Genomic DNA, 54279 nt, shown 5'->3' on the forward strand with positions numbered 1-54279 from the left:
TGCAATGTATAAAGACGAAGCTTCACAGCTGGATGCAATGTGCCGCTACATTAAAGTGAATGGCTTGATCAATACTCTGAAAAATAAGGACTGGAAGGCATTTGCGCGTGGCTACAACGGCCCGGCGTTTGCTAAAAATAATTATGACGTAAAGCTGGCCAATGCTTATAAAAAGTGGGCAGTCAAGTGAGGCTGGCTATTTTAACACTGTGCATCCTTTTATCAGGTTGCACAGCTCATTCAATTACGACAAATGTGAATGTTGGGATTTGTGTGAAGGCTCTATAGAGCCTTTATTTACACCAAATTTACGCCACAAAAACATGATTGTTTCTTATAACGTTGAATTGGTTGGTATTTTAAAATTAATTAATCCAGTCCTGCAACGGCTGCGTAAAGGGCACCGTATTGTCCTGTGCACGTTTGACAAAGCTTTCGCCCATCACTTCAGTGCGGACTTTCAAGCCATTTTCATAATCTTGCTGAGACATGCAGCATACCTTCTGTAAAGTAGTTTTGCGTAATAGACTATACTCCTGAGTAAGCGATGCCATTGGCTGATAGTCGTACACAGATGCCATCCGCGGCCTCAACGCAGCGGATAGCCTATTTGAATATGCTCAATGATTTTAAGCTAATAACGCAGAAAAGCTTCGGGTGAATCATCCGTGTGCTGCTGTTTGATCTTTTGCTGGTCTGCAGGCAGATGCGGATTGGATAATTCGAGTTCGTGCAGCAGCTGCATATCGAAAATATCCGTCAGCATGCTGTCATAGCGCTGTATATTGTATGCAGTTAATTGTTCAGCTTCTGATTGAGTCAGGGCATTTTGCGCAATCGCATCCGCAATATGTTCTTCAAAGCTCAGGCCTTTAAATTGGCCTTTGGCTTCCGCTTTTTTGAACCTGTCCCATAATGGTTCGATGTTCAGCAGCTGTAAAAAGGCATTTTCCATGCGGCCAGAAACGTCATGCGGCGCCAAGCTGTAATGCACGTGCTTTGTCAATTCTTGGCGGAAGGCATTGTTCTGCATCATGTGTTCAGCGGCTGCACGTTTCAATCGATCTGAGGGTGGAGCTGCAGCGCGCCTGAAAGGGAAGCACATCCGTTTAATGAGGCCCGCGGCAAAACGGATCGGGAAATTATCGAAGAGGCCATCAAAGGATTCCTGCACCTTGTACAGCGCCTTTTCTAAAGCCAGCTGTGCATGGCTCTGCTCTGCTTCAGTCTTTTTGCCATGTTCGTAGTATTTAAGAATAGCGGTAGCAATAAACAAGTGCGCGTGAATATCCGCAAGCCGTCCGGAAAGCATTTCCTTGCGTTTAATGTCACCCGCCAGCAAGCCAAGGCACATGTCTGCAGTGAGGGCGAAGTCGGCACTGAAACGGTTGATTTTTTTATAATAGGGCAGGCTGAATTCGTCTGCTGCTTCTGGCGCGTCCGATGAACCGCCAGTTAAAGCATAGGCCAGGGCGCGCGCTGCGCGGTTAAAGGTATGACCCAAATGCTGAAACAGCAAATCGTTGAATTTTTTGAGCGCCGTATCTTTATCTTCTGCCTGCAGCAGCTGCAATTCTTCAAATAAATAAGGATGGCAGCGCATGGAGCCTTGGCCAAAAATCATCAATGATCGGCTCAGAATATTAGCGCCTTCAACGGTAATGGAAACAGGAATCGCCTGATAATACAGTGCTAGGAAATTGCGCGGGCCCAGCTGCACCGCGCGGCCGCCAACAATGTCCATACTGTGATTGACCACTTTGCGCATGGTTTCAGTGGCGTAATATTTAGCCATTGCGGTCATCACAGCAGGTTTTCCGCCTTGATTCAGGCCGCAAGTCACCAAGTAGCGGAACGCTTCGAGCATGTAGGCATCGCTGGCTATGTCGCTGGATGCTTCCTGAACGCTTTCAAATTCGCCGATGGAGATTTTAAACTGCTGACGGACTTTCGCAAATGCGCCAGCCTTTGCCGGCATTTTTGATGCCGCCGATAATCCAATCCAGCGGGATAAATACGTCTTTGCCTTCGATTGTGCCATTCATAAAGGGTAAGCCTGGATTATGGCGGGGCCCTGTAATAACACCGTCATGACTGGCTGGAAGCAATGCGCAGGTAATGCCGTATTCGGTTTTATTTTTATCTCCCAGCAAACCTTCTGGGTCATAGAGCTTAAAAGCAAGGCCAATGACCGTAGAAATTGGGGCAAGCGTAATCCAGCGCTTGGAAAAATTCATATTCAGGCCTAAAGTTTCCTTGCCTTCAAAGCTGCCCCAGCAGACCACACCTGTATCTGGAATCGCACCCGCATCTGAGCCGGCTTCTGGATTGGTGAAGCCAAAACAGGGGATTTCAATGCCTTTGGCAAGGCCAGGTAAGTAACGGTCTTTTTGCGCATCGGTCCCATAGTGTAAAAGCAGCTCACTGGGCCCCAAAGAGTTAGGCACCATGCAGCTGACAGCTGGCGTTAAAGAGCGGGAGGCGATTTTGCTCATGACGCGGCTTTGCGCAAATGAACTGAATTCAAGGCCGCCATATGCTTTAGGAATGACGAGGCCAAGGAAGCCGTTGTCTTTAATAAACTGCCACGCTGCTGGCGGCAGGTCTTTATGCTTGTGATGAATATCCCATTCATTCAGCATGGCGCAGAGCTGCTCAACTTCATGGTCTAAAAAGGATTGCTCTTCAGTGCCGAGCTGCGGATAAGGATAGGCATCAAACTTTTTCCAGTTTGGCGCGCCCATAAACAATTCTTTTTCCCACCAGCTGGTGCCAGCATCCAGCGCTTCGCGTTCGGTGCTGCTCATACTGGGCATGGCATGGGCTAAAGTTTTATATGCTGGCTTTGTTATCATATTCATGCGCAGCGGTGCAATCAGCACAATCAGGCTCAGCAAAATAAGCGGTATGCCAAAAATAAGTGACCATGGGCTGATCAAAGGCATTGCGATGGATGCTGCGATCAATGCAAGGGCGCCAGCACTTCGTGACAGTCCGAAGAAGAATACAGCCCACAGCGTAAAAATGAAGAGGACAGCACTGAGTAGAAATAGCATTATTATTGGCTCCAGTGACAAGGGCTCAGCTCAATCAGCATTTCATTGCAGACGGCATCAGCAGAGTGATTTGATCTTCTGGGTTTGAGGTCTTCATGCCGTTTGACGGTGTATGGCTTGCTTTTGCTTTCGCCTGCGCATGTTAGTGTGAAGTTGCCCTAAAATCATGAAAGGGCAAATAATATGTCTAACTATAGGGTGGTTAAAAAGTAGGCGTAAAACAACCGGATTCACGCAAAGAAATGTCACATCACGTAATTACAAATAGAATTCTGGCAGCGCGCTGAGATTCTAAAAATGCTGAGAATAAAAAAGCCCTCAATGTATAGAGGGCTTTTTTATTCGATGTTCACATCAAGTGAAAATTAAGCTTCGATTGTTTGCACGGCAATTTTTTTTGCAGGATCAGTTTTGCGGCGTACAGATGGAACTGGCTCACCGTAGTATTGGCGGTCTGCAAAATAGCTTGAACGCACCATAGGCGCTGCCCAGATATTTTTGAAACCTAATTTCTGGCCATGCGCCGTATAGCGTTCAAATTCTTCAGGAGTAACAAAACGGTCAATCGGCGCATGCTCTTTAGACGGCTGCAGATATTGGCCAATCGTAATATAGTCAACATCATGCGCTTTTAAATCATCCAGCAGCGCAATGACTTCTTCTTCAGTTTCACCAATACCGACCATTAAGCCGCATTTTGTCGGCACATCTGGACAGTATTCTTTAAACATTTTCAGCAAGTTCAGCGAGTGCTGATAGTCAGAACCCGGACGCATCGCTTTATACAGGCGCGGCACAGTTTCAATGTTGTGGTTAAACACATCTGGCGGACACTCGGTCATAATGCGCAGTGCGATGTCCATCCGGCCGCGGAAATCCGGCACCAAAATTTCAAGCAGGGTTTTCGGACTTAAATCACGCGCTTCTTTAATGCAGTCTACAAAATGCTGTGCGCCGCCATCCAATAGGTCATCACGGTCTACTGAAGTGATCACGGCATATTTTAGGCCGAGGTTGGCAATGGTTTCTGCCATGTGGCGCGGTTCATCAGGGTCCAAGGCATTTGGACGGCCGTGGGCAACGTCGCAGAATGGGCAGCGGCGGGTACAGATGTCACCCATGATCATGAAGGTCGCAGTGCCTCCGCCGAAGCATTCAGGCAAGTTTGGACAGGCAGCTTCTTCACATACCGTATGCAGCTTTTGCGCGCGTAAAGTTGTTTTGATGCGCTGCACCTCATCTGGGGCAGCCATTTTTACCCGAATCCAGTCCGGTTTGCGTGGCGCTTCAACCGTAGGAACAACTTTTACAGGAATGCGGGCAACTTTTTCAGCGCCGCGAAGTTTGACACCCTGTTCTGGTTTACGGTTTTCAGACATATTCAACTTTTCCACTGTTTTGACGGGGGAGAGATTCTAGAAATATAGTGCATTCATTATAGCGGAAATGCGAAATGATGGGGCGAAAATACTATTCATTTACTAAATGTAGTCATCATTCAATATATGTGAGCTAAATACAGCAAAGCGGCGCTATTTACGTCATAATATGCGCAAGATAAGCAATAAGTGATTTTTGAAGGAGCGTTGAATGCCACGTAAGAAAGAGATCGTTAGTGGGACTTTCATTAAGTACGATGCGGTAGTTCTCGGTTCAGGCCCTGCGGGTGAAGGCGCCGCAATGAAGCTTGCGAAATCCGGCAAACGTGTTGCCATTGTGGATATGCGTGAGCAGCTGGGCGGCAACTGTACGCATGTAGGTACAATTCCAAGCAAGGCATTGCGTCAAACTGTTTCCAGCATTATCCGCTATCAGCGTGATCCAATGTTCCAAAAAGTAGGTGAATGGAAACAGTTCACCATGAAACAAGTACTCCGCAATGCGCATAAAGTGATTCAGCTGCAAGTAGATACGCATTCACGCTTTTATGACCGTAATAAAATTGATATCTATCATGGCCGGGCATATATTCAAGATCAGAACACTGTTTTAATTTTCAGTGCAGACGGCATTACAGAAACTTTAAGCTTCCAGCAGTTGGTGATCGCAACAGGTTCACGCCCATACCGCCCGTCAGTGCTTGATTTTAATCATCCGCGTGTATTTGATTCAGACAAAATTCTAGATCTGGATTTTTCAATCAAGAAAATCATTATTTATGGCGCCGGTGTGATTGGCTGTGAATATGCCTCTATCTTTATTGGTTTAGACCACAAGGTGGATTTGATTAATACCCAGCATAAACTGCTGAGCTATTTGGATGATGAAATTTCAGATGCCTTGTCTTATCACTTACGTGAGCAAGGGGTATTGATTCGTCATAATGAACAAATTGATTTCCTTGAGACCTTTGATGATCATGTTGTCATGCATACGCAAAGCGGCAAGAAAATTAAAGCCGACGCAATCTTGTGGTGTAACGGCCGTTCAGGCAATACCGATGGTTTAGGTTTAGAGAATATTGGCCTGAAGCCAAACAGCCGCGGCCAATTAACGGTGAATGAGAAATATCAGACTGAAGTTGAAAATATCTACGCAGCAGGCGACGTGATTGGCTGGCCATCACTGGCTTCAGCCGCCTATGACCAAGGCCGCTGTGCGGGTGCGAACATGAGCGGTGAAAAAGATGTGGCGCCAGTAACTGACATTCCAACAGGTATTTATACCATTCCGGAAATTTCATCAATTGGTAAGAATGAACAGCAATTGACTGAAGAAAAAATTCCGTATGAAGTTGGTCAGGCATCATTTCGTTACTTGGCGCGTGCGCAAATCACCGGTGATACCGTTGGTGAATTAAAGATTCTGTTCCACCGTGACACTTTGGAAGTGCTGGGTGTACATTGTTTTGGCAATAACGCAGCTGAAATTATCCACATTGGTCAGGCGGTGATGAACAGTCCAAACAATACCATTAAGTATTTTGTGGAAACCACGTTCAACTACCCAACCATGGCGGAAGCGTACCGTGTCGCTACATTAAATGGTATGAACCGTTTATTTTAAGATTTTTAAATACAGAACCCGTGAGTGATTGCTTGCGGGTTTTTTTATGGGTGGAAGAAAGTGAAATCTTGACAGTAATATAATGTGTGTTATCAAATTTGTAGAGTATTGATTAGGCCTTGCAGTAGAACATAATAATTTGTGTGAAAAGCCTACACGGGCGTGAGTAGATATTCTTATATAATTTAAATAAATGATTTTTAATAGAATAAAAGTATGTGTTATTCACCAAATAGAGATGTCATGTTTCTACAAAGTAAAATGTCCGCTTTTAGAAGATGCGCGTTTGCGGCCTTCTTAGCGGACAGTTTGCTGTGTTAGTGTCTAGGCTGGATAAAGAACTTAAACGATTTTAGTATGGGCGCCCGCCTGCAAGGCTTATGCGCTTAAGCAAACGGCGCTGATCGGCAGGGAAAGGGCGGCGCGAGTGTAAAGTGGCTTGGTTGTCCCAAAATACAATATCGCCTTGTTCCCAGTGATGTTCATAATGAAATTCAGGTTTTAAAATATGCTCGCGCAGTTTGGCAATTAATTCACTTCCAGCCTGATCGTCATAATTGACTAATTCGACTTCATTATGTGTATTCAGCCACAGCGCTTTACGGCCGCTTTCAGGATGTGTGCGCACTAGCGGGTGAGGATAAGCATGGCTAATTACAGGCTGGTCTTTAAAACGGTATTTAGGAAATGTACCGTAACCGCCATCTTTGGGTGCGCCTTTATTGCTTTGGAAGCGTACAAAAGGATTGTAGGTAATCAGCTGCAGCGTCTCCAAATGCTGTTTCGTTTCATCATCTAAGGCATCATAGGCTTTAATTGTGTTGTACCAAGAGGTCTGACCGCCGTCTTTAGGCAGTTCAATCGCGTAGAGCAGAGAACCAAAAGAAGGCAGGGGTGTCCATTGATGGTCGGCATGCGGTGCGAGTTCACCATAGCCTGTATAATCGCCTTGGCCCACTGCGTTGGATACAGGCACCACGTCTGGCGGTGTGCCAGTATCGCTTTGGGTGGCTAATACCGGGGTGTCAGAACTGGGGCGGAAAATAGAGCCAAAATAGCTGGCAAAAGCTAAATACTGAAAATCATCTAAGCTTTGCTGCTTGAAAATTAAAATTAAATGTTCAGCCAGCGCTTGTTTCAGGCGCAGAATGGTTTCTCCAGATTGCGCTTTTTTTGCATCCAGTCCAAAAACGGCTGCGCCTAAGGCTTCTCCAGCTAAAGGGACAATTTTGATTTCTTGCGGGTTTTGAAACTGATCTTGTTGATGCCAGCGGGGCGCATCATGTATCGCTTGTGAAAGTTGGGTTAAAACCGTCATTGTTATTTCTCTAAAGTATTTTGCATGCACTGAATTTAAAAAATATGCATGCGCAAGAGAAATCATAAGAACTGCTAAACTTATGAATAAATGAAGAAAATAGATTAAATTGCTGATTTATTGGCTTTTAGTTATTTTGGAAAAACTCAGCAGGAAAACTGCTGGAAAATGTCAATTTTTTGACATATTCCAGACGGTATTTATTGTATGTCAAAGCCCGTTTTTAATGCGCGCAAAAAGCCTGATTAAAATATTCAAACAGTTGAGGCGTTTTCATCCAGAGCGCAATAGCCAGCGCTAAAAAAGCCACGGCTATTGCAAGAATGGTGAGTTTTAATCCAAGCATTGAATCAGTCATGTATGACATGCTCCTCTGTGACAAAGAAATGCACCAATACCCCTAAGATGCTCAATACCAGTGAAAGCGCCCAAACCATATTATAGTTGCCTGTCATATCATGGTTCAAGCCGCCGAGCCAGCCGCCAAAGAATGAACCGACTTGGTGAGTAAAAAATACAATGCCGCTGAGCATGGAAAGGTATTTCACGCCAAACATGTTTGCCACAATGCCATTGGTTAAGGGCACGGTAGAGAGCCATAAGAGTCCCATAATGGCGCCAAATGCATAGATTGTCCATGCACTTAGCGGCAGCATCAGAAAGGCGATGATGGCGATGCCGCGCAATCCATACAGCCACATCAGCAAATGCGGTTTAGAAAATTTTCCGCCCAGCCAGCCAGCACCGTATGTGCCAAAAATATTAAAAAGTCCCACTAATGCAAGGAAAATGGTTCCCGTTGCTGCGCTGAAACCATGATCTATCAGATAACCAGGCAAATGGATGCCAATGAAGACCACTTGAAAGCCGCAGACTAAAAAACCTAAAGCTAAAAACCAGAATGGTTTGTGATTTTTGGCAATGATTAAAATATCTTTAAAGCCTAAACTGGGCTTATTTTCTGGGGATTGTGCAGAGGGCGCGCTATACATCGGCGCTTTCAGCATCCATGCCAAGGGAATGATCAGCGCAGCCAAAATAGCGCTGACCATTAAAGCGGCTGACCAGCCAATATTTTGCAGCAGCAGCAGGGTAGATGGCAGCATAATGAATTGGCCAAACGATCCTGCAGCACTGGCAATCCCCATCGCCAAGCTGCGTTTTTCCGGATGCGCGGCACGGCCAACTGCGGACAGTAAAACTGGAAATGAGGTTGCGGAAAGCGCAAGGCCTAATATTAAGCCGGCGCTTAAATTCAGCATCAGCCCTGTAGAGCTGAACGCCATCATCAGCAGGCCTAAGGCGTACAGCAGGCCGCCGACTGCAACAACTATTTTGCTGCCGTATTTGTCTGCAAATGCGCCTGTGATGGGCTGTACAGCACCCCAAATGAGGTTCTGCATTGCAATCGCTAAACTGAATACATTATGTCCCCAGCCAAACTCATCACTCATGGGCACCAGATACAGGCCAAAACCATGCCGTATACCCAGCGATAGCGCTAAAATAATGGCGCTGCCGATCAGCATATAAATGAGAGGCTTTGAAAATTGCGTGTCAGTCATTTGGCTTTCTGTATGCGGTGCAGTATGCCTATATTATTCGATTCATTACATGAATACGATCAATTAATTTTCACCAAGTAATAAACTTTAGTTATGTAAAAGGGCAACAAAAAAGACGGTTTCCGCCGTCTTTTAGGTTAAGATGCGCGCGGTTTTAGAAGCGCATGCCAACGCCTGCATAGGCAAGAATCGGATTGATTTCGATATCTGCTTTGGAGCGGATCAGTTCACCATGCGTATCGTCCGAAACAGTAATGGTGGTATCGCCGGATAAATGTGCATAGGACACAGACCCGACAGCAAACCATTTATCATTAAAGTCGTAGGTAAAGCCAAGGGTTGCGATCGGTGCAAAAGCATCTGAAGCGTCTACATCGACTTTTGGATTGGCGCTGCTTGGCTTGCCGTCTAAGGCCGCTCCAGCTTTACCGTCTTTAATATTGGCAATCATATGGCCAGCTGCAATTAAATCCTGCTCAGTGCGCGGGTTGATTTCCACTTCATTGAAATAGGCATACATCATGCCCAATCCGACATAAGGACGGAATTTATTGACGCCGGTTTTGCCAAAATGGTATTGGAACTCTGCTGCGGGAGTCCATGCGCGGGCAGAGGCGGCGGGGCCATAGGCTTCTAAGTCAGTAATCAGCAGACTATTTTTCATTGCAATTTGCGGTAAATTTATAATTCCCAGTTCCGGTGTAGCAATGGCTGCAAACGGGGCATAAATTTTGCCTTTGCCCATCAAGTCCACTTTAGGCGGTATGCCGGCTTTCATCTCAAAGGATACATGGTCTGTGAAAAAGTAGTTGGTCATGATGCCAAGAGTTGTAACATCGTCTGCTTCTAAGCCCGTTCCTTGATTGTCCCAGCTTTCCAGTCCATTAATTTCGGCTGTGCCGCTTAACGCTGCAGGCAGCGTATCAGAACCTAACTTATCTAAAACGCCAACAAACCAAGTTGAAATATTGGGGCTCATCTCAGGATCTAGATTGGCTTTTACCGCATCAATAGAAATATCTCCAACGGTCGCTTTTTCACCATTTTCTACGGATGTATTGACCTTAAACGGCTGCGCTTTGCCTTGCGGCATGACATGCAAAGCGCCAACAGAGACGGAGAAGCGCTTGAAGCCATCGCCATCATGCAGGCTGAAATAGGGTGAGTCAGCATGGCTGATCATCGGTACGGCAAGCATGGCCGTTGCCATGCACAGTAAAGTTTTTTTCATTCAAAGGACTCCATGTCCAAAACAGCTATTGGAATTTTTTTTAGCAGGCCAATTATGCGAATGAAAAACGGGAATGAATGTTATTGAAATCGGATATACCGGTAGGTTTCATGTTAAAAGTAATGCGATTTGTTTAAGAATGATGACTTTATTTCAGTAATTATGTAAAAATAATTATAAAAAGTTATGAAAAAGCAGGCCTTAAGTGCCTGCTTTTAGTCAACTTATTTAAAATTAAAATCGGATTCCGACACCTGCGTAGATCATGAATGGGTTGATTTCAATGTCTGCCTTGGAGCGATCAGTACTCCCAATTTTGCATCAGTGACCGTGATGGTGGTTTCATTTTTAAGCTACGCATAGCTGATGGATGCCGCTGCAAACCATTTATCATTGAAGTTGTAGGTAAAGCCAGCGGTCACGATGGGCGAAAATGCATCGGTCGCTTCTAAATCGACTTGCGGATTGGCGCTGCTGGTTTTTCTTTCAAGTGATGCGCCAGCTTGCCCTTGTTTGATATTGGCAATTATATGGCCGGCTGCAATTAAATCCTGCTCAGTGCGCGGGTTGATTTCAAGCTCATTAAAATAGGCATACATCATGCCTGCGCCGACATAAGGACGGAATTTATTGACGCCGGTTTTGCCAAAATGGTACTGAAACTCAAAAGAGGGTGTCCAAGCGCGGGCGGAAGCTGCTGGCCTATAAGCGCCAAGGTCTGTGATGAAGATATTGTTTTGAAGATCAATATTCATGAACTTTAATGGCAGGCCCAGAAGTTCCGGCGTTGCAATGGCTGCAAATGGCGCATAAATTTTGCCTTGGCCTTGCAAGTCCACTTTAGGCGGAAAGCCGGCTTTCATTTTAATAGATACATTATCGGTAAAAAAGTAGCTGGTCATCAGACCAAGAGTCGTGACATCATCCGCTTCCAGTCCCATGCCTGGATTGTCCCAGCTTTGCAGTCCATTAATTTTTGAGCTGCCGCTTAAGTTTGCAGGCAATGTGCCTCCGGTTAAATAGCCTAAACTTTTCAGGGCAGCGGCTAAACCAGCCTGATCAACATTTTTATTCAGGTTGTTGAGTACTGTATCAACTTTAATTGCGCCTTTTTTGGCCACAGTGCCGTCCGGGACAGCCGTTTGTACAGTAAATGGCTGCGCTTTGCCTTGCGGCATGACATGCAAAGCGCCGACAGAGACGGAGAAGCGCTTAAAGGCTTTGGCTTCCATGCTGAAATATTTTGATCTGTGGCTTGAGCCGCGGCAGAAATAGACGCGAAACTTGCGATAATACATAAGAATGCTGATAGACGCATTTAGGGAACTCTATTTTTTTTGTTTTATTAAAGTGTTGTAAGTGGCTGTATTTGAAATAATGTATGTCTTAATTTTTATTCAGAAATTTTATACGGCCGTATTTAAAAGCGGAATATCATTTTAGGATTAAGCGATCAAGTCAATGAACTGATCAGTCCATTTTCAGCTCAGTCATGCATAAAACTGAAATTTTTCAATCAGAGAGTGTCAATGCTTCTTACAGTCTTTGCGCATCTTTGGAAGCCTCTACGCAATGGATTTCCCCAAAGCCTGAGTTTTTTGTACAATATAGGCAGAATGAATTGAGTAAATCACATGAGCACCCCAAACTCTCCCAAGAAAAAAGCTGCTGTGAAACTTCCGTTTCCGGTTGTTTCAGCTGAGCAGGCGCAGCAAGACTCCGTGCATAATCAAGTCCGGCCTAAGCCAGAAAACTATGCGGACCGGACTTGGATGCCGCCTCGCGGTACGCGCCGATCTATGGGCAAGCGTTAATAAAAAACCTGCAGAAATGCAGGTTTTTTTATGCTTTATTCAAATAATAGCGCGCTAACAGGCATAGTATTTTTTCTTTTGTTCATACATCAGCGCATCGGCACGTTTCAGTAAATCCTCAATGCGTTCATTCGGCAGTGTGCTGGCTGAACCAATAGATAGGCTTATGGGGTGTAATGAATGATATTGATTGTCGATATGCATGAGTTCCTGAAGGCTGTTTAGACTGGTTTGCAGTGAAGCCTCATCAGCATTGGGAAGCAGGATGACAAATTCATCACCGCCAATGCGTGATGCAGAATATTGCGTATGCTGAATCAGCTGATTCAGCAGGTTGCCAATTCGCCGCAGCTGTTCATCGCCGGCATCATGGCCGTAGTTGTCATTAATGTCCTTTAATCCATTTAAGTCAATGAAAATGCAGGAGACAGGGCGCTGAATGCTGCGCTCCAGACGGTTAATCTCTTCGGTATAAAAGGTGCGGTTATACAATTTGGTTAAGACATCATGCTTGCCTAAATATTCTAAATAGTTTTCCGCTTTTTTACGTGCAGTAATGTCAATCAATGCAACTTGAACGGTGCTCCAAGTTTCTTCATAGCCTGGAAAAACAGTAAATTGCAGAATGACATGGCGGATGCTGCCGTCCAGCGCATAATTGACAGCTTCATGCTGATGATGAATTTTTCCTGCCCATAAATCCTGCAGCTGTTTACGGAAAGTTTGATTCATTTCCTGACTGAAGACTTTATGAATATTTTTCAGCAGCGTGTTTTTGTCTGGGGCGCCAAACAGGGTTAATGTTGCCTGATTCACTTCCACAATGATAATTTCTTTGATGCACTGCTGCACAAAATCTGGGTGGACATCTAAAAAAGTAGAGAAGTCTTCGATGCCGATGGTGCGCAAATAGTCCAGTTTGGCCTTCACTATGCTGAAATCTTCGACCCATAGTGAGGTTGGAGAATAATTGAAGCGCGCTTCGGCAATTTGGCGGTTTTTCTCTTCCTGCCGGCGGGCATTTTGATAAGGCGTAATGTTTTCTGTGCTGATCAGGACTTTTGACCAGTCATGCTCATATCCCGGCAAAATGGTACAGCGCAGCTGGATATCTAAACGGCTGCCTGAAATTGTATAATTTACAGAAGTATTGATGAAATGGGTTTTACCTTCCCACAGCTGCACCAGCTCTTCGATATGCGTTTGAAGCATATCCTGCTGAAAAATGGTCGGTAAATTTTCACATAAATGCTCAAGGTGTTCGGCTTCGTATAGTTCCAAAGTGCGTGAATTGACCTGCAGTATTTTAATTTTACTGGCGCTTTCTGCGACTTTTGCGGTGTTGTTCAATAAATATTGACGTAAGTCCTCGATCCCTTGTTTTCGCCACAGATCCAATTGCTGTTTTATTTCGCTGAAATCTTCAAGCCATAACGGGATCGGGGATATATGAAATATAGAATTATTATGAGGTATCATGTCTCGGCCTGTTAGGAACTGTTTTGTCATTGTACAATTAAGATATTGTTTGTTTACTGTGATTTATGTCTCAAAAAGTAACTGAAAAAATTAAAAAATAAAATCTAAATTTATAAAAAAAGCCAATCCGCAAGGATTTGGCCTTAAATGTAAAATAGTAGAATTTGAAGATTATTTTTTGGATCTATTGGCGGCTCGAGGCGGGCTGATCTCCCGCTGTCCTATCCAAACATCCGCAAAATCCTTTTCATTGATATTGTAGAGCTCAAGCAATGCCAGAATAGCGCCGCCAAACATCAGGGCGTCTTCTGTTGAATGCTGGAACTCAAATACTTTGCCTTGCAGTACATGCATAATATCCTGTATTTCAAAAGTACGGTCGCGGCCATTGCTGTCAGTCGGGTAGATTTGCGTATTGAGGATAATTTTTGCTGCGCTTTTTTCATTCTCGGTTATATCCAGCGCATCAACCGTTTCTTCAGAATTCGCTGCAAAAATTACACTATCCGAGAAAATGGCCTGTAAAAAATGCTGTGTCAGTTTGGGCAGGGCTTTTTCGACAAAGGGGCGGAAGGATGCTGGAAAAATAACATTATGGGAAATGCCTTTAAACATTGGAGCAATTTCTTCAACTTTATAGCCAGCAACACCGCAGCCCACAGAGGTAATAAAATATTTAGATTTAGGATGATTCTTGGTATAGATTTTAAAGTCATCAATATAGTGCTGGATTTGCGACAGCGGCATTTGCTGCAAATGCTCATTCATGGTGGGAATCGCAAAGCTTTGACCTGCCCAGCCGCGGCCAACGCCTTTCATTGCGCCAAAATGCAGCAGTGCAGTTTTGGCAGCGCCTCCTGCATGTGTGCCTGCCATATTGCTGCCAAATACAAAAATTGTATCTTCAGGTAAGCTTTTAACGATGCTCTCGTCATGATAATGATAAGTCATAGGCTGCGCTGCTGTCATAATCCTTTGGTTTCATGTTGCCTTTGAACGCGTATCGGGTCAAGGAAAAAGCATGCTTCATTCATGAAAAATGATGAGATCAATTGGGGTTTGATGAACCGGAGGGCATTTATTCCATAAGCCGCTGAAGCTTTTTGTGCAAAGCATTTTTTTGATTGGGCCTGAATGCAAACTGCCTGGCATTTGCTTTAGGCGCCGTGATGGGAACGATCAGAGCGTTTGTAATGTTCTGACGGCATTTCACTCTTGAGTAATCTTAATTAGCCCTCATAATTGAAACAGTCAATTTCAGCAGCGCATTGGACCACACGTTTTATGAGTGAGTATCAACCTTTCGAATTAGTTACCCATTATCAGCCCGCAGGCGATCAGCCGCAGGCGATTGAAAAGCTGGTGCGCGGTATAGAACAGGGATATCACGATCAGCTACTGCTGGGGGTAACGGGTTCGGGCAAGACCTATACCATGGCTAATGTGATTGCTCAGACACAGCGGCCCACGATTGTCATGGCGCACAATAAGACGCTGGCAGCTCAGCTGTATGGCGAATTTAAAGCATTTTTTCCAAACAATGCAGTGGAATATTTTGTCAGCTATTATGATTATTATCAGCCTGAAGCGTATGTGCCGTCTTCAGACACCTTTATTGAAAAAGATTCCTCAATTAATGATCATATCGATCAGATGCGTTTGTCAGCAACCCGCGCCCTGTTGGAACGCCGCGATGCCATTATTATCGCTTCTGTATCGGCAATTTACGGCTTGGGTGATCCGAATGCCTATATGAGCATGCTGCTGCATATTGTGCAGGGCGATGTGCTGAACCGTGATGACATTATCCGCCGGCTCGTCGAGATGCAATACAGCCGCAATGAACTGGAATTCTTGCGCGGCACATACCGCATCCGCGGTGAAATCATTGATATTTTCCCTGCTGAATCCGATCAGCATGCCATCCGCATTGAATTGTTTGATGATGAAGTGGATTCAATCCGCTGGTTTGATCCCTTAACGGGCAAAATGATCCGTAAAGTGCCGCGGGTGACCATCTACCCCAAAAGCCATTATGTGACGCCTAAAGATAACTTGACCCGTGCCATAGACACCATTCGGGATGAACTGAAAGACCGTTTAGGCTTTTTCCGCGCCAATGACAAATTGCTGGAAGCGCAGCGGATTGAACAGCGCACCCGTTATGATTTAGAAATGATGCAGCAGCTGGGCTATACCAACGGCATTGAAAACTATTCACGCCATCTTTCCGGCCGCCCAGCTGGGGAAGCGCCGCCGACTTTATTTGATTATGTGCCGGATGATGCCTTGCTGATTATTGATGAATCGCATGTCACAGTTCCGCAAATTGGCGCAATGTATAAAGGCGACCGTTCGCGTAAAGAGAATCTGGTGAATTACGGGTTCCGCCTGCCTAGCGCGCTGGACAACCGCCCGATGAAATTTGAAGAATGGGAGCGCATTGTTCCTTCGACTATTTATGTCAGTGCGACACCTGCCAAATACGAATTGGAAAAGTCTGAACAAATTGTTGAACAGGTGGTGCGTCCAACAGGCTTGGTTGACCCTGAAATTGAAATTCGTCCAGTCCTGACTCAGGTCGATGATGTGCTGTCAGAAATTAATAACCGGAAAGAATTGAATGAGCGGGTGCTGGTGACGACGCTCACCAAGCGAATGGCGGAAGATTTGACCTCATATTTAAAAGAATATGGTGTGAAAGTAGCTTATCTGCATTCCGATATTGATACCGTAGAACGCACTAAAATTATTCATGAACTCCGTTCAGGCGTTCATGATGCATTGATCGGCATCAACTTGCTGCGTGAAGGCTTAGACATGCCAGAGGTGTCTTTAGTTGCGATCTTGGATGCAGACAAAGAAGGCTTTTTACGGTCAGAGCGTTCACTGATTCAGACGATTGGCCGGGCAGCGCGTAATTTAAACGGCAAAGCGATTTTGTACGCAGACCGCATTACAGACTCCATGCAAAAAGCCATTGATGAAACAGACCGCCGCCGTAATAAGCAGCTAGAGTTTAATGAGTTGCATGGCATTGTGCCGCGCAGCGCTGTGCGTCAAGTCGCGAAAGATTTGGACGATGGCGAAGTGCTGAATGATGATGAAATCGAAGCCGTCATCAGCGATCAAAGCAAGGCCTTGAGCGCGGATGAACAGCACTTGCTGTCTGATCCGAAGCTGTTTGCAAAACATCTCGGCAAGCTTGAAAAAGAAATGCTGAAAGCGTCGAAAGACTTGCAGTTTGAGCAGGCTGCGCGCCTGCGGGATGAAATTTTGCGTTTAAAATCGCAAATGCTTCAATAAGCTAAAGTTTCAGAAAAGCCAGCGGAATATGTGAAACCTATTGAAAATCATTACAGAATATAGACAGTTAGGATGCTTTTTAAGCAGTATCTTTAAGCAATCTGTTGGTTAAAAAAGCAAAGTTTGACAGTAAAGGTATTCATAATGATGAAAAAAAATATTCCGAAAGCTGGCTTTACCTTAGCTAAAATTGCGGTAGGCGGGGCTATTTTAGTGGGCTTAGGCATGGCGACCATGGCTTATGCACAAAGCAAGCCCTTAGCTGTGGTGGATAAGATTGAATTAGACCGCTATTTGGGGGTGTGGTACGAAATTGCGCGCAAGCCCATGTACTTTCAAAATAAATGCGGAAGCAATGTCTCGGCTACTTATACCTTGAACGAAAACGGCAATGTCACTGTAGATAACCGCTGTTATACCCAAGACGGCAAATTGATGCAGTCGATTGGCGAAGCATTTGTACAAAATCCACCTTTTAGCAGCAAGCTGAAAGTGAGTTTTTTACCCGAAGCTGTGCGCTGGCTGCCTGTGGCGCGGGGGGATTATTGGATATTAAAAATTGATGATGACTATCAGACCGTTCTGGTTGGTGAGCCGCGGCGCAATTATATGTGGGTATTGTCACGGACGCAGCATCCTGAGCAAAGCGTGATTAATGAATATTTAGACTATGCCAAGTCGGTCGGTTATGACTTGAGTGATTTGATTCATACCAAGCAGACCGTCAAATAAATATTGAAATACAGCGTATTCAAAAACCATGCTCAGGCATGGTTTTTTCTTTGCTGGCATGCCGGTCTTCAATCTGCTTGAAAATTCAAGTATTATCATCGAAACATTTGCAAAACTTTGTTGGGGTGAGGGATGTATAAGGGCGTTACATTGTCTGTATTGGCATCTGTCACTTTTGGCATTTTATATTTTTATACGCATTTTTTGCAACCTTTAGACAGTGAGCAGACTTTTGCTTGGCGCATGCTGGCAACCTTGCCGTTTTTGACGCTGTTTATGTGGTGGACGGGCGACCTAAAGCATATCGGTGAAATTTTTAAGCGGATTTTCAAGCAGCCGTGGATGCTGCCGTGGCTGATTTTCAGTTCGGTTTTATGCACCACGCAGCTGTGGCTGTTTTTATGGGGGCCCATTAACGGCCGGGGCTTACAGGTTTCACTTGGCTATTTCCTATTGCCTTTGGTAATGGTGCTGGTCGGCTGTGTGCTTTATAAAGAAAGATTAAGCCGCTGGCAGCTAGCCGCCGTTGTGCTCGCTGTGCTGGGTGTTGGCCATGAACTTTGGCGTATCGGCAGTATAGCGTGGGAAACCGTCTATATTGCTTTGGCTTATCCCTTGTATTTCTTCCTGCGCCGTGTTTGTAAAACCGATCATTTGGGCGGGTTTTGGTGGGATTTGTTCTTGATTCTGCCCGTTGCTGTGTATTTAGCATTTTTCTACAGCGACAGCATCTCATTAATGCTGAATGCCACTCACCTGATTTGGGCCGTTATTGGCTTAGGTTTTTTAAGTGCATTCGGTTTAGGCAGTTATATCTTGGCCAGCCGTTATTTACCTTTTGTGGTTTTTGGCCTATTGAGCTATTTGGAACCCGTTTTATTGGCTTTTGCATCAATTATGCTGGGGGAACGGGTCGAAGCATCAGAATGGCTGACTTATATTCCAATCTGGCTGGCGGTGGTACTGCTGGTGATTGAAGGCTGTTTTCATCTTATTAAGCAGAAGCGCAATGCAAACATGCTGGCCCGCAACCGCGGTAAGGTGCAGGAACGTTTGGACACAGAATAATGCACCGCGTGATTTCTCTTTAAAGATATTTTTTAAAGACTACCTTTTTTGAGCGTGTGGAAAAATAAAGGGCAGTGTGAATAGCCAAATCTGTCATGCAATTTAAAACAGCGCCACGCAAAATTTAAAATCAATTTTACCAATTTATGCTGATCATTAATTGCAGTATTTATCAATTTGTTTGATAAAGAAGCAAATAAACAAAAATATAAAAAATCTTTTAAATTGCGTATTAAATTCTTTTTAAAAGCAAAATCATAATAATAATTGCAACTATTTTATAAATTTATAATGAATATATAGCAAAATACGCCATTCAAAACTTGTTTTGGATTCTATCTTTTAGATAATTCCATTACAATTGTCGGGTTTTGAAATTTATGCCTAGATATACAATTAATTAGAGGACGTATCTGTGAGCAAAGAGACTATCATCGCCCTACATGCAGAGCACCAAGGTCGCTGGAAAAACCGTGAAGAAATCGCGGAACAAATGATCGCTTTGATCGGTCAGCTTTACCGTGAAAAAAATATTGTGGTTTCAGTGTTTGGACGTTCTTTAGTTAACCGTTCAGTGATCCAGATTTTAAAAGCGCACCGTTTCACACGCATGATGGACGTTGAGCTTTCTGTCGTTCACACTTTCCCAATTCTTCAAGCTTTAGCAAGAATCGAAAACATCGGTACTGCTGAAATTGATCTTGGCAAATTGGCTGTTGCATTTAAAGAGCAAGGCGGCGACGTTGATGCATTTGTTGCAGCCGCTGTTAAATCGGTAGAAGGCCGTGCAACTTCAGTTGAAGGCCGTGATGTGGTTCTTTACGGTTTTGGCCGTATCGGCCGCATCCTTGCGCGTTTAATGATTGGCCAATCGGGTTTAGGCCGCGGTTTGAACTTGAAAGCCATCGTTGTGCGTAAATCTTCTGATGGCGATTTGGAAAAACGTGCGTCTTTATTGCGCCGTGACTCAATCCATGGTCCATTCTCTGGCACGATTGCTGTCGATGAAGAAAACGAAGCAATCATTGCGAACGGTCAATTCATCAAAGTGATTTATGCATCTAATCCAACTGAAGTTGATTACACTGCATACGGTATCGAAAATGCACTGGTCATCGACAACACAGGTAAATGGCGTGATGCAGAAGGCCTTGCGCAACACCTTAAGTGCCCAGGCGCTGCACGTGTGATCTTGACTGCACCAGGTAAAGGCGACATGAAGAACGTGGTGTTTGGCGTAAACCAGGCAGACATTCTAGATGAAGATACTATTATCTCTGCTGCAAGCTGCACAACCAATGCAATCACGCCGACACTGAAAGTGCTGCATGACAAATACACAGTGCTGAATGGTCACGTTGAAACAGTTCACTCGTTCACAAACGACCAGAACTTAATTGACAACTACCATAAAGCAGATCGTCGTGGCCGTGCTGCAACATTGAACATGGTAATTACGGAAACTGGCGCAGCTAAAGCGGTTGCTAAAGCGCTTCCAGCGCTTCAAGGTAAACTGACAGGCAACTCTGTACGTGTTCCAACACCAAACGTTTCTCTTGCGATCTTGAACTTAACTTTAGATAAAGAAGTTGATCGTGATGAAGTGAACGAATACATTCGTAAAATCTCAATCAGCTCTAGCCTTCAAGGCCAGATTGGTTATACCAACTCGACTGAAGTTGTATCATCTGACTTTATCGGTTCGCGTACAGCAGGTGTATTTGATGCGCAAGCAACAATCACTTCAGGCAACCGTTTAACTGCATATGTTTGGTACGATAACGAAGTCGGCTATAGCTGCCAAGTGTTGCGTATTGCAGAGCAGATGGGCGGCGTAAGCTATCCAAAAATTCCAGCTGAAACAAATGCATAATTTGTCATAGCGAATGAAAAGAGCCTCAATTGAGGCTCTTTTTTTGCGCTGTTGTTATTGGTTGGGGTTGATTAGGTGTATCGGGGTGACATAAGTATTAGCTTAAGTGCTAAGAATTGCCAATGTTTAATCCTGACTAATTTACTTAGAATAATTAGAATGCTGTGTAAAATAGGGTGATAAAAAAATAACAGTGTCTGGTTGCTATACCGCCGACAATGACTTTCTAGGCTGACAAAAGGATGATATTTGTCAGAGAAAAAGAGAATAGAACAAAAGGAATTTAGATTTGCAAGTGAAGCATATGCTAAGCGGATTGGCATTTATTGTGTTGGCATCTGTAGGCGGTGTACTTATCGCTATTTGGGCGTTTAAACACTTTAATATTTATATTCCCTTAGAAAATCAAAAAGTCAGCATTGATCTGCAAGAGCCTTTACAAGCTGAGGTTAAAATTCACGATGCCTTGGATGTTGATGTCACAGGGCGCGTCAATGCGGAAATTCCGATTCGTGAAAACCTGAATATTCCGCTGACCCAAACCTTGACCCCAAGGGTATATTTTGATAATCAGGTTCCGATTAAAACCACTATTCCCGTGCGTGAAACCTTGAAAATTAATCAGAGCATGCCTGTGGATACCAAGGTGCAGGTAAAAGTCATGGGGCGGGATGTGACTTTACCTTTAAAAGGCAATATTCCCATTCAGCTGGATATGCCGATTCATATTGATGTGCCGCTTGAACAGCAGGTGCACCTCAAATTTGATGCGCCTGTGAAAACCGTGCTGAAAGAAAACCTGCATATTCCAGTAAATACAGTGGTTAAAACTAATATTCCCATACAGGGACATTTAAATGTTCCCATTAAAACGGCGTTGAAAGCGTCGGTGGATGTGCAAAATACATTGCCAATTGAAATTAAGCAGGGTGAATTGAAAATTCCATTGAATAGCTTGCAATTGCTGCGTGAAAAAACTCTACCTCAAGAACACGTGAAGCCATAGGAGGGAGTATGTGGATATTCCAGTCGGCGAAGCGGCTTGTATTGAGTTTTGTGTGCGTTGTAATTTTAGTAGGTACGCTGTTTTGGCTGTACCTGAATATTCAAGCCAGTATGCAAGTGTCTGCGAGTGAAGCGCAAATTCAGCTGTCAGACTCCTTGCCGACAAAAATCCAAGTGGGTAATTATTTAGAAACCCAATCCGTTGGGACTCTAGATACACAGCTAAAAATTGATCAAAAAATCAATCTGCCTTTGACAGGGAAATATTTGGCAAATTTAGAGTTTGAAGTAGAAGTGCCGGTTTCAGTATCTGTTGATTATCAAACTGAGGTGCTCATTGATCAAAACATGCCGTTGGAGACAACCACAGATTTAATTTATCAGAATAAGCTATTGCCTCAGTTTCCGCTTACTTTGGATATTCCAATTAAGCTGGCCGTGCCATTTCATTTAAAGCAAGACTATCAGATCCCGATCAAAATTGTGTTTAACGGCTTGGTCTATTTTGAGTTCGATGAGCAAGTGCGTCTGCATGTGTTGCATCAGTTTGCGCCAAAGTTAAATTTGAATGACCCAATGACTATGCGAAAAATAGCAAGTTTCAATGCCACCATGTACAACACAGAGCGAAGCACGACTGCGAATTTGGAGATGAATATGACACTGCCCGTGAAGAACATTCATCCATAAAAAAAACACCGCCAATCATTAGCGGTGTTTGAAGGTGAGGATTAAAAGGGTGGCTTAAAGCGCAGCTTTAATCGCATCTTGAATGCTGGTGGTCTTACGGCCGATTAACTGTTCTAAGTCTTTGCTGTCGCTGTACATCGCGCCTTTGGCGGTTTGCACATCGGCATCCACAATCACATCGATCAAGTGTGTAGGGAGGCCGGCTTGAGTTAAGCCTTGACGCAGGTCATCGGCAGACAGGTTTTGATAAGTGATGGACTTATGCGCCGTTTGACCGATGAATTGAGCCAAATCCGCTTTAGTAAAACTTTCTGAACCTGCTAATTCGTAGGTTTTGTTTTCATGTCCAGCGCTGGCTAAAACTTTGGCAGCCGCTTCTGCATAGTCTTCGCGGGAAGCCGAGCTGATCTTGCCGTCTTGCGATGCGCCATACAGCACGCCAGATTCAGCAATCTGCTGCACAGTAGCTAAATAATTATCGCTATACCAGTTGTTGCGTAAGAAGGTATAAGCAAGGCCACTGTCTTGAATCAGCGCTTCGGTTTCACGGTGTTCTTGCGCTAAGCCGAGTGGGGAAGTGTCTGCACGCAGTAAGCTGGTATAGGCAATATAAGGCACGCCAGCCTGTTTGGCGGCTTCAATCACAGCTTTATGCTGCGGTGTGCGGCGGCCAATTTCATTAGCTGAAATTAGCAGCAGCTTGTCTACGCCTTGCAGGGCGGGAGCAAGCGTTTCGGGCGCATCGTAATCAAAATGGCGCAATTCAACGCCTTGCTGTTTAAGTGAAGCAGCTTTGGCTTCACTGCGGACTAAGGCAATAATTTGCGAAGCTGGAACGTCCTTTAACAGCGCTTGAATCACCAATTGACCGAGTTGGCCTGTTGCGCCAGTAATTGCAATTTTCATCTTCTTTCCTCTGGATATGTCTTTATGACGTGTCTATAAAATATACTTGATGATTGAATCATAATCTTATAACTTACTAAATGTAAGTACGTACCAAAAAGTTAGTTTGTTACGAATTGGAGAGATTTAATGAGCACTTATGCTTCGAGCAAATTATTAGGTCAAGTTTTATCCGCAAACTGTCCTTCACGGGAAATCTTAGAGCACATCACCAGTAAATGGGCTGTTTTAGTATTGCGCTGCCTGAGCGAAGGTGTGCATCGTTTCAGCGAATTAAAACAGCGTATAGAGGGCATCAGTGAAAAGATGCTGTCACAAACCTTAAAGACACTGGAACAGGATGGCTTGATTTTGCGCACCGTATATCCGGTGGTTCCGCCAAAAGTAGAATATCAGCTGACGATTACAGGTTCACAGGCTGCGGAAAAAGTGATGTATTTGATCAGCTGGATTGAGCAGAATATACCGGACATATTAAGCAATAAAATCAGCAGCAAAAGCGCTTAAATTTAATGATGGCGCTGTGCTGAACAGCTGCTGGAGAACAAGGCAAAGATGCGTTGAATGCGCAGAATAGTCTGGTGCAAAGGATTGATCAGCGCATCTTCTAAGAGTCAATGGATTAGGCATTTTCTGTAGGCATTGATTTAGGCTTTGCGGCATAGGCCATTGAAAGGCATAGCGCAGCCATGAGCGGATATCGAGTCTTTCAAAGCTGTCTATGGAAAGCAGCAGATCAGGATATATTGATAAGCAGTATTTTGTTTTTATTCCATTTTTATAGAAAAGGCATCACCGGTTTTGTATTTTGATGCACATCTATGTGTGAGTGACAACGCAACTTCTATGCCGCTGGCGGCATGGACTCTGGCCATTATTAATGCCATTAATGGTGTGATTTTCAGCAAATTAATCATGAGTACGGTCATTGTTGCAGGGATCAAGCGCTGAAGCATCAGGCTGGAATATTAAAAGAAAAATCTTGTGCTGAAGATTTGCCTATTCGCCGCAGTGCTGAAGACTTTATGCTGCTGTTAGCAATACCGCTAAAAATGAATGCTGTTTAATGACAGAGCGGCTCTTTGCGGCTTTCAGTTAAGTGTCAGTTCCGCTGAATCAGCATCAAAAACGGATTGCGGCTGCAGGATGAAGGCTGATCATTGCCATGACAATTTGCAAAATTTTGATGAATGGCCTACAGCTGTAGCTGAACAATGGCATGCAGCTAAATCATTTGGAAAGGAGCTCATCTGCATGATTTAGCAGCCTCTAAATGAATATTAAATATAGGTATTTCTGCAAACGGATCATATCTGCCTTCCACCTGATAGCGCTAGAAACAGCAGCCGCTGGATTGAAAATTGATGCATTTTAGCATCCAGTTTTCATGCATGCGCGATATGTCTGGCAAAAATGAAGAAATATCTATGCAACATGAATAATTCTATTCGAGAAATTTTGTAAAATATGGCAGAATAGGCGGTTTTAAAGTATTTAGAGGATTGGCAGCATGCGCTTTGTTGATGAAGCAGTCATTACCGTAGAGGCTGGCGACGGTGGCAATGGCGTAGCCAGTTTTCGCCGAGAAAAATTCGTACCGTTTGGCGGTCCAGATGGTGGCGATGGCGGCCGTGGCGGCAGTGTTTATGTTCAGGCTGACAACGATACAAGCACGCTTGTAGATTACCGTTACACCCGCAGATTCCGCGCAGAACGCGCTAAAAATGGCCGCGGCGCAAACTGTTCGGGCCGTGGCGGTGAAGACACCGTATTATTGGTTCCTGTTGGCACAACCATTGTTGATATGGAATCTGGCGACATTATTGGCGATTTGGTTGCCGATGGGCAGCGCGTGCTGGTTGCCGCGGGCGGTGATGGCGGCTTGGGCAATACGCACTTCAAGTCATCGACCAACCGTTCACCGCGTAAGTGTACGCATGGCGCTAAAGGTGAATACCGTGAAATTCGCCTGGAATTGAAAGTACTGGCGGATGTTGGCTTGCTGGGCATGCCAAATGCAGGCAAATCAACATTTATCCGTGCTGTATCCGCGGCTAAACCGAAAGTTGCGGACTATCCGTTTACTACGATGGTGCCTAACCTGGGGGTTGTGGATGCAGACCGTCACCGTTCATTTGTTATGGCGGATATTCCAGGGCTGATTGAAGGCGCTTCTGAAGGTGCGGGTTTAGGTATCCGTTTCTTGAAGCATTTGGCGCGTACTCGCATTTTATTGCACATTGTGGATGTGCAGCCGATTGACGGTTCAGACCCTGCATATAATGCCAAAGCAATTTTGGCTGAATTGGAAAAATTCTCTCCGACATTGTCTAAGCTGCCAATTGTATTGGTCCTGAACAAACTTGATCAATTGCCGGAAGAAAGCCGTGAAGAATGGTGCGCTCACCTTCTTGCAGAAATGGACTGGAAAGGCCCTGTATTCAAAACTTCGGGCTTAATGTCGGAAGGCACCAAAGACGTTGTGTATTACTTGATGGATCAAATTGAACTGCAGCGTGAGCGTGAAGTTGAAGATCCTGAATACGCAGCGCAAATGAAAGCGTTCCGTGACCAGCTTGAAGCGGAAACACGTGAACAAACCATCGCAGCGAAAGAAGCGTATCGCGAATTGCGCCGTCAGCAGCGTCTTGCAGGCCTATTGGCTGAAGATGACGAAGACGATGGTGAAGATGGTGAAGATGGTGAAGCGGAAGTGTACTACGTACGTTAAGCTCTTATTCAAGAGTAACTGAGGACAAGATGATAGAAGCGGTAGATGGGAAGCGGCAGCTTGATGATTGTAAGCGGATTGTAGTTAAGATCGGATCATCTTTACTCACAGCAAACGGCAAAGGTTTAGATTTGGACGCTATTTCGCATTGGGCGAAACAGATTGCAAATCTGCATGATGCAGGGCATGAAATTATCCTTGTATCTTCTGGCGCTGTGGCGGAAGGCATGGTCCGCATGAAGCTGGAAAATCGGCCCGCAGATCTACCCAGTCTTCAAGCGTGCGCAGCCATTGGTCAAATGGGTTTGATTCAGACGTGGTCGAGTGTTTTGGAAAACCATGGCATCCGTACTGCACAAGTGCTTCTTACCCATGATGATTTGGCTGACCGCCGCCGTTATCTGAACTCTTGCGACGCCTTGCAGCATTTAATTGACTGGCGGGTGATACCTGTCATTAATGAAAATGACACGGTATCGACCGACGAAATCCGTTTTGGCGATAACGATACTCTGGCTGCGATGGTTGCAGGTCAGGTGCATGCCGATTTGCTGATTATTTTGACGGATCAGCAGGGCATGTTTGATTCGGATCCGCGTTCTAATCCAAATGCAAAGCTGTTCTATACAGTGCGCGCCTTGGATGAAAGCCTGTTTGATATGGCTGGCGGCGGCGGCAAGTTTGGCCGCGGCGGCATGCTGACCAAAGTCCGCGCTGCGCGTTTAGCGGCGAAATCGGGCTGTCCTACACTGATTGCCAGCGGTGAAAGCGATAATGTGCTGTCGCGCTTAATGGGCGGTGAATTGCTTGGCACCTTGTTTATTACCGACAACGACCGTATGACTGCGCATCAGCAGTGGCTGGCGGCGCATTTGCAGACTGCTGGACGTTTGGTGATTGATGATGGCGCTGTTAAAGCGATTAAAGAAAATCACCGCAGCTTGCTGCCCGTTGGCGTGCGCGCCGTTGAAGGGCATTTTGAACGCGGCGATGTAGTTGAATGCGTAGATACGCAAGGCGGACGTGTAGCAGTGGGCCGTGTCAATTTCAGTTCCCGCTCTGCAGAAATCGTGAAAGGCTTGGCATCTGATAAAGTGCATCAGGTATTGGGCGAGGCGCGTTCGCTGGAAATGATCCACCGCAATCACATGGCGATTTACTAAGCATTCTCGATTCAGCTGATGCATATAAAAAATCCCGCTTTCGAGCGGGATTTTTTAATGGTCTATTTAATCAAGCCTTTTTCAATCAATGGATGCAGCAGCTTTTGATAAACCGCCATGACCCAAGCCATCAGCTGTTCTTTATATTTATTCCACAGGCTTTGTCCGGAAGCATTGACCGCAAAGGCTAAGAGGAATGCGCCAATCATATCCACCGGAAAATGCACGCCGACATAGACGCGAGACCATGCGACCAGCCAGGCCAGTATTATTAAAAACTTCCCGACTTGACGCTGCTCAGAAAAATAATAAGCAAATGCAATGCTGCTGAAAATAGCCATGTGATTGCTTGGAAAAGAGCCTGTGGCAGAGTGTTCAATCAGGGTGCGGCCAACGTCCATGACAAAGGGGCGTGGAGTATTGAAGAAAGCAGATGCCATTTCACTGATGGATAATGTGATGCAGGTAAAAATAAATGCTTTTAAAATCTGTTTTTTGATTTGGTAATTGCCGCGCAGCCAGAGCACTGCAAAAATCAGCAGCATGACGTAGATTAAATCGTGCGCAATAAAAATCGCATAATGCATCATGAAGGAAGAGGCCTGATCAGGCGCGTTCAAGATATTGAAGAAATATAAATTCAGGCGGTCAATTGACATGGCAAAAACATGAATACTAATGAAAAATCGAGGGAAACTGTATCAAATAAAAAATGGCGCTATGTAATTTAATGCAGCAAAACTGAAATAAAAAATCCCGCCTATAAGCGGGATTTTTTATGCACCGAAGAATTGCGGTTTAAAAATCGAAAGAGGTTTGCAGGAAGAATGTGCGCGGCTGGCCAACATATTTTCCGCCAGTACCGTCTGTTGAGCGGGTGTAATATTGTTTATCAAAGACATTTTTGATGCCTGCCGCAACTTTCAAGCCATTCAGCTGCTGGCTGAAGTCATAGCCTGCGCGTACGGCAAAGGTTGAATAGCCGGCAATATCGCCATATTTGCCATCAGCGGTTTCTTTAGTTTGATAAAAGCCTGCAGGCAATGATTTGTCAGGATTATTTGGCGAATGCTGTTTGGACTGCGCAAACATATCGGCATTAATCGACCATTGATCATACTGATAGCCGACACCTAAATTGCCGACATGCTGTGAATAAAATGGCAAATCTTTGCCTTCAAATTCGCCAGCTTCTGCAACAGCTTTGGTGTAAGTATAATTGCCGTAGACTTTTAAGCCTTCCAATGCTTGATACAGGGTGCCGAAATCATAGCTGAGGCCCGTTTCAACACCTTTGTGGCTGGTCGCGCCTAAATTGGTCCAAATGCCGTTTCCAGTACTGTCCCGCTCTAATTGCAGTTCTTTATCAAAGTCTAAATAGAAAGCGGTGAGCTCGGCGGTGAGGCCGTTGCCTAAATATTTGGTGCCGATTTCATAGTTTTTAGATTTTTCAGGATTGAGGCCGTCTAAAGTAGAAACAGCCGCGCCAGTTGTGCTGTTGGTGGTGGCCAGCTGATTGTACTGCTGCGGTCCAAAAGATACGCCTGCATTGGCAAAGATGTTCCAGTTGCTGTTTGCTTTATACAGAACGGAGAAGCTCGGCAGGAATTCGTCGGACTGAATGGATGGGCTGACAGATGAGTCGACTTTGCCATTTTTATAGACATTGAAGGTATTGTGGGTATCAATCGATTCGAAACGCAGGCCGGGTGTAATATTCCATTTGCCTAATTCAAAACGGTTATCGATGTAAAACGCATGCGCTTTTGTACCGCCATCACTGGCAGTCCGCGCTGCAAATGCACCGGGCTGGGCATTTACCGCATAATCAGCACGGCCGGCAAGTTCTGAACTTTGCTCATCCATATAGCGGTAGCCGACAGTGACTTCATTCTGCGTATTGCCCAGGCCGTAAGTCCGCGAGTAGCGTGGCTCTATGGCAAATACTTTATAGTCACGCGGCGCTTCGTCCAGACGCTTGAATGGATTGCCGTTTTTATCTTTTTGGTCAGTCAATAAATTGCTGGTGCGGAAGGAGTCAATATAATAGCTGAGCAGCTCAAAATTATTGACATCATCTTTATGCGTATAGCGCAAAGAAACATCCGAACGGCGCCCGCTGAAATAACTGCGCTGGTTTTTCGATTGATAGGGGTTCTCTGCAAAAGCCGCGGCCGTCAAGCCTTCAGGCATTTCACCAAAACCTTCGTAATGATGCAGATTTAAGGCAATCTGATCTTGGTCTGTAATGCTATAAGATGATTTCAGCATGACATCATCTATGTCCGTTTTATTGTTGTTTTCACGGTAACCGTTGCCTTTGGTGCCTGAATACAGCAGCGCTAAACCAAGGCCGTTTTCTAAAGTGCCGCCGACAAATAGGTTCGGGCTAAGCTTGGTTTGATCTGTTCCTGAAGCATATTCAGTGGTCAAGCCGGCAGAACCCGAAAAATTCTCAGGGATGCTGCGGGTTGCAAAGTTAATAATGCCGCCGACGTTTTGCGGTCCAAAGCGTACAGAGCCTGCGCCGCGCACTACATCGACTGATTCGATATTGCCTAATGAGACAGGCGCTAAAGACAGCTGCGGCTGGCCGTAAGGCGCAAATGATAAAGGCACGCCATCCATCAGTACGGTAGAGCGCGGCGACAGGCGCGAGGCGAGTCCGCGGACACCAATATTCAATGAGACGTCACTGCCGCCTGTACCATTGTTTTCTTGAACTTGAACACCAGGCACTTGGCGCAATGCATCTTTCAGAGAAGTCGATGCCGTTTGCTCTAAGCGCTGGCGGTCAACAATGGTTCGCGCACCTGCATGCTGCTGCACTTTTTCGGCATTGGCATTTTCAAGCCAGTTTCCTTGAGCTTCAATTGTAATGGTTGGCAGCACATTGGTGCTGGCCGCAGCGTCTTCTTCAGCATGGGCTGCGGATAAGCCCATTAGGCAAAGACTGACCGCGAGGCTAAGCTGGGAGGCTTTGAAATTTAGATTTTGCAGCAGGAGAGGGCTTGAAAACATCATTGTGTGGTGAACGGCTGATTGGAGAGAGGGCCGTATCATAGACTTTTGTGATAAAAATAGAAATAATAATTATTATCAATTATTGCTATTGTTTGACGCAGGTTAATAGAAATTTCTTCAGGGCAAAGGTTTTTGCCGCGCGTAAAAAAACCGTACATTGGTACGGTTTTTTTATCACGTGAATTTAATATTTTATTTGAATTGAATCGTGCCGTTTGCATTTACTGCAATTTTAGATTCCCCGCCTGCCATTTCCTGTTCAGGCATAGCATAATCCGCTGGAGCTGCTTTCATCATCGCCATTCGCGGAACAGGCTGTCCCCCATAATTGCTGGCATTCAAATTTAAGTTCACTAGATTGTAGCCAGATTTATTCCATGCCTGCGAAAGTGTTTGAGCCCGCTGCTGGAAATTTTTTGAAGCTTCAATCATTAATTCACTTTCTACCTTTTTGCGTTGAGCGTCAGATACGGAAAAGCTGATTGATTGAGTCTGGAAATTCTGCTGCAGTTCGCTGACCAGCTGACTGGCCGCTTTAAAATCGGTACTTTCTAAACGGATTTCCGCACGTCCGCGCCATTCTTTCAGCTTGCGGCTGTCATTGTCGTAGATCGGATAGGTTGTTTGCGAGCCGGTTTCAATTTTTACATTTGGGTATTTACGCGCAGTATTCACTGCTTGGGACATCAGCTGATTAATTTGAGCAGCCAGTTCGGCAGGCTGCTTATTTGATTTCTCTATATACAATACGGCATTCATTTCATCGTTGGACACTTGACGGGCTGCATCTGCTTGAATGTTGACGATGTTGTAATTCAATGATTCAGCCTGCTGCGCAAACGCAGGAATACTCAGGGTGGAAGTCAGCAACAGTGCTGATAAGGTCATTTTTTTCATGCTTAAGGCCTATTTTTCTGCAAGAACGTCTTTAAAAAATAAAATGCTGATTTATGCTGTGCATATATCTTAAGTGCGGATTATGTTGGATTAAAGGAAAATATGTGGCGCGATTGTAAAATTTTAGGCTCTTTTATGTTTTTATGGGAAATAAAAAACCATTTTAAAATATATGGTTAGCTTTTGAATTAATTGAAAATTAAAATAAACCTGCATAAGATTTCAAAAAGCATAAAATAAAAGGGTTTTCTTTGAATTGTCACGTTGTAATATGATAATTCAAACTTCGGCTGGCCTTGATCCTTTTTTTCAATCAGTTTTAGTCATTTTATGATGCAAAACTTGTTTATTTTATTGAAAAAATCTGTATCATCCGCCCTCTAGTCATGACTAACAGAATAGTCGAACTGGATCCATAAAGCACCGAGTCAAAGGACCGCAAGTCACCCGACTTATTTCTTTCAACCCATATCAGAGATGGTAATTCGATATGAGCGTTTCTTCTGTAAATTCTGCCCCTAATTCTACTAACGAATACTACCTGACTCGCCAAAGTCAGATGGAATCCAATGTTCGTAGCTATCCGCGCAAACTTCCGCTGGCGATAGCAAAAGCTTTAGGATGCTGGGTTACTGATGTTGAAGGTACAGAGTACCTCGATTGTTTAGCTGGGGCAGGAACATTGGCTTTAGGCCATAATCATCCTGCGGTAATTCAAAGTATTCAAGATACTCTTGCGAGTGGTTTGCCATTACATACTTTAGATTTAACGACACCTTTAAAAGATGCATTTACTGAAGCATTACTTGAACAATTACCAGGCGGTAAGGAAGAGTATTGCCTGCAGTTCTGTGGTCCGTCTGGTGCAGATGGCACGGAAGCAGCAATTAAATTAGCGAAAACGTATACAGGCCGCAGTTCAGTGATTAGTTTCTCTGGCGGCTATCACGGCATGACGCACGGCGCTCTTGCAATGACAGGCAACCTGTCTGCGAAAAATGCTGTAAATGGCTTAATGCCAGGCGTTCAATTTATGCCGTATCCGCATGAATACCGCTGCCCATTAGGTTTAGGCGGTGAAGTGGGTGTGGACGCTTTGACATACTTCTTTGAAAATTTCATTGAAGATGTAGAAAGCGGCGTAACCAAGCCTGCAGCTGTCATTCTTGAAGCCATTCAAGGTGAAGGCGGTGTGGTAACAGCGCCAACCAAATGGTTGAAAAAAATCCGCGAAGTGACTGAAAAACACAATATTGTGTTGATTCTTGATGAAGTTCAAGCAGGCTTTGGGCGTTCAGGCAAAATGTTTGCATTTGAACATGCAGGTATTGAGCCAGACGTAGTGGTCATGTCTAAAGCCGTTGGTGGCAGCTTGCCGCTTGCTGTGTTAGGTATTAAACGTAAGTTTGATGCTTGGCAGCCAGCAGGTCATACCGGTACTTTTCGCGGTAACCAATTGGCGATGGGTACAGGTCTTGCAACGATCAAAACTATCAAAGAGCAAAATCTTGCGCAAAATGCGCAGGAGCGCGGTGATTTCTTACAGGCTGAATTTAAAAAATTAGCGGTTGAATTCCCATGCATCGGTAACGTGCGCGGCCGCGGCTTGATGATTGGCGTTGAAATTGTCGATGAGCGTCAAAAAGCGGATCACATGGGTTCTTTACCTGGTGATTCACAATTGTCAGCAGCGGTTCAAACCGCATGTTTCAACAACAAACTGCTGTTGGAAAAAGGCGGACGCAACGGTACAGTAATTCGCCTGCTTTGCCCGCTCATCATTACACATGATGAATGTGTAGAAGCCGTTGCCCGCTTTAAGAAAGCAATTGCTGAAGCCCTAGTTGCTACCCGAGGCGCGTAATCATGGTAGATTTTGCAGAACACCGTAAAGCATTATTCTGCAATGATGCACAATCCATTGCTGACTATCAGTCAGCAATGGGCGAAGCGGTTCAAGCCGTTTCTGCATGGTTGCAAAATGACAAAATGTACACTGGCGGCAGCATTAAAGAGCTCCGCAGTGCCATCGCATTCAATCCTTCGAAAGAAGGGATGGGCGTACACAAATCGTTAGAGCGTATGGTTGAGCTTTTCCTCAACAAGAGCTTAAAAGTGCATCATCCGCACTCGCTAGCGCACTTGCATTGTCCTACGATGGTGACTAGCCAAATCGCAGAAGTGCTAATTAACGCGACAAACCAATCTATGGATTCATGGGATCAAAGCCCTGCAGGTTCATTGATGGAAGTTCAGCTGATTGACTGGCTTCGTCAAAAAGTAGGCTATGGTGCAGGTCAGGCGGGTGTATTCACCTCTGGCGGTACGCAGTCTAACTTGATGGGCGTACTGCTGGCGCGTGATGCATGCATCTCAAAAAACTGGAAAGACGAAAACGGCAATCCGTGGTCTGTGCAGCGAGATGGCATTCCGGCTGATGCAATGCGCAATGTCAAAGTCATCTGTTCTGAAAATGCGCATTTTTCTGTGCAAAAGAACATGGCGATGATGGGCATGGGTTTCCAATCTGTAGTGACTGTTCCTGTGAACGAGAACGCGCAGATGGATGTGGATGCACTTGAGAAAACCATGGCTCACCTTCAGGCTGAAGGCAAGATTGTGGCATGTGTCGTTGCGACTGCAGGTACAACTGACGCTGGCGCGATTGATCCATTGAAAGAAATCCGTGAAATCACCAACAAATATGGCGCGTGGATGCATATTGACGCAGCATGGGGCGGTGCGCTGATTCTTTCAAACGACTATCGTTCTATGCTGGATGGTATTGAGCTTTCTGACTCAATCACGCTGGATTTCCATAAGCATTACTTCCAAACGATTTCATGCGGCGCGTTCTTGCTGAAAGATGAAGCAAACTACCGCTTCATGCATTACGAAGCTGAGTACTTAAACTCGGCTTATGATGAAGAGCATGGCGTTCCTAACCTGGTGTCTAAGTCACTGCAAACAACCCGCCGTTTTGACGCGTTGAAATTGTGGATGACCGTTGAAGCATTGGGTGAAGAGCTTTACGGTTCAATGATTGACCATGGTGTTGGCTTAACACGTGATGTTGCTGCGTATATCGATGCAACAGACGGTTTAGAGATGCTGGTTGATCCGCAATTCGCTTCGGTATTGTTCCGTGTGGTTCCAGCGGGCTACCCAGCAGACTTGCTGGATACACTGAATCAGAACGTTGCAGACGAATTGTTTGCGCGCGGTGAAGCGAATATTGGTGTGACTAAAGTGGGGCAAGTTCAATCTTTGAAAATGACCACGTTAAGCCCAGTTGCGACTTTAGATAACGTGAAGAATCTGCTTGCGCTCGTGCTTGCTGAAGCGGACCGTATTAAAGATTCAATTGCTGACGGTACATATACACCTGCAATTGATTAATTGATTCCTGTGTTAAAAAAGGCCGCTTTAGCGGCCTTTTTTATATAATTTTAACAGAGCAGGCAATTAAAGAACTTCTGAAAAATGATTTTGGAAATGTACGGCAGATAGGACCATGCTGCCGCCTAACTGAGATCAAAATGAAATATTCAGGTGTCAGGATATGATCTTTGTGCTGTTTTTAAATGGCGGACTACATGAAATATTACAATTTCCATTGTGGGCACAGAATTTTCTTTGGATTTTAATATTGTTTTAAGTGGTTATAAATAAACATAATAATTTAATTTTAAGCATGCGGTTCGAATTATCATTAAATCGTCATAAAGATGTAACTTATCTGTCATATTCTAAAATCAAAATGCAGTTATCGAAATAAGTACAAAACTTAATAAAAAGTGGCGTACTCCTAAACTGCATCAAATAAGAGAGATGAGAATGCGCTTTAACAACATCGCAATTGCATTGGCACTAACTGGCGCTGCTGCGGCAACAGCTGCAAACGCAGCACGTGACACTATTCAAATCGCTGGTTCTTCAACAGTTTTGCCTTATGCAAGTATTGTCGCTGAAGAATTTGGCAATACTTTCCCGCAATTTAAAGCGCCGGTTGTAGGTTCTGGCGGTACATCAGGCGGTTTGAAACAGTTCTGTAACGGTGTCGGCGACAACACGATTGATATCGCAAATGCATCTCGTAAAATTAAAGATACCGAATTGGCTGCATGTAAAAAAGCTGGCGTGAATCAAGTCCTTGAAGTCAAAGTGGGCTATGACGGCATTGTGTTTGCATCTAACTCGCATAAAGCGGCATTTAAGCTGCGCCCGCAGCACGTATTTGCAGCGTTGGCAGCAGAACTTCCATCAAATGGCAAAATGGTTCCAAACCCGTACACACGCTGGAATCAAATTGACAAAACTTTGCCAAATGAACCAATTACCTTAGTGATTCCTGCTTCTAACCACGGTACACGTGAAGTGTTCCAAGAGAAAATGGTTGATGCTGGCTGTGAAACTTATGAAGCTTTCGCAAAATTAGATAAAGATGCTCAGAAGAAAGCATGTTCAAATTTCCGTAAAGATGGCCGTGTGATTGAAATTTCTGGCGACTATACAGAAACTTTGGCTCGCTTAAAGACATCTCCAAGCGCAGTCGGAGTATTCGGCTTAGGCTTCTATGACCAAAACCGTGACAAATTGCGTGTAGCGACAGTGAATAATGTAGCGCCTTCAGAGAAGACAATTTTGAATGGTTCATACCCGGTTTCTCGCCCATTGTTCTTCTATGTGAAAGGTGAGCACTTAAAATCAATCAAAGGCTTATCACAGTACTCAGAATTTTTCCTAAGCAAGAAAGTATCAGGCAAAGGCTCTAAATTGGAAAGAGCAGGCTTGATTTCAATGTCTGACAAAGAGCGTGCAAAAGTTCTAGCGGACTTTAAAGCAGGCAAAGCAGTTAAATAAGAATGGTACAAGAACAGATGGCAGGGTGAACCTGCCATTGGTTTTTGCAAAGAATATGTTTTTTCAAAGAATGAAAATTGAAAAAACGGTGGAGAATACATGAATCTGCTGCTTATAGGTGTACTGCTGGCTATTATTGCCATCGCCTATCAAATAGGCTTAACCAAAAGCCGCAATATGGCAGGCAAGGGAAATAATTCTGCAATGCTGCATTCGCGCCCTGGATATTATGGCGCTTTGGTTGCTCTTTGGTGCGGTATCCCTGCTTTTTTAATTTTGATTGTTTGGAATATTGTCGAACCTAGCATTCTCAAGCATGTTGTGTTGGACAACGTTCCTGCACAAATTAAGGCGACTATGGACCCTGCAAGTGTCAGCGTGCTGATTGATCGGGTACAGGCGATTGCTTCGGGTTTTGGTGTCAGCGATCAGCCTGCTGCCTATGAAGTTGCTGCAGCGCAGCAGTTGGCGAAGTTCGAGAATATTGCGTCTTTTGCTAAATTGGCCGTGGTGATTTGTTCGGCCTTAATTGGCTTGGTTTGGGCTAAACGCCGTGTAGAAAAGCGCTACCGCGCCCGCAACCAAGTTGAAAAAGTCATTAATGTCGCATTGGCGCTGTGTTCAGGCGTTGCTATTTTGACGACGATCGGCATTGTGATGTCGATGTTCAGTGAAGCCATGCGCTTCTTCAGCTTTGTCAGCCCGCTGGACTTCTTCTTTGGCACCGAATGGAACCCAGGGTTCAGTACATCGGGCAATGCTGAAGGCAGTTACGGTTTGCTGCCATTGTTATGGGGCACGCTGATGGTCAGCGGTATTGCGCTGCTGGTTGCAGTGCCTGTGGGCCTGATGATCGCTATCTATTTAGCTGAATATGCGTCATCTAGTTTCCGTTCATGGGCCAAGCCGGCGATTGAAGTATTAGCGGGTATTCCAACTATTGTTTACGGTGTATTTGCCTTAATGATTATTGGCCCATTCATCAAGCAGATGGGGGCTTATATTGGCTTAGAGATCAATGCAACGAGCGCTTTAACTGCCGGTTTCGTCATGGGGATTATGATCATTCCATTTGTATCGTCATTGTCTGATGACATTATTACGCAGGTGCCGAGATCATTGCGTGACGGTTCATTGGGGCTTGGCGCAACAAAATCAGAAACAATCCGACAAGTGATTGTGCCGGCAGCGCTTCCGGGCATTATTGGCGCATTTTTGCTGGCTGCCTCACGCGCTATCGGTGAAACCATGATTGTCGTTTTGGCAGCAGGCAACAGTCCGCTGCTGCATGTGAATCCGCTGGAAGCCGTTTCTACCGTCACCATTACCATTGTGAACCAATTAACTGGCGATACTGACTTCGCCAGCCCGCAGGCGCTGGTGGCATTTGCACTTGGTTTGACCTTGTTTGTAATTACCTTGGGTTTAAATATTGTAGCGCTGTACATCGTGCGCAAATACCGTGAGCAATACGAATAATGAGTACTTCAAACACAACATCTATGGATCAGGTTTTAGATCCGCGGGCTGCGGCTGAATTGCGCGAAAAACGTAAGAAAACCATTGAAAAAACTTTGGGAAAGCGTCATCGCAAAGAAAAAATTTTTAAATTTTTCGGTTTTTCTGCGGTGCTCACAGGACTGTTCTTTGTAGCGCTGCTGTTTGGCAGTATTCTGATTAAAGGCTTGCCGTCTTTTTGGCAAAGCAGCATGACCGTTCCTGTATATTTTGATCCGTCTATTATCAACGCTGGGCCTAAGCCTGTGGAAAAAACAGGTGAATCTCCAGCGCAATATCAAGAGCGTTACGTCGCTTGGCAAACAGAAATGGGAATGGTGGATTGGGATGCATTAATTGTCAACGGCCTCATTGCTGAAGATAAGGCATTGGAATTAAAGCGTGATGATTTAACTTCACTGTACACCAGTTCAGAAGCCTACCGCCTGCGTGATATGGTTTTAGCTGACCCGGCTTTAATTGGCAAAAAGCAAGATATAAAACTGCTGGCCGATGCCAATGTGGATGTTTGGCTGGCGGGCAATATTGACCGCTCTTTACCGGATGAGCAGCAGCAGCTAAGCCCAGAAGTCCGTCAATTGGCTGATCAGTTAAAAGCGCAGGGCATTATCACTAATAGCTTCAATACCAGTATTTTTACTAATCCGGACTCGCGCAGTTCACCAGCAACTTCTGGCTTGGCAGGCGCGTTCATGGGTTCGCTGTTCATGATGCTGATTGTGATTATCATCTCAATTCCGATTGGTGTTGCTTCTGCAATCTATTTGGAAGAGTTTGCGCCAAAAAACTGGATTACCGATGTGGTTGAAGTAAACATCAACAACTTGGCAGCTGTTCCTTCGATTGTATTTGGTTTACTGGGCGCATCAATCTTTATTGGCTGGATGCATTTGCCACTGTCTGCACCTTTAGTCGGCGGTCTAGTGCTGAGCTTAATGACTTTGCCTACCGTGATTATTACCACCCGAGCATCATTAAAGGCAGTGCCGCCGTCGATTCGTCAAGCGGCATTGGGTCTTGGCGCATCACGCCTGCAAACGGTATTCCATCACGTATTGCCTTTGGCTTTGCCGGGTATTTTAACAGGCGCCATTATTGGTGTTGCGCAGGCGTTGGGTGAAACTGCGCCATTGCTGTTAATCGGCATGAGCGCTTTTGTCGCAAGCGTGCCTGCATCACCGCTAGATCAGTCAACTGCGCTGCCGGTACAGATTTTCCTATGGCAAGGCAATGAACTGCGCAATTTCTTTGAGGGCCGTACCGCGGCTGCCATTATTGTTCTTTTAGCGCTGATGATTGGCTTAAATAGTTTAGCCATCTGGTTACGAAAGAAATTTGAAGTCCGCTGGTAAGTGAGAGCATGATATGAATACTGCAACGGCAACCTCTAAAACGAATTCCTTAGATCAGGATAAATCAGTGAATCCAGAGCAAAAAAACTTTACAGCTTCTTCGGATGCTCAAAAACAGACTTCGACGTCATTTGTATCGCAGTTTGATACGCAGCAGCATTCTAAAAAAGATGAAAATGCCAAGAATGTAAAACTGAGCACATCTGATGTTCATGTTTACTATGGCGAAGCGGAAGCAATCAAAGGCATTGATTTACAAGTTTATGAAAATGAAGTGATTGCTTTTATTGGCCCATCGGGCTGCGGCAAATCGACCTTTTTGCGGACATTGAACCGCATGAATGACACCATTGATTCTTGCCGTGTTACAGGCAAAGTCATGCTGGACAATCAAGACATTTATGATCCGAATCTGGATGTGGTGTTGCTTCGTGCTCAAGTAGGCATGGTGTTCCAAAAACCCAACCCGTTTCCAAAGTCTATTTTTGACAACGTTGCATACGGTCCGAAATTACATGGTCTAGCGCGTGATAAATATGACATGGAAGAAATTGTCGAAAACAGCTTGCGTAAAGCAGGTCTGTGGGACGAAGTGAAAGACCGTTTAAGTCAGCCGGGTACTGGTCTTTCTGGCGGTCAGCAGCAGCGCTTATGCATTGCGCGCACCATTGCCGTCAGTCCGGAAGTGATTCTGATGGATGAGCCATGTTCGGCGTTAGACCCGATTGCCACGGCAAAAATTGAAGAATTGATTTCAGAATTGTCCAATCAATATACAATTGCCATTGTGACGCACTCTATGCAGCAGGCGGCGCGCGTGTCTGACCGTACAGCTTACTTCCATCTGGGGGATTTGATTGAAGTCAATTCTACAGAGAAGGTCTTCACTCAGCCGGATCATCAATTGACTGAAGCATATATTACTGGCCGTTTTGGTTAATTCAAGTATTTAACATTCTATAAAACAGAGCCTTAGCGCTCTGTTTTTTGTTATGCGGATCACGGGCAGTATTGGCTATAAATATTACTGCTGGCAAAGATGAGTCATTGTTAGTGAAAGACAAAAGTACCCATAATAAGATGATTAAAGGCTATTGAAAAATACGGGCATTGACCTAATCTAAGAAGCAAGCCAAGCTTTATTTGAGAAAAGAAATCATTATGCTATTTCATACAACTAAACTTCCTGCTGAAATCCGCATTCATCATTTGAATGCGCGGATTAATGAACAACGAAAAAAAATGGCTCAATCAGCAGGGTCAAAATTGGAACTTTTGCAGCTGTCACAGCAGTTGGCTAAAGAAGCCCGCGCGCGGAAGAAAAACAATCAAAAAGTTTATGTACTGGATTTTAAAGGTGATACTGCGGCCTCTGCCGTTGAGCAATTGCGTGAAGAAATTACGCTGATTTTGGCAACAGCAAAAGCCGGCCGTGACCGTGTGGCCGTGCGTTTGGAAAGCCCGGGCGGCATGGTGCATGGCTATGGCTTGGCGGCTGCACAATTGGTGCGCTTGCGTGATGCGGGCTTTCATTTAACGATTTGTGTCGATAAAGTGGCAGCCAGCGGCGGCTATATGATGGCTTGTATTGGTTCTGATATTATTTCTGCGCCTTTTGCTGTAGTCGGTTCGATTGGTGTAGTTGCGCAAGTGCCCAACTTTAACCGCTTGCTGAAAGAAAAGCATATTGATTTTGAACTGTATACGGCTGGCCAATTCAAACGTACAGTCACCATGTTTGGTGAAAATACAGAAGAAGGCAAAGCGAAGTTTGAAGAAGAGCTACAGCAAACCCATGAGCTGTTCAAGCACTTTGTTGAAAAATACCGTCCAAAGTTGAATGTTGAAAAAGTAGCGACAGGCGAGCATTGGTATGGAAACGATGCTTTGGATTTAAACTTAGTGGATAAGCTGCAAACTTCGGATGAATATTTACTAGGCTTGCTGCAGCAGCATGATGTCTATGTGATTGAAACCCGTAAGAAGCCGACATTAGGTGAAAAACTGGGTTTACAGGCGGCTCAAATCGCAGATTCATTGATTCCAGTGGTAATGTCTAAAGTGATGGAATCATTGAGTAAGGTGAATGCAGATTTAGTTCAGCTGCGTGATCCTAAGCTTTAAATCCTGAAGTTAAACAATGTTAAAGCTCACTTCGGTGAGCTTTTTTATGGAAAAAATGCCATCATGCCAGATTGATGTTTTGAACTTTTTTAATGTCTAATTTTTTGATTATTTGGGGGTTAATTCTCTTTTTCTTTAGTTTTTTAGGCTTTTCTGCTGCTTTAGCGGTGTATTTGCCTAAAGCGGAAAAAGAGAATGAGAAATGGGCAGTACTGCCTTTTGTGGTTATGGGGTTAATGCTGACAGCAGGGTTCATTTCGTATCATTTCGGCATGAAAATGAAAAAAGAAAAGCCCATGGCGTTATCGACGGCATGCGCAGTGGTCTTGAGATATCAGCATTATGAAAACTGCGCGGGGCGAGGCGGAATTCGCTGTCAGCCTTACGAGAAAATTCTGCTGAAATTGGATGGCTCGGAATATTCACGCGCCATGCGTTTTGATACGCATATAGCTCGAAAAAATATCAATGACAGGGTTTGTTTTAGCTTTTATGACCGTAATAAATATTCACACTTAAAAAGTTCAAATATTACTCAGTGGATGACGCCTTGAGTGATGTAATACAGGGGATATGTTGCGGATGCTGAATGATGTTTAGCTTTGTGGTTTTTGTCGGGATTATAAGTCTAGTGATGCTTCCATTTTTAACTTTAGTTTTTATTGTTCCGAAGTTAAGCAATAAAAATCACCGTGATACTTATCCTTTTTATGCGTTATTGCCGGGCTTTTTCATCCTGATTGCTGCGGCTTGCTTAAAAGAGGAAAAAACGATTTTGCCTTCAAAAGCGTGCGGAGTGGTGCAGTTTTATAAGACATATTCAATAAAGCATGATTATTTTGAACGGATTGCGATTTTATTTGAAGGCAGGCAATATAATCGGCATTTGCGTTTTGATAAAAAAATGCCGCGGAAAAATAAAGGTGACGATGTTTGCTTTGAATATTTAGACAAGTTTGAGCATCCAGATTTGGCTGAATCTAAAATTTTAAAATGGATTGATGAATGAGGTTCTGTCACTGGCATTATCCTGGATGTATTAGATAATGCTTAAACTCCTGTTTGTTTTTGTTGGCGTTTTTTGCATTTGGGTTTGGCCATGGGTGTATTTGCTGCGTTACCGCATATCGGAAACACAGGCTTTGAAGCAATATGCCATGCTGTTTGGTCCAGCGCTGGTGCTGTTGGCTAGCATTCTTTCTATACTGAGCAGCCAGCTGAAATCCGCTCCCAAGCTTGCGGTGTGGTGCAAGGCTATCAAATATTTATGACAGCAGGAAACACTCATCAAAGGAAACCCTTCGAACGCATAGAAATTCTGATGGATAATGCAAAATATTCACGGCATTTAAGAATCGATGAAGGCCTTTTAAAAAAAGGGGCCGGAGGCCGCGCCTGTTTCGAATTTTATGACCGCAAGCTGAATCCTCATATGCAGGATTCGATCGTCATCAAATGGTGTGAATAAAGTCTAAACTCGATTATGCTTTTGGCGGCTTCAGTAAACATATCACACCGGTTATCATGCCGCCAATGGTCGCCAGCAGCATATCTTTATGCGCATCCCATATATCGCCTTGCTGACCATTATAATTTTCAGCTTCTTCCGGCGAGAGTCGAATTGCAATGATCCATTCTATCCATTCATATATTAAACTGGTGGCCATGATAAATTGAATCACCAGCAAGAATAAAGTAAAGGGCTTAAGGCTAGGCAGCCAGACCTGAAATAGCCGGTAAAACACGGGGTAGAGCAATAAGCCTGATGCAAGGTGCACCAAGCGGTCATACATATTGCGTGACCAGCCCATGGCTTGATTTAAATCAAAATTGAGATATTGGATCAGCCATTCGTTATAAGGCACGTAAGAATATAAATAATGTGCGCCTAAGATATGTATCAGCAGGAAAGCTATATAGAGGGCAAAGCTGTAAAAGGTGAATCCAATCTTTTTTTGGCAATACAGCAGCGCAGCCAGCATAAAGGCTGTGCCGGCCTGATGCAGCAAATATGAATCAAATTCGAGCGGGTGGATGCTGGCGATTGCGACAGCTAGTAAGAGTATTGCAAGGCAAATCCAATGTTTGCTGCTAAGCTGTGTTTCAATCATTTATTATGTTCAATCTAAATATCAATAAGGCATAAAAGGCGAGGCTTAGGTTTCGCTGTTTTTAAGTGTAATGGTTAATGAGATTTAAGCAATGCCATCTTCTATCTGCTGATTTGAAATAATGTAATTGCGATGTGAGGTTGCATGGCTGCCCGCTCAGCGGAATTGCTGGTTAAAATCGCTTGAAATTCATTGTTATGTTCTAAACCAATTTTAATGATTAGGAATCGTGATGTAGGCGTATTTAAAGCTTTTCATCAATGAATTCGGTAAACTGCATTTATATTTTTATCCTGTTCCAGGCTGCAAACATGGCTATTGTAGAAGCATTCGAAGCAAAACAGAATTGCTATTTTAATTATGATTTTGAGGAGTTATATCTGGCGGATGATTTTCCAGAAGAGCTGCCTGTTTCTTTGCGCGGCATGCTGTATAGACATGAGATTCAATATCCAGATGCGACTTATTATATTTACTACAGCGATATTTTAACGGGTAATGAATTGGTAAAAATGCAAGCGGATTGGTCTAGATATTGTCCTTTACCATAATCATGAAGCATAAAAAACGAGGCATAGAGCCTCGTTTTTTATCTTTAAGCTAAATTAGATTTTCGCAATTAAATCTTTAACTTGCTTTGCTTGTTCAGCGGCATTACCCGTATAGGTTGCAGGCGTCATTTCAGCCAAACGCGCACGATCAGCAGCAGGAACCGCTTCTAACTCATTACCGTTGACAAAATCAACCATCATGTCACGCGTCATTGCTTGACCGCGAGTCAGTGCTTTTAATTTTTCGTATGGTTTTTCAACATTATAACGACGCATAACGGTTTGAATTGGTTCAGCAAGCACTTCTTGAGCGTGATCTAAGTCTTCAAGAATACGCGCAGCATTCAATTCAAGTTTGCCCACACCTTTTAAGCACGCTTCAAAAGCGATCAAGCTTTGCGCCATACCAACGCCCATGTTGCGCAGAACAGTAGAGTCCGTTAAGTCACGCTGCCAGCGGGAAATAGGAAGTTTTTCGCCTAAGTGTGCAAGCACTGCATTGGCAATACCCAAGTTGCCTTCAGAGTTTTCGAAGTCAATCGGGTTGACTTTATGCGGCATGGTTGAAGAACCTACTTCGCCTTCTTTCAAACGCTGTTTGAAGAAACCTAAAGAGATATAGCCCCAAACGTCACGGTTAAAGTCGATCAATACCGTGTTGAAACGGCGAAGTGCATCGAACATTTCTGCGATGTAATCGTGCGGTTCAATTTGCGTGGTATATGGGTTGAAGGTTAAGCCTAAAGATTCGACAAATGCTTGAGAATGCGCAGGCCAGTTAATGTCTGGGTAAGCCGAGTAGTGCGCATTGTAGTTGCCGACTGCACCGTTGATTTTGCCAAGCAATTCAACATTGTTGAATTGCTTGATTTGACGCGCAAGGCGGTACGCCACGTTCGCCATTTCTTTACCCAAAGTTGTTGGGCTTGCAGTTTGACCATGTGTACGGGACAGCATCGGCTGTTCTGCATGAGTTTCAGCCAAGGCTGCAATGGCATCTACGATTTGCTGCATTGATTCAACCAGAACCGCACGGCCATTTTTCAGCATTAAGGCATGAGAAAGATTGTTGATGTCTTCAGAAGTACATGCAAAGTGAATGAATTCACCAGCATTTTTAAGTTCATCGATATGTGCAATTTGTTCTTTCAGAAAGTATTCAACTGCTTTTACATCGTGATTGGTTGTACGTTCAATTTCTTTAATGCGGTTTGCATTATCTTCAGAAAAGTTCGCAACAATTGCATCTAAAGCGGCATTGGTTGCAGCAGAGAATGGCGGAACTTCTGTAATTTCAGGACGGTTTGCAAGCGCTTGCAACCAGCGCACTTCAACAGTCACACGAGCATGGATTAAGCCAAACTCAGAGAGGAAAGGGCGCAAAGCATCACATTTGCTAGCGTAGCGACCATCTAATGGTGAAAGTGCGGTTAAAGCGTTCATAGCGATTCCTTAAACTTTGGAATTAAACGTAAAACGGAGAGCCCGATGCAGTTCAAGTTAAATCACCTGATACTGCAGCCGGGCAAGATCTTGAATATCTTTAAGCAGCTTGCGTTTGCTGAAAATCATGCCCCATGAACTGCCGCCCAGCTGACGCCATAAATGCGCCATTTGCAGGCCAGTAAAGAGCGATGCGCGAATGCGGTCAGTATGTGAAGAATCTTTGAATGCTTCTGCATTGCCGCGCACCATAATGCGCGGATTAATCTGTCCAGCAGTATCTACATAAGTTTGCGCAAGGCTGGCGAGTACGCTGGGATGCAGATAGTTATTGTCAAAGAAAGACAGCTGACGAAGAATTTTTTGCTGAGAGTGTTCGATAATTTCAACAAATTTAGGATTGCTGTAGACTTTTTTTTCTAATTGCAGCAGGGCCATGGCATAACTCATGGGGAGTTTGGCGCTGGATAGTTTAGGTAATCTGGACGTAGGAGAGGTATTAAACGGTTGGTTTATACTGCTTTCTAAGGTTTTTAAACCTAGGGAAATATCGGCCAGCTGATTAAAAAAATCCAGCGTCTGACAGCCGCATTTTCCGCTTGGCCGAATATTTAAACTGGCTTTCACCATCTGTTCTAAATAAAAGTTACCGCTTTCGCCAATGCTCTTTTGTCCGGTCAATGCGGTCATATGCGTCAGCTGGGCCGCTTGAAAAACGCCCGCTAACGCCAATGCACGGTTTTGGCGAACATTCAGAGTTTGAGGCTGTTGAAACGGTAACTCTGTCATGCCGAAACAATCCTTTTAAATAAAATCCGGTTTAGGAGCATTGGTATGATGGATCACACCGCCGCCTAAGCAAACTTCACCTGCGTAGAACACCACGCTTTGACCAGGTGTGACAGCGCGCTGCTGTTCATCAAATTCAACACGGACACCCTTAGGGGCATTCGGGTCTTTATACAATGTGCATGCCTGATCTGACTGGCGGTAGCGGGTTTTAGCTGTGCAGCGGAAACCTGATTCAGGAATTTCCTGCTCACCGGCAACCCAGTCAATCGCTTCACTCCAAAGTATAGTACTTTGCATCAGCGGATGTTCATGGCCTTGGCCAACAACCAGACGGTTGCCTTCAATGTCTTTGTGCAGCACAAACCAAGCGCCTTCTTCCGCGCCTTTTAAGCCGCCAATGCCAATGCCGCCGCGCTGACCGAGCGTATAGTACATTAAGCCGTGATGTTCACCAACCTCTTTGCCGTTATCCAGCAAAATTTTTCCGGGCTGAGCAGGCAAGTACTGTTTTAAGAAGTCATTAAAGCGGCGTTCGCCAATAAAGCAAATGCCGGTAGAATCTTTTTTCTTGGCGGTGGCTAAGCCCAGTTCTTCAGCAATTTTCCGCACTTGAGGCTTTTCAATTTCGCCGACAGGGAACAAGGTCTTGTTAATTTCACGGCCATGCACAGCATGCAGGAAATAGGTCTGATCTTTATTTTGGTCTAGACCGCGCAGCAATGGCGCGTATTCTTCACCGCGTGAGTTGGTTGCAGTTTCACCGCGGCGGCAGTAATGGCCTGTCGCAATAAAGTCAGCGCCTAAATTTACAGCGTGGTCTAAAAAAGCGCGGAACTTAATTTCTTTGTTGCATAAAATGTCTGGGTTTGGCGTACGGCCTGCAGCATATTCTGCCAAGAAATGTTCGAATACGCGGTCCCAGTATTCCATCGCAAAGTTGGCGGTATGCAGTTTGATGCCAATTTTGTCGCAGACCGCTTGCGCATCGGCAAGGTCTTCCATCGCCGTACAGTATTCTGTGCCGTCATCTTCTTCCCAGTTTTTCATGAACAGGCCTTCAACTTGATAGCCTTGTTGAAGAAGCAGCGCTGCAGAGACAGAAGAATCTACACCACCAGACATACCGACGATGACACGTTGTTGCATAGGATTAAGCATCCAAATTTGAAATTAAGGGAGAGTTTTGGTGCTCATAAACGAGCGATAAAGGATATTTTTGCCCCGACAAGGCATCTTGCACAGCTTTAATGACCAATGGGCTGCGCGCTCGGGCAGACTCCAGCAGTTCGTCTAAAGTCATCCACTTGGGACCGACAATGCCTTTGTCTAATTCAGCTTCTGGAAAATATTCCAGCACATGCGCTAAAAAGCAAAATCTGAAATAAGTGCGGTCTGGAAACATCGGCGGGGTATAGGTATAAATGCCTAATAGGGCATCAACTTCTACTGCATGGCCAGTTTCTTCCATGGTTTCACGAATGGCGGCCTGAATGATGGACTCGCCGCATTCGACATGACCAGCAGGCTGGTTAAACACAGTATGCGTCACGGCTTCTGTATGTTCTTCTACAAACAGGAATTTTCCGTCTTTTTCTACAACTGTAGCGACAGTAACGTGAGGAGTCCAAGCGGTCATGACCAGCACCATGGTAAGGGATGGGCTATTGTATAAAATTTTGGGGTGCGTGGCTATGTTGAACGAGGATGAAATATCATTTCTTTAGCTGAGTCAGGAATAGCGATCAGTTTAAAGCTCATTCATTGCGAGGCATTGCCGCGCTTTTAGATTTAACCGTTAATTAAAGTTGTTTAGGAATCAATGCCTAAACAACTTTAATAGCCCTCAATGCTTAATCCAGAATTTACAATAGAAAATAACTTGGACAATAAGAATAATTGATAAACTGTATATGAGGTGAATTGCAATAAGACCACATGTACAGTTTATTTAAAATGAAATTATTCAGGGATTATATGTTTATCACGAGGAATTTCAGAAAATAGAGTGTATAGCAGATCTGGATTTTTCTTAAAGCCAGTGCCATCTATATACTTCCACTCCTGAGATTCAAGTGGGCGCACTGCGAGCATAAAAGACTTCTCTCCCGTCATGGCTTTACCATTCATTAAGATAGTCAGTTGTTTAGGAATAATACAAAATTCTTTTTTTCCAAAAATATAACTATTTTGTGGAGGTTGAATATCGACTTTTTCAACGTGGATATTGCCTTTCTTTAAGGAGTCAGCTGCGAGTACGAGTATGGCATTATAGTTTTCTTGGCCGCCTGCAAGCTCAATAATGGATGAATCTGACTTGTCTGCAATATATTGATAATTTCCACTGTTTAAAGCGGTGCTCATTTGTGTCATTTCTTTAGAAATAATGTTGTCATAGTCTTTTTTGCATTGAGTTGCATCAGCAAAAGCAGCAGTTGAAGATAAAATCATTCCTGTGAAAAGAATTTTTATAAATTGTGACGTATTAAATTTATACAGCATTAAAATTACTCGGAATTTGAGTCAATATTTGTCTATATAGACAAGACGTATTAAATGAGCTTATAAAAAGTATGAAAATAAGAAAAGTCTAAATAATTAATTTTGATCTAAATAATTATTCGCCACTTTCACATAATGGTGTGCCGAATAAGGCAGAAACTCTTTTTCTTTATCTGTTAGGGGGCGGACTTTTTTAACAGGGCTTCCCATATAGAGATAACCACTTTCCAAAACCTTATTTGGTGGAACAAGTGACCCTGCGCCAATCATTACATCATCTTCAATAACCGCATCATCTAAAATAATTGTACTGATGCCGATCAGCACTCGGTTGCCAATGGTGCAGCCGTGCAGTTTGACATGATGGCCAATTGTCACATCTTCACCAATAATCAGCGGCGAGCCTTCAGGCTTATCGGCTTTTTTATGGCTGACATGCAGCATGGCGTGATCTTGCACATTGGAATTGCGGCCAATATGAATATGATTGACGTCACCGCGGATCACTGCAAAAGGCCAGACTGAAACGTTTTCCGCCAAAGCCACTTCACCAATCACTACAGACATTTCATCAATATAGCAAGTCGAATCAATTTTAGGATGATGTTCTAAATACGGGCGGATATTCTTTTTCATGATGGTTCATCGTAAAACTTTAAATAGCTGGAGTATAAAATAAAAAAGCATCCGAACCGAGGCAGGGATGCTTTAGTCTAAGCCGAAAAAATCAGCGCTCGAAAATTTTAGAACAAGTTCGCAAAGAATTGTTTGATGTGATCAATCATTTTTGCAAAGAAACCAGCTTCTTCTACAGGTTTAAGCGCTACAAGCGGCTTTTCTGCAATCACTTTGCCGTTTAATGTTGCAACGTATTTACCCACCACTTGACCTTGTTTTAAAGGTGCAGTCAATTTAGGCTGAACTACAAGCTGAGTTTTGATAGCGTTCGCATCGCCTTTAGGCATGGTTACGTTAAAGTTTTCAGGCAAGCCAATTTGCACATCGCTTTCTTTACCGTACCAAACTTTTGCTTTTGCTAATACTTGATTCGCTGGCTGCACTTTTACTGTTTCAAAGTTTGCATAACCCCAAGCTAAAATTTCACGCGTTTGAGATGCGCGCTCGTTCATGCTTGGCGCACCAAAGATCACTGAAATTAAGCGCAATGGGCCGCGTTTGGCAGAAGTCGTTAAGCAGTAGCCCGCTTCATCTGTATGACCGGTTTTTAAGCCGTCAACACTTGGGTCTGTATAAAGCAGGGCATTACGGTTGCCTTGCTTAATGCCGTTAAACGCAAATTCTTTTTCAGAGTAGATTGGGTAGTATTTAGAGCTGTCATGAATAATGTGCTGCGCCAATACCGCCATATCTTTCGCTGTTGAATAATGGCCTTCCGCCGGCATGCCTGTGGCATTGATGAATTGAGTGTTCACCATGCCAATGCGCTTAGCTTCCTGATTCATCATGTGGGCAAAGGTGCCTTCATTGCCGGCAATATGTTCCGCCATGGCTTTAGATGCATCGTTGCCTGACTGAATAATAATGCCGCGAAGCATTTCAAGCGCTGTCGCTGTGCCGTTCAATGGCACATACATGCATGACTCTGAGCTGCTGCCGCGGCACCATGCAGATTCATTCATGCGCACTTTTTCATTTTCGGTTAAATCACCGCTTAATAACTTTTGTTCAATGATGTAACTGGTCATCATCTTCGTCATTGAAGCAGGCGCCAATTTTTCATTTTCATTTTTTGAAGCAAGGATTTGCCCTGTTTCATAGTCCATCAGCACATAAGATTTATTATTCAATTCTGGGGGTGCAGATAAGACAGTTGCCGCGAAAGAAAAACTAGGGACGAGCAGTAATGCGGCAAGAGCGGTTTTTTGGGTCATTCTGGGTGGTTCCAATAACTTGTTATAAGCGCGAAGAGCCTAGCATTTTAGGCCAAAGCTAGGCCGACTTCTATGGGTGAAAATGGCTTATTTTAAAAGTATTGTAACCAAGTGAAATTAATTTGCGTAAGTGCTGAGCTCTTGACAAATTTCTGTATTTTTTGCTTTGCCTGCTTGCTTGGCATCATTTTGCGCTTCATCTAAAATTTTGGTAAAACTTTTTTGCTGGCTGAGCTTTTCTAAAGCGGCAACAGGCGATTTTTCATTTGGCAAATACTCTTTAGCAAGTTTGGCATAGCCTTGATTAAATTTAGCCTGATCGGTAACAAGCTTAGGGCAAATTTCGGATAAAACATAAATTGCAGCAAGCTCTTGGTTAGTCACTTGCGGAGTTGGCGTTACTTCAATTTTTTCATCGGCGGCAAAAGCCGCGCCCGCAGTAAAAGCAAAGGCAGAAAGAGAGAATACTGAAAGGGTTTTAAGCAAGACTTTTTTCATTTAAAAACAACCTGAATATTTCAATACAATGAAGCAATAGGCTTAGATTAAATCTATTTTTTATAAATGAAAGTCCCTATTTGTATTGAAGCTGTTGAAAAACGAGGCAATTGTGAAATAAAAAAGGACAATGTGTGCAACATTATCCTCTTTTTACTGGTGATGAATTTAAGCTTGATAATTTAAAACGTCATCGCAGACAGATTTTTGCTCATCTGCAGTAGTTTCTTTGGCCGTTTCGCGCGCTTCGTTTAAGACCGCTTTATATTCGCTGTCGGATTGAATGCTTTCATATGTCATAGATTTATCTGAGTAATCAGCTAAATAGCTTTGAACCAGCAATTTGATGTTGCCATCAAATTTAGCATTTTTGCCAATCACAGCAGGGCAGACTTCCGCCATGACTTGAGCAGAAGCAACATCTTCCTTCACGATTGTGTTTGCTTCAGCTTGCGTTAACCCCTCATCGGCAATGACAGCCTGAGAAAAAACTGCAGCAAAACCTAAACCTAATAAGCTGCGAAATGATATAGTTTTAATCATTTTAAAATCACACATTTATGATGGATATTGAACGTTGAATATATATAATTCCTGATATTTTTCAACGAAAAGTTCTGATCAGTCATTTTTTTAGTCATGAGATTTATGAAGTGAATATTTTAATTGCAAATGCATATATTTAATTTAAGTTATTGTTTTATATAATTTATATATTATTTAATATTAAACTTACCCGTTAGGTTACCCGTTTTTATGAAATCAATAGGTATAATAAAGCCTGCTATGAGCAGGCTAAATCTACGGGTTTAAATTCTTCAACTTTTTTCTTTACATAAGACTCATGCCAGTAGACATCTTTCTTATTTACTCGAACCGGCTGTTCAATTTCGCCCAATTTGACCTTATTGTAAAACTTATCCTTTTTGATTGAAAGAAGTTGCATAAATTCTCTTGCTCTTACGCGACGATCAATTTCCATCATGACACCTCCTTTAAACTTTTTCTAACTGCCGCAGGCAACCCATCTGCCGCAGCCAATTTTTCATCTATAAGCCTGTATAACAGCGTGACAAGTTCAGCCGGTAATGTTGTTGTATAAAACATTCCGGATACATGCCGTGGCGCCAGGTCTTCGCGGAATTCTTCTAAAAGTTCGATTTCAGCAGGGGATAGGTTATTCATTTGTTTGCTCCAAACAATAGATAATCGCCAATTCAAGTGATGGCAATAATTCCTCAACTTCTCCACCATCTTCATGGTCTTCATCCATTTGACCAACTGCAAAATTCTGAGAATCACCATGAAGCCAAACGTGTTTGCCATTAATAAAAATGTAATCATCATCAAAAGTTACAGTTGCTTTAATCATGGCCTTGCTCCTGTACTTCGATCATTTCTTTCTCTGCCTCCTCAACCATAGCCTTATAAACAACAGCTTGCCTTTCATAAAAAGTACGTCGGTTGTCTGATGGCCCTCCTGCTGGTGGTGCTTCCCATGCAGTCCCGAGCATTTCCTCAGTAGGCTCTCTCAGCACCAAAACAAAGCCTTCCGGCACCGCTTGAGCCTTAGCCGCCAGCCAAGTTTCCCAAAGTTGGTGCGCTTGGGCTTCCATCCACCAAACTTTACAATCTTCCTTTTCTAAAATAACTTGTTTAAAAGGGTCCGAATTTGAGTGTGATTCAGCCCAGACTTTTACAACCTGAATTTTCAAGATTTCAGTCTTAAAATTTTCAATTTCAGCAATAAGCTTTTCTTTCTGAATATTCATCACGCCACCACTTCTTCAGACAAATAGACACCAGTCAGACGACCACCATCAACGCAGAACTTCACATTTTTAAGATTAAAAAGATTGGCCAACAGGTCACGAAGTTGATCTTCATAAAGCCTTAATTCACTTTTTCGAGTAACTACAGTTTTAATCTGAGCTTTACAGCTTTCCAATGGATCTAACTGCTCAAGAGCCGTGGGCGTGAATTCATCAGATGTATTCATAGGCTGAGAAGTTTGGTGTTCAGAAATATGGAAATTGTTTTTCTTTTGAAGTAGCAACGGATCAACATCAGGATCTACCGCTGTTTCTTTTATTAATGTAAAGCGGCCAACACCTAAAGAGTCTTTGATCAACTTAACTTCATTGGATTGGCGAATATGGTAAATGGCCTGATCCAATTGACTTCTATTTATGGCAAATAGATCCATTATGTCTTTTGCAGTTAAGCCGTTGTCGCACCGCTCAAGTGCTAGTAGAAGGTCTTTAGAGCAAAACTTGTTTTTAGGACTTTCCTTTGATGAATCATCATTCACCACTACAGATTTTTCCTCCTTTATTTTTTGAACAGGTCGAACCTGTGGTTTTGTTTCAAGAACAGCTATAGATCTTGATTTAAGAAAATAGACACCATCTTCCTGATCAACATCACTAACTGCTAAAATATTTTTGACTGTCTTGATGCTTAATTTGCAAACTGTCATCAGCTGTGCAATTGATAAGCCCATTGGCTCATGTTTTAAAGCCTCAATTACTTTTTCTTTTGATTTCTGCAGAGCAGTATTTTCATTATGACGTTTAAGTTCAGCAGCTGAGTTCATCACACTCTCCAAGTCGCTTCTTTAAGTTTCGCATCAGTAATCAAGACTTCAATTTCACCGACACTCACATTGTTAAAAATATGTGTCATTTTTACCCCAAACACTGTGAGTGTTCGGGTAATAGACGAGTAATTGAATTTCATTGAGTCACCTCACTGCCTTGATTCTCAAGCTCAAAGCGGCGGCGTTTCACATCGCCCATGAGCTTTGGCTGAATATCAACATGTCGAGAGGACACTTCAATTTCCAAGCAATCCAATTCAGTCAAATCTTTGGCATTCTGAATTAGCACCATCAATGACGGCGGCTCTTTTGCTTCAGCACGCTCAGGTGGATTCAGTTCATTCAAGCGTTTATGAATGGCATCAAGCAGGGGCTTGCGCTGTGTTTCACTCCAAGATTTGGTATAACCAGTCAGGGCAGTGGCCTCTGCTGGTAATGCCGCATTGGCTGCGCGCTGCAGCAGATCATCAAGAAGTTTCTGATATTCAAGTTCAGCTACATTAGCTAACTTATTTTCAGCGACTAACNGTTTCACTCCAAGATTTGGTATAACCAGTCAGGGCAGTGGCCTCTGCTGGTAATGCCGCATTGGCTGCGCGCTGCAGCAGATCATCAAGAAGTTTCTGATATTCAAGTTCAGCTACATTAGCTAACTTATTTTCAGCGACTAACTTTTCTGCCTCTATCTGCAGACGCTGAAGTTCTTCAACACTTAATTCTTCTGGCTCAGGATTAGATGCATATTGCTCAGGATCAAGTTCAAGCAATTTAGCTTCAGTTAGGCGGCATAAATGCTGCTGATCTTCACGCTCAAGATGGCCGTTTGCAAAAAATACTGGGCGCAATCCCAGAACAGCTTCAGTAGAAGTGCATGCATCAATCTTCGCCGTGAATTCTTCGATAATTTGAGCAGGATCAGTTTTGATCTCAGCAACATCTTCGATGGAAAAAGCAGTGCGGCTTATTGGTGCAGGTTTTGTTTCGGTGGGCGCAGTGACATCATCAATTAAACCAGCTGTATTTCCTTCAGCTTTATTCGATGCAGAATTCTGTTTATTCTGCTCCCAAGGCAATAAATTGTCCGATACCTTTGATGCTGGAGCTTCAATAGATCCACGGCTAACAGCAATCAATGCATTGGCATGAGTAATGGCATTCTCTTCATACAAGTGA

Annotated in this window: 53 protein-coding genes and 3 pseudogenes; 26 read left to right on the forward strand and 30 right to left on the reverse strand. The window is 43.9% G+C overall.

The genetic code is table 11. The features are described from left to right. On the forward strand, nucleotides 1-190 hold a 190-nt coding region (locus OKC24_RS15125; protein ID WP_265465927.1), incomplete at its 5' end, for an N-acetylmuramidase domain-containing protein. Between the two features lie 178 nt (nucleotides 191-368). Here the strand turns inward: OKC24_RS15125 and OKC24_RS15130 are convergent. The 3 genes and pseudogenes from OKC24_RS15130 to lipA form a co-directional block, all read right to left on the reverse strand. After that, nucleotides 369-491: pseudogene (locus tag OKC24_RS15130) on the reverse strand (carboxymuconolactone decarboxylase family protein); the annotation flags it as partial. 143 nt (nucleotides 492-634) lie between these two features. Continuing rightward, a pseudogene (locus OKC24_RS15135) lies at nucleotides 635-3056 on the reverse strand (acyl-CoA dehydrogenase). Nucleotides 3057-3421: 365 nt separating this feature from the next. Continuing rightward, nucleotides 3422-4435 carry a lipoyl synthase gene (lipA, locus tag OKC24_RS15140; RefSeq protein WP_130148367.1) on the reverse strand — a complete coding sequence of 338 codons (1014 nt, stop codon included), beginning with the start codon at nucleotides 4433-4435 and terminating at the stop codon, nucleotides 3422-3424. A gap of 211 nt (nucleotides 4436-4646) precedes the next feature. Between lipA and sthA the strand changes: the two genes are divergently transcribed. Continuing rightward, nucleotides 4647-6062: a Si-specific NAD(P)(+) transhydrogenase gene (sthA, locus tag OKC24_RS15145; RefSeq protein ID WP_130148365.1), complete on the forward strand. Its 1416-nt coding sequence runs from the start codon at nucleotides 4647-4649 to the stop codon at nucleotides 6060-6062. Between the two features lie 352 nt (nucleotides 6063-6414). Here sthA and OKC24_RS15150 read toward each other — a convergent pair whose 3' ends face one another. The 5 genes and pseudogenes from OKC24_RS15150 to OKC24_RS15170 form a co-directional block, all read right to left on the reverse strand. After that, nucleotides 6415-7380, reverse strand: a complete 966-nt coding sequence (locus OKC24_RS15150) for a TauD/TfdA dioxygenase family protein (protein WP_130148363.1) — start codon at nucleotides 7378-7380, stop codon at nucleotides 6415-6417. Nucleotides 7381-7603: 223 nt separating this feature from the next. Beyond that, complete coding sequence (locus OKC24_RS15155; protein ID WP_265465931.1) at nucleotides 7604-7738, reverse strand: hypothetical protein; 135 nt, start codon at nucleotides 7736-7738, stop codon at nucleotides 7604-7606. Continuing rightward, entirely contained in the window at nucleotides 7731-8945 is a 1215-nt protein-coding gene (locus OKC24_RS15160; RefSeq protein ID WP_130148361.1) for an MFS transporter, read from the reverse strand. The genes OKC24_RS15155 and OKC24_RS15160 overlap by 8 nt, the downstream gene beginning before the upstream one ends. Before the next feature lie 154 nt (nucleotides 8946-9099). Next, on the reverse strand, nucleotides 9100-10176 hold the full coding sequence (locus tag OKC24_RS15165) for an OmpW/AlkL family protein (protein WP_130148359.1): 1077 nt from the start codon (nucleotides 10174-10176) through the stop codon (nucleotides 9100-9102). Between the two features lie 234 nt (nucleotides 10177-10410). Next, nucleotides 10411-11494 (reverse strand): annotated as a pseudogene (locus tag OKC24_RS15170) (OmpW/AlkL family protein). Nucleotides 11495-11810: 316 nt separating this feature from the next. Between OKC24_RS15170 and OKC24_RS15175 the strand changes: the two are divergent. Further along, nucleotides 11811-11990, forward strand: a complete 180-nt coding sequence (locus tag OKC24_RS15175) for a hypothetical protein (protein WP_130148357.1) — start codon at nucleotides 11811-11813, stop codon at nucleotides 11988-11990. Between the two features lie 54 nt (nucleotides 11991-12044). Here OKC24_RS15175 and OKC24_RS15180 read toward each other — a convergent pair whose 3' ends face one another. Beyond that, on the reverse strand, nucleotides 12045-13469 hold the full coding sequence (locus tag OKC24_RS15180) for a sensor domain-containing diguanylate cyclase (RefSeq protein ID WP_130148355.1): 1425 nt from the start codon (nucleotides 13467-13469) through the stop codon (nucleotides 12045-12047). Nucleotides 13470-13640: 171 nt separating this feature from the next. Then, nucleotides 13641-14420, reverse strand: coding sequence for an A1S_2505 family phage non-structural protein (locus OKC24_RS15185; protein WP_130148353.1), 780 nt, complete (start codon nucleotides 14418-14420; stop codon nucleotides 13641-13643). A gap of 333 nt (nucleotides 14421-14753) precedes the next feature. Here OKC24_RS15185 and uvrB point away from each other — a divergent pair, with 333 nt between their 5' ends. The 6 genes from uvrB to OKC24_RS15215 all read left to right on the forward strand — a co-directional run bounded on the left by uvrB (nucleotide 14754) and on the right by OKC24_RS15215 (nucleotide 22143). Further along, nucleotides 14754-16775, forward strand: coding sequence for an excinuclease ABC subunit UvrB (uvrB, locus tag OKC24_RS15190; protein ID WP_265465936.1), 2022 nt, complete (start codon nucleotides 14754-14756; stop codon nucleotides 16773-16775). A gap of 147 nt (nucleotides 16776-16922) precedes the next feature. Then, nucleotides 16923-17507 carry a lipocalin family protein gene (locus tag OKC24_RS15195; protein ID WP_171457763.1) on the forward strand — a complete coding sequence of 195 codons (585 nt, stop codon included), beginning with the start codon at nucleotides 16923-16925 and terminating at the stop codon, nucleotides 17505-17507. A gap of 132 nt (nucleotides 17508-17639) precedes the next feature. Beyond that, a complete protein-coding gene (rarD, locus tag OKC24_RS15200) occupies nucleotides 17640-18575 on the forward strand; it encodes an EamA family transporter RarD (protein ID WP_130148347.1) in 936 nt (311 codons plus the stop codon). A 415-nt stretch (nucleotides 18576-18990) separates the two neighbouring features. Beyond that, nucleotides 18991-20448, forward strand: coding sequence for a glyceraldehyde-3-phosphate dehydrogenase (locus OKC24_RS15205; protein ID WP_130148345.1), 1458 nt, complete (start codon nucleotides 18991-18993; stop codon nucleotides 20446-20448). Nucleotides 20449-20752: 304 nt separating this feature from the next. After that, entirely contained in the window at nucleotides 20753-21454 is a 702-nt protein-coding gene (locus OKC24_RS15210; RefSeq protein WP_171457762.1) for an MFS transporter, read from the forward strand. Between the two features lie 8 nt (nucleotides 21455-21462). Then, nucleotides 21463-22143, forward strand: coding sequence for a hypothetical protein (locus OKC24_RS15215; protein ID WP_131276519.1), 681 nt, complete (start codon nucleotides 21463-21465; stop codon nucleotides 22141-22143). Between the two features lie 54 nt (nucleotides 22144-22197). On the opposite strand, the gene OKC24_RS15220 is transcribed toward OKC24_RS15215, so the two are convergent. Next, a complete protein-coding gene (locus OKC24_RS15220) occupies nucleotides 22198-23049 on the reverse strand; it encodes an SDR family oxidoreductase (protein ID WP_130148339.1) in 852 nt (283 codons plus the stop codon). 129 nt (nucleotides 23050-23178) lie between these two features. Between OKC24_RS15220 and OKC24_RS15225 the strand changes: the two genes are divergently transcribed. From OKC24_RS15225 to proB, 5 genes are all read left to right on the forward strand, one after another. After that, on the forward strand, nucleotides 23179-23556 hold the full coding sequence (locus OKC24_RS15225) for a winged helix-turn-helix transcriptional regulator (RefSeq protein WP_005008845.1): 378 nt from the start codon (nucleotides 23179-23181) through the stop codon (nucleotides 23554-23556). A gap of 318 nt (nucleotides 23557-23874) precedes the next feature. After that, nucleotides 23875-24000: a hypothetical protein gene (locus OKC24_RS15230; protein ID WP_265465943.1), complete on the forward strand. Its 126-nt coding sequence runs from the start codon at nucleotides 23875-23877 to the stop codon at nucleotides 23998-24000. Beyond that, a complete protein-coding gene (locus OKC24_RS20065) occupies nucleotides 23997-24116 on the forward strand; it encodes a hypothetical protein (protein WP_368859741.1) in 120 nt (39 codons plus the stop codon). Before OKC24_RS15230 ends, OKC24_RS20065 begins: the two co-directional genes overlap by 4 nt. Nucleotides 24117-24559: 443 nt before the next feature. Continuing rightward, entirely contained in the window at nucleotides 24560-25780 is a 1221-nt protein-coding gene (gene cgtA, locus OKC24_RS15235) for an Obg family GTPase CgtA (protein WP_130148337.1), read from the forward strand. 29 nt (nucleotides 25781-25809) lie between these two features. Then, nucleotides 25810-26943 carry a glutamate 5-kinase gene (gene proB / locus OKC24_RS15240; protein ID WP_130148336.1) on the forward strand — a complete coding sequence of 378 codons (1134 nt, stop codon included), beginning with the start codon at nucleotides 25810-25812 and terminating at the stop codon, nucleotides 26941-26943. Nucleotides 26944-27005: 62 nt separating this feature from the next. Here proB and OKC24_RS15245 read toward each other — a convergent pair whose 3' ends face one another. The 3 genes from OKC24_RS15245 to OKC24_RS15255 form a co-directional block, all read right to left on the reverse strand. Next, nucleotides 27006-27602, reverse strand: a complete 597-nt coding sequence (locus tag OKC24_RS15245) for an undecaprenyl-diphosphatase (RefSeq protein ID WP_130148334.1) — start codon at nucleotides 27600-27602, stop codon at nucleotides 27006-27008. A gap of 139 nt (nucleotides 27603-27741) precedes the next feature. Next, nucleotides 27742-29967, reverse strand: coding sequence for a TonB-dependent receptor family protein (locus OKC24_RS15250; RefSeq protein WP_130148332.1), 2226 nt, complete (start codon nucleotides 29965-29967; stop codon nucleotides 27742-27744). Between the two features lie 192 nt (nucleotides 29968-30159). Continuing rightward, on the reverse strand, nucleotides 30160-30864 hold the full coding sequence (locus OKC24_RS15255; protein ID WP_131276517.1) for an SIMPL domain-containing protein: 705 nt from the start codon (nucleotides 30862-30864) through the stop codon (nucleotides 30160-30162). A 490-nt stretch (nucleotides 30865-31354) separates the two neighbouring features. Between OKC24_RS15255 and OKC24_RS15260 the strand changes: the two genes are divergently transcribed. The 11 genes from OKC24_RS15260 (at nucleotide 31355) to OKC24_RS15310 (ending at nucleotide 42189) form a co-directional block, all read left to right on the forward strand. Then, complete coding sequence (locus OKC24_RS15260) at nucleotides 31355-32728, forward strand: diaminobutyrate--2-oxoglutarate transaminase (protein WP_130148327.1); 1374 nt, start codon at nucleotides 31355-31357, stop codon at nucleotides 32726-32728. A gap of 2 nt (nucleotides 32729-32730) precedes the next feature. Further along, the gene (locus OKC24_RS15265; protein ID WP_130148325.1) at nucleotides 32731-34263 is read left to right on the forward strand and encodes a pyridoxal phosphate-dependent decarboxylase family protein; all 1533 of its coding nucleotides are present in this window, start codon (nucleotides 32731-32733) and stop codon (nucleotides 34261-34263) included. A 438-nt stretch (nucleotides 34264-34701) separates the two neighbouring features. Further along, on the forward strand, nucleotides 34702-35727 hold the full coding sequence (locus OKC24_RS15270; RefSeq protein WP_130148323.1) for a substrate-binding domain-containing protein: 1026 nt from the start codon (nucleotides 34702-34704) through the stop codon (nucleotides 35725-35727). 99 nt (nucleotides 35728-35826) lie between these two features. Further along, nucleotides 35827-37206 (forward strand): phosphate ABC transporter permease subunit PstC, encoded by a 1380-nt coding sequence (gene pstC / locus OKC24_RS15275; protein WP_130148321.1) that lies wholly within the window; start codon nucleotides 35827-35829, stop codon nucleotides 37204-37206. After that, complete coding sequence (gene pstA / locus OKC24_RS15280) at nucleotides 37206-38597, forward strand: phosphate ABC transporter permease PstA (protein ID WP_130148319.1); 1392 nt, start codon at nucleotides 37206-37208, stop codon at nucleotides 38595-38597. Before pstC ends, pstA begins: the two co-directional genes overlap by 1 nt. Before the next feature lie 13 nt (nucleotides 38598-38610). Beyond that, nucleotides 38611-39537 (forward strand): phosphate ABC transporter ATP-binding protein PstB, encoded by a 927-nt coding sequence (pstB, locus tag OKC24_RS15285; protein WP_130148317.1) that lies wholly within the window; start codon nucleotides 38611-38613, stop codon nucleotides 39535-39537. 221 nt (nucleotides 39538-39758) lie between these two features. Beyond that, nucleotides 39759-40721, forward strand: coding sequence for a protease SohB (gene sohB / locus OKC24_RS15290; RefSeq protein ID WP_130148315.1), 963 nt, complete (start codon nucleotides 39759-39761; stop codon nucleotides 40719-40721). Nucleotides 40722-40813: 92 nt separating this feature from the next. Beyond that, entirely contained in the window at nucleotides 40814-41275 is a 462-nt protein-coding gene (locus OKC24_RS15295) for a hypothetical protein (protein ID WP_130148313.1), read from the forward strand. A gap of 35 nt (nucleotides 41276-41310) precedes the next feature. Beyond that, nucleotides 41311-41730 (forward strand): hypothetical protein, encoded by a 420-nt coding sequence (locus OKC24_RS15300; RefSeq protein WP_228257653.1) that lies wholly within the window; start codon nucleotides 41311-41313, stop codon nucleotides 41728-41730. 37 nt (nucleotides 41731-41767) lie between these two features. Next, complete coding sequence (locus OKC24_RS15305; protein ID WP_228257652.1) at nucleotides 41768-41992, forward strand: hypothetical protein; 225 nt, start codon at nucleotides 41768-41770, stop codon at nucleotides 41990-41992. Next, the gene (locus OKC24_RS15310) at nucleotides 41989-42189 is read left to right on the forward strand and encodes a hypothetical protein (RefSeq protein WP_228257651.1); all 201 of its coding nucleotides are present in this window, start codon (nucleotides 41989-41991) and stop codon (nucleotides 42187-42189) included. The genes OKC24_RS15305 and OKC24_RS15310 overlap by 4 nt, the downstream gene beginning before the upstream one ends. Before the next feature lie 13 nt (nucleotides 42190-42202). Here OKC24_RS15310 and OKC24_RS15315 read toward each other — a convergent pair whose 3' ends face one another. Further along, nucleotides 42203-42832 carry a DUF2238 domain-containing protein gene (locus OKC24_RS15315; RefSeq protein ID WP_130148311.1) on the reverse strand — a complete coding sequence of 210 codons (630 nt, stop codon included), beginning with the start codon at nucleotides 42830-42832 and terminating at the stop codon, nucleotides 42203-42205. 311 nt (nucleotides 42833-43143) lie between these two features. On the opposite strand from OKC24_RS15315, the gene OKC24_RS15320 reads away from it, so the two are divergent. Then, nucleotides 43144-43383, forward strand: a complete 240-nt coding sequence (locus OKC24_RS15320; RefSeq protein WP_131276515.1) for a hypothetical protein — start codon at nucleotides 43144-43146, stop codon at nucleotides 43381-43383. 54 nt (nucleotides 43384-43437) lie between these two features. Here the strand turns inward: OKC24_RS15320 and purB are convergent, their stop codons facing one another. The 15 genes from purB to OKC24_RS15395 all read right to left on the reverse strand — a co-directional run bounded on the left by purB (nucleotide 43438) and on the right by OKC24_RS15395 (nucleotide 53246). Beyond that, nucleotides 43438-44826 carry an adenylosuccinate lyase gene (gene purB / locus OKC24_RS15325; protein ID WP_130148307.1) on the reverse strand — a complete coding sequence of 463 codons (1389 nt, stop codon included), beginning with the start codon at nucleotides 44824-44826 and terminating at the stop codon, nucleotides 43438-43440. Nucleotides 44827-44883: 57 nt separating this feature from the next. Further along, nucleotides 44884-45615: a high frequency lysogenization protein HflD gene (hflD, locus tag OKC24_RS15330; RefSeq protein WP_130148305.1), complete on the reverse strand. Its 732-nt coding sequence runs from the start codon at nucleotides 45613-45615 to the stop codon at nucleotides 44884-44886. Between the two features lie 15 nt (nucleotides 45616-45630). Then, on the reverse strand, nucleotides 45631-46764 hold the full coding sequence (gene mnmA / locus OKC24_RS15335; RefSeq protein ID WP_130148303.1) for a tRNA 2-thiouridine(34) synthase MnmA: 1134 nt from the start codon (nucleotides 46762-46764) through the stop codon (nucleotides 45631-45633). A gap of 4 nt (nucleotides 46765-46768) precedes the next feature. Next, a complete protein-coding gene (locus tag OKC24_RS15340; protein WP_130148301.1) occupies nucleotides 46769-47254 on the reverse strand; it encodes an NUDIX hydrolase in 486 nt (161 codons plus the stop codon). A 323-nt stretch (nucleotides 47255-47577) separates the two neighbouring features. After that, the gene (locus tag OKC24_RS15345) at nucleotides 47578-48117 is read right to left on the reverse strand and encodes a VCBS domain-containing protein (RefSeq protein WP_130148299.1); all 540 of its coding nucleotides are present in this window, start codon (nucleotides 48115-48117) and stop codon (nucleotides 47578-47580) included. Between the two features lie 96 nt (nucleotides 48118-48213). Further along, nucleotides 48214-48753, reverse strand: a complete 540-nt coding sequence (locus OKC24_RS15350) for a gamma carbonic anhydrase family protein (protein WP_130148297.1) — start codon at nucleotides 48751-48753, stop codon at nucleotides 48214-48216. Between the two features lie 107 nt (nucleotides 48754-48860). Further along, nucleotides 48861-50009: a D-alanyl-D-alanine carboxypeptidase PBP5/6 gene (dacC, locus tag OKC24_RS15355; protein WP_130148295.1), complete on the reverse strand. Its 1149-nt coding sequence runs from the start codon at nucleotides 50007-50009 to the stop codon at nucleotides 48861-48863. A 117-nt stretch (nucleotides 50010-50126) separates the two neighbouring features. Continuing rightward, nucleotides 50127-50507: an MCR_0457 family protein gene (locus OKC24_RS15360; protein WP_130148293.1), complete on the reverse strand. Its 381-nt coding sequence runs from the start codon at nucleotides 50505-50507 to the stop codon at nucleotides 50127-50129. A gap of 168 nt (nucleotides 50508-50675) precedes the next feature. After that, nucleotides 50676-51050, reverse strand: coding sequence for an MCR_0457 family protein (locus OKC24_RS15365; RefSeq protein WP_005008913.1), 375 nt, complete (start codon nucleotides 51048-51050; stop codon nucleotides 50676-50678). A 241-nt stretch (nucleotides 51051-51291) separates the two neighbouring features. Further along, nucleotides 51292-51489, reverse strand: a complete 198-nt coding sequence (locus OKC24_RS15370; protein ID WP_265465974.1) for a helix-turn-helix transcriptional regulator — start codon at nucleotides 51487-51489, stop codon at nucleotides 51292-51294. Next, on the reverse strand, nucleotides 51489-51692 hold the full coding sequence (locus OKC24_RS15375; protein ID WP_265465963.1) for a hypothetical protein: 204 nt from the start codon (nucleotides 51690-51692) through the stop codon (nucleotides 51489-51491). Before OKC24_RS15375 ends, OKC24_RS15370 begins: the two co-directional genes overlap by 1 nt. Continuing rightward, the gene (locus OKC24_RS15380; protein WP_265465965.1) at nucleotides 51685-51879 is read right to left on the reverse strand and encodes a hypothetical protein; all 195 of its coding nucleotides are present in this window, start codon (nucleotides 51877-51879) and stop codon (nucleotides 51685-51687) included. Before OKC24_RS15380 ends, OKC24_RS15375 begins: the two co-directional genes overlap by 8 nt. Then, nucleotides 51872-52279, reverse strand: coding sequence for a hypothetical protein (locus OKC24_RS15385; RefSeq protein WP_265465967.1), 408 nt, complete (start codon nucleotides 52277-52279; stop codon nucleotides 51872-51874). Before OKC24_RS15385 ends, OKC24_RS15380 begins: the two co-directional genes overlap by 8 nt. Then, nucleotides 52279-53103, reverse strand: coding sequence for a hypothetical protein (locus OKC24_RS15390; RefSeq protein ID WP_265465969.1), 825 nt, complete (start codon nucleotides 53101-53103; stop codon nucleotides 52279-52281). The genes OKC24_RS15385 and OKC24_RS15390 overlap by 1 nt, the downstream gene beginning before the upstream one ends. Then, a complete protein-coding gene (locus OKC24_RS15395; RefSeq protein ID WP_265465971.1) occupies nucleotides 53103-53246 on the reverse strand; it encodes a hypothetical protein in 144 nt (47 codons plus the stop codon). Before OKC24_RS15395 ends, OKC24_RS15390 begins: the two co-directional genes overlap by 1 nt. Nucleotides 53247-54279 lie beyond the last annotated feature (1033 nt).

This window comes from Acinetobacter entericus (assembly GCF_026168575.1).
Taxonomy (GTDB): domain Bacteria; phylum Pseudomonadota; class Gammaproteobacteria; order Pseudomonadales; family Moraxellaceae; genus Acinetobacter; species Acinetobacter bouvetii.

Excerpts from the sequence above, each read along its gene's own strand:
- lipA (WP_130148367.1), bottom strand. The coding sequence starts at position 4,435 with ATGTCTGAAAACCGTAAACCAGAACAGGGTGTCAAACTTCGCGGCGCT.
- sthA (WP_130148365.1), top strand. The coding sequence starts at position 4,647 with ATGCCACGTAAGAAAGAGATCGTTAGTGGGACTTTCATTAAGTACGAT.
- OKC24_RS15150 (WP_130148363.1), bottom strand. The coding sequence starts at position 7,380 with ATGACGGTTTTAACCCAACTTTCACAAGCGATACATGATGCGCCCCGC.
- OKC24_RS15155 (WP_265465931.1), bottom strand. The coding sequence starts at position 7,738 with ATGACTGATTCAATGCTTGGATTAAAACTCACCATTCTTGCAATAGCC.
- OKC24_RS15160 (WP_130148361.1), bottom strand. The coding sequence starts at position 8,945 with ATGACTGACACGCAATTTTCAAAGCCTCTCATTTATATGCTGATCGGC.
- OKC24_RS15165 (WP_130148359.1), bottom strand. The coding sequence starts at position 10,176 with ATGAAAAAAACTTTACTGTGCATGGCAACGGCCATGCTTGCCGTACCG.
- OKC24_RS15175 (WP_130148357.1), top strand. The coding sequence starts at position 11,811 with ATGAGCACCCCAAACTCTCCCAAGAAAAAAGCTGCTGTGAAACTTCCG.
- OKC24_RS15180 (WP_130148355.1), bottom strand. The coding sequence starts at position 13,469 with ATGATACCTCATAATAATTCTATATTTCATATATCCCCGATCCCGTTA.
- OKC24_RS15185 (WP_130148353.1), bottom strand. The coding sequence starts at position 14,420 with ATGACTTATCATTATCATGACGAGAGCATCGTTAAAAGCTTACCTGAA.
- uvrB (WP_265465936.1), top strand. The coding sequence starts at position 14,754 with ATGAGTGAGTATCAACCTTTCGAATTAGTTACCCATTATCAGCCCGCA.
- OKC24_RS15195 (WP_171457763.1), top strand. The coding sequence starts at position 16,923 with ATGAAAAAAAATATTCCGAAAGCTGGCTTTACCTTAGCTAAAATTGCG.
- rarD (WP_130148347.1), top strand. The coding sequence starts at position 17,640 with ATGTATAAGGGCGTTACATTGTCTGTATTGGCATCTGTCACTTTTGGC.
- OKC24_RS15210 (WP_171457762.1), top strand. The coding sequence starts at position 20,753 with ATGCTAAGCGGATTGGCATTTATTGTGTTGGCATCTGTAGGCGGTGTA.
- OKC24_RS15215 (WP_131276519.1), top strand. The coding sequence starts at position 21,463 with ATGTGGATATTCCAGTCGGCGAAGCGGCTTGTATTGAGTTTTGTGTGC.
- OKC24_RS15220 (WP_130148339.1), bottom strand. The coding sequence starts at position 23,049 with ATGAAAATTGCAATTACTGGCGCAACAGGCCAACTCGGTCAATTGGTG.
- OKC24_RS15225 (WP_005008845.1), top strand. The coding sequence starts at position 23,179 with ATGAGCACTTATGCTTCGAGCAAATTATTAGGTCAAGTTTTATCCGCA.
- cgtA (WP_130148337.1), top strand. The coding sequence starts at position 24,560 with ATGCGCTTTGTTGATGAAGCAGTCATTACCGTAGAGGCTGGCGACGGT.
- proB (WP_130148336.1), top strand. The coding sequence starts at position 25,810 with ATGATAGAAGCGGTAGATGGGAAGCGGCAGCTTGATGATTGTAAGCGG.
- OKC24_RS15245 (WP_130148334.1), bottom strand. The coding sequence starts at position 27,602 with ATGTCAATTGACCGCCTGAATTTATATTTCTTCAATATCTTGAACGCG.
- OKC24_RS15250 (WP_130148332.1), bottom strand. The coding sequence starts at position 29,967 with ATGATGTTTTCAAGCCCTCTCCTGCTGCAAAATCTAAATTTCAAAGCC.
- OKC24_RS15255 (WP_131276517.1), bottom strand. The coding sequence starts at position 30,864 with ATGAAAAAAATGACCTTATCAGCACTGTTGCTGACTTCCACCCTGAGT.
- OKC24_RS15260 (WP_130148327.1), top strand. The coding sequence starts at position 31,355 with ATGAGCGTTTCTTCTGTAAATTCTGCCCCTAATTCTACTAACGAATAC.
- OKC24_RS15265 (WP_130148325.1), top strand. The coding sequence starts at position 32,731 with ATGGTAGATTTTGCAGAACACCGTAAAGCATTATTCTGCAATGATGCA.
- OKC24_RS15270 (WP_130148323.1), top strand. The coding sequence starts at position 34,702 with ATGCGCTTTAACAACATCGCAATTGCATTGGCACTAACTGGCGCTGCT.
- pstC (WP_130148321.1), top strand. The coding sequence starts at position 35,827 with ATGAATCTGCTGCTTATAGGTGTACTGCTGGCTATTATTGCCATCGCC.
- pstA (WP_130148319.1), top strand. The coding sequence starts at position 37,206 with ATGAGTACTTCAAACACAACATCTATGGATCAGGTTTTAGATCCGCGG.
- pstB (WP_130148317.1), top strand. The coding sequence starts at position 38,611 with ATGAATACTGCAACGGCAACCTCTAAAACGAATTCCTTAGATCAGGAT.
- sohB (WP_130148315.1), top strand. The coding sequence starts at position 39,759 with ATGCTATTTCATACAACTAAACTTCCTGCTGAAATCCGCATTCATCAT.
- OKC24_RS15295 (WP_130148313.1), top strand. The coding sequence starts at position 40,814 with ATGTCTAATTTTTTGATTATTTGGGGGTTAATTCTCTTTTTCTTTAGT.
- OKC24_RS15300 (WP_228257653.1), top strand. The coding sequence starts at position 41,311 with ATGATGTTTAGCTTTGTGGTTTTTGTCGGGATTATAAGTCTAGTGATG.
- OKC24_RS15305 (WP_228257652.1), top strand. The coding sequence starts at position 41,768 with ATGCTTAAACTCCTGTTTGTTTTTGTTGGCGTTTTTTGCATTTGGGTT.
- OKC24_RS15310 (WP_228257651.1), top strand. The coding sequence starts at position 41,989 with ATGACAGCAGGAAACACTCATCAAAGGAAACCCTTCGAACGCATAGAA.
- OKC24_RS15315 (WP_130148311.1), bottom strand. The coding sequence starts at position 42,832 with ATGATTGAAACACAGCTTAGCAGCAAACATTGGATTTGCCTTGCAATA.
- OKC24_RS15320 (WP_131276515.1), top strand. The coding sequence starts at position 43,144 with ATGGCTATTGTAGAAGCATTCGAAGCAAAACAGAATTGCTATTTTAAT.
- purB (WP_130148307.1), bottom strand. The coding sequence starts at position 44,826 with ATGAACGCTTTAACCGCACTTTCACCATTAGATGGTCGCTACGCTAGC.
- hflD (WP_130148305.1), bottom strand. The coding sequence starts at position 45,615 with ATGACAGAGTTACCGTTTCAACAGCCTCAAACTCTGAATGTTCGCCAA.
- mnmA (WP_130148303.1), bottom strand. The coding sequence starts at position 46,764 with ATGCAACAACGTGTCATCGTCGGTATGTCTGGTGGTGTAGATTCTTCT.
- OKC24_RS15340 (WP_130148301.1), bottom strand. The coding sequence starts at position 47,254 with ATGACCGCTTGGACTCCTCACGTTACTGTCGCTACAGTTGTAGAAAAA.
- OKC24_RS15345 (WP_130148299.1), bottom strand. The coding sequence starts at position 48,117 with ATGCTGTATAAATTTAATACGTCACAATTTATAAAAATTCTTTTCACA.
- OKC24_RS15350 (WP_130148297.1), bottom strand. The coding sequence starts at position 48,753 with ATGAAAAAGAATATCCGCCCGTATTTAGAACATCATCCTAAAATTGAT.
- dacC (WP_130148295.1), bottom strand. The coding sequence starts at position 50,009 with ATGACCCAAAAAACCGCTCTTGCCGCATTACTGCTCGTCCCTAGTTTT.
- OKC24_RS15360 (WP_130148293.1), bottom strand. The coding sequence starts at position 50,507 with ATGAAAAAAGTCTTGCTTAAAACCCTTTCAGTATTCTCTCTTTCTGCC.
- OKC24_RS15365 (WP_005008913.1), bottom strand. The coding sequence starts at position 51,050 with ATGATTAAAACTATATCATTTCGCAGCTTATTAGGTTTAGGTTTTGCT.
- OKC24_RS15370 (WP_265465974.1), bottom strand. The coding sequence starts at position 51,489 with ATGGAAATTGATCGTCGCGTAAGAGCAAGAGAATTTATGCAACTTCTT.
- OKC24_RS15375 (WP_265465963.1), bottom strand. The coding sequence starts at position 51,692 with ATGAATAACCTATCCCCTGCTGAAATCGAACTTTTAGAAGAATTCCGC.
- OKC24_RS15380 (WP_265465965.1), bottom strand. The coding sequence starts at position 51,879 with ATGATTAAAGCAACTGTAACTTTTGATGATGATTACATTTTTATTAAT.
- OKC24_RS15385 (WP_265465967.1), bottom strand. The coding sequence starts at position 52,279 with ATGAATATTCAGAAAGAAAAGCTTATTGCTGAAATTGAAAATTTTAAG.
- OKC24_RS15390 (WP_265465969.1), bottom strand. The coding sequence starts at position 53,103 with ATGAACTCAGCTGCTGAACTTAAACGTCATAATGAAAATACTGCTCTG.
- OKC24_RS15395 (WP_265465971.1), bottom strand. The coding sequence starts at position 53,246 with ATGAAATTCAATTACTCGTCTATTACCCGAACACTCACAGTGTTTGGG.